At 52.7% G+C, this 57,671-nt stretch carries 55 protein-coding genes (1 of these 55 only partly in view); 24 read left to right on the top strand and 31 right to left on the bottom strand.

The features are described from left to right. Positions 1-92: 92 nt before the first annotated feature. From ABIB59_RS15920 to ABIB59_RS15905, 4 genes are all read right to left on the bottom strand, one after another. On the bottom strand, positions 93-1,790 hold the full coding sequence (locus tag ABIB59_RS15920) for an NAD-dependent malic enzyme (RefSeq protein WP_039079046.1): 1,698 nt from the start codon (positions 1,788-1,790) through the stop codon (positions 93-95). A gap of 176 nt (positions 1,791-1,966) precedes the next feature. Beyond that, positions 1,967-2,101, bottom strand: a complete 135-nt coding sequence (gene sra, locus ABIB59_RS15915) for a stationary-phase-induced ribosome-associated protein (protein WP_039079045.1) — start codon at positions 2,099-2,101, stop codon at positions 1,967-1,969. Between the two features lie 167 nt (positions 2,102-2,268). After that, entirely contained in the window at positions 2,269-3,318 is a 1,050-nt protein-coding gene (locus tag ABIB59_RS15910) for a mannuronate-specific alginate lyase (protein WP_354036138.1), read from the bottom strand. Positions 3,319-3,402: 84 nt separating this feature from the next. Continuing rightward, entirely contained in the window at positions 3,403-4,947 is a 1,545-nt protein-coding gene (locus ABIB59_RS15905) for a methyl-accepting chemotaxis protein (RefSeq protein ID WP_354036136.1), read from the bottom strand. A gap of 605 nt (positions 4,948-5,552) precedes the next feature. Here ABIB59_RS15905 and ABIB59_RS15900 point away from each other — a divergent pair. Together ABIB59_RS15900 and ABIB59_RS15895 are read left to right on the top strand one after the other, a co-directional pair. Then, positions 5,553-6,770: a diguanylate phosphodiesterase gene (locus ABIB59_RS15900; RefSeq protein ID WP_335201143.1), complete on the top strand. Its 1,218-nt coding sequence runs from the start codon at positions 5,553-5,555 to the stop codon at positions 6,768-6,770. A gap of 281 nt (positions 6,771-7,051) precedes the next feature. Next, entirely contained in the window at positions 7,052-8,611 is a 1,560-nt protein-coding gene (locus ABIB59_RS15895) for a sensor domain-containing diguanylate cyclase (protein ID WP_335201145.1), read from the top strand. Between the two features lie 3 nt (positions 8,612-8,614). Here ABIB59_RS15895 and ABIB59_RS15890 read toward each other — a convergent pair whose 3' ends face one another. Both ABIB59_RS15890 and ABIB59_RS15885 read right to left on the bottom strand, forming a co-directional pair. Next, the gene (locus ABIB59_RS15890) at positions 8,615-9,040 is read right to left on the bottom strand and encodes a GNAT family N-acetyltransferase (RefSeq protein WP_071194184.1); all 426 of its coding nucleotides are present in this window, start codon (positions 9,038-9,040) and stop codon (positions 8,615-8,617) included. Positions 9,041-9,123: 83 nt separating this feature from the next. Further along, complete coding sequence (locus ABIB59_RS15885; RefSeq protein WP_354036133.1) at positions 9,124-10,383, bottom strand: lipase family protein; 1,260 nt, start codon at positions 10,381-10,383, stop codon at positions 9,124-9,126. A 152-nt stretch (positions 10,384-10,535) separates the two neighbouring features. Here ABIB59_RS15885 and ABIB59_RS15880 point away from each other — a divergent pair, with 152 nt between their 5' ends. Then, positions 10,536-11,273 carry a GNAT family N-acetyltransferase gene (locus ABIB59_RS15880; RefSeq protein WP_354036131.1) on the top strand — a complete coding sequence of 246 codons (738 nt, stop codon included), beginning with the start codon at positions 10,536-10,538 and terminating at the stop codon, positions 11,271-11,273. 51 nt (positions 11,274-11,324) lie between these two features. On the opposite strand, the gene ABIB59_RS15875 is transcribed toward ABIB59_RS15880, so the two are convergent. Further along, complete coding sequence (locus ABIB59_RS15875) at positions 11,325-12,740, bottom strand: MFS transporter (RefSeq protein ID WP_354036129.1); 1,416 nt, start codon at positions 12,738-12,740, stop codon at positions 11,325-11,327. A gap of 120 nt (positions 12,741-12,860) precedes the next feature. On the opposite strand from ABIB59_RS15875, the gene ABIB59_RS15870 reads away from it, so the two are divergent. Both ABIB59_RS15870 and ABIB59_RS15865 read left to right on the top strand, forming a co-directional pair. Next, positions 12,861-13,775 (top strand): LysR family transcriptional regulator, encoded by a 915-nt coding sequence (locus tag ABIB59_RS15870; RefSeq protein WP_039079037.1) that lies wholly within the window; start codon positions 12,861-12,863, stop codon positions 13,773-13,775. 64 nt (positions 13,776-13,839) lie between these two features. Then, positions 13,840-14,280: a GNAT family N-acetyltransferase gene (locus ABIB59_RS15865; RefSeq protein WP_039079036.1), complete on the top strand. Its 441-nt coding sequence runs from the start codon at positions 13,840-13,842 to the stop codon at positions 14,278-14,280. Here the strand turns inward: ABIB59_RS15865 and ABIB59_RS15860 are convergent, their stop codons facing one another. Together ABIB59_RS15860 and ABIB59_RS15855 are read right to left on the bottom strand one after the other, a co-directional pair. Then, positions 14,281-14,604 (bottom strand): AzlD domain-containing protein, encoded by a 324-nt coding sequence (locus ABIB59_RS15860; protein WP_039079035.1) that lies wholly within the window; start codon positions 14,602-14,604, stop codon positions 14,281-14,283. A 1-nt stretch (position 14,605) separates the two neighbouring features. Beyond that, the gene (locus ABIB59_RS15855; RefSeq protein ID WP_052249251.1) at positions 14,606-15,346 is read right to left on the bottom strand and encodes an AzlC family ABC transporter permease; all 741 of its coding nucleotides are present in this window, start codon (positions 15,344-15,346) and stop codon (positions 14,606-14,608) included. Between the two features lie 117 nt (positions 15,347-15,463). Here ABIB59_RS15855 and ABIB59_RS15850 point away from each other — a divergent pair, with 117 nt between their 5' ends. Further along, a complete protein-coding gene (locus ABIB59_RS15850; RefSeq protein WP_335294344.1) occupies positions 15,464-16,300 on the top strand; it encodes an AraC family transcriptional regulator in 837 nt (278 codons plus the stop codon). Between the two features lie 27 nt (positions 16,301-16,327). Continuing rightward, positions 16,328-17,035, top strand: coding sequence for an alpha/beta fold hydrolase (locus ABIB59_RS15845; protein ID WP_354036126.1), 708 nt, complete (start codon positions 16,328-16,330; stop codon positions 17,033-17,035). Between the two features lie 4 nt (positions 17,036-17,039). On the opposite strand, the gene ABIB59_RS15840 is transcribed toward ABIB59_RS15845, so the two are convergent. Then, positions 17,040-17,933, bottom strand: a complete 894-nt coding sequence (locus tag ABIB59_RS15840) for a DMT family transporter (RefSeq protein WP_317078553.1) — start codon at positions 17,931-17,933, stop codon at positions 17,040-17,042. A gap of 118 nt (positions 17,934-18,051) precedes the next feature. On the opposite strand from ABIB59_RS15840, the gene gcvA reads away from it, so the two are divergent. The 9 genes from gcvA to ABIB59_RS15795 all read left to right on the top strand — a co-directional run bounded on the left by gcvA (position 18,052) and on the right by ABIB59_RS15795 (position 25,375). After that, complete coding sequence (gene gcvA / locus ABIB59_RS15835; RefSeq protein ID WP_039079032.1) at positions 18,052-18,951, top strand: transcriptional regulator GcvA; 900 nt, start codon at positions 18,052-18,054, stop codon at positions 18,949-18,951. A gap of 62 nt (positions 18,952-19,013) precedes the next feature. Continuing rightward, on the top strand, positions 19,014-19,544 hold the full coding sequence (locus ABIB59_RS15830; protein ID WP_165158660.1) for a GrpB family protein: 531 nt from the start codon (positions 19,014-19,016) through the stop codon (positions 19,542-19,544). Between the two features lie 257 nt (positions 19,545-19,801). After that, positions 19,802-20,656: a transporter substrate-binding domain-containing protein gene (locus ABIB59_RS15825; RefSeq protein WP_039079030.1), complete on the top strand. Its 855-nt coding sequence runs from the start codon at positions 19,802-19,804 to the stop codon at positions 20,654-20,656. A gap of 10 nt (positions 20,657-20,666) precedes the next feature. After that, positions 20,667-21,326: an amino acid ABC transporter permease gene (locus ABIB59_RS15820; protein ID WP_317085699.1), complete on the top strand. Its 660-nt coding sequence runs from the start codon at positions 20,667-20,669 to the stop codon at positions 21,324-21,326. Further along, complete coding sequence (locus ABIB59_RS15815) at positions 21,323-21,964, top strand: amino acid ABC transporter permease (RefSeq protein ID WP_317085700.1); 642 nt, start codon at positions 21,323-21,325, stop codon at positions 21,962-21,964. Before ABIB59_RS15820 ends, ABIB59_RS15815 begins: the two co-directional genes overlap by 4 nt. Next, on the top strand, positions 21,942-22,781 hold the full coding sequence (locus ABIB59_RS15810) for an amino acid ABC transporter ATP-binding protein (RefSeq protein WP_108701311.1): 840 nt from the start codon (positions 21,942-21,944) through the stop codon (positions 22,779-22,781). The genes ABIB59_RS15815 and ABIB59_RS15810 overlap by 23 nt, the downstream gene beginning before the upstream one ends. Beyond that, positions 22,778-24,031: a M20 family metallo-hydrolase gene (locus ABIB59_RS15805; RefSeq protein ID WP_125124677.1), complete on the top strand. Its 1,254-nt coding sequence runs from the start codon at positions 22,778-22,780 to the stop codon at positions 24,029-24,031. Before ABIB59_RS15810 ends, ABIB59_RS15805 begins: the two co-directional genes overlap by 4 nt. Beyond that, positions 24,028-24,729, top strand: a complete 702-nt coding sequence (locus ABIB59_RS15800) for a DUF1989 domain-containing protein (protein WP_071194197.1) — start codon at positions 24,028-24,030, stop codon at positions 24,727-24,729. Before ABIB59_RS15805 ends, ABIB59_RS15800 begins: the two co-directional genes overlap by 4 nt. 58 nt (positions 24,730-24,787) lie before the next feature. After that, entirely contained in the window at positions 24,788-25,375 is a 588-nt protein-coding gene (locus tag ABIB59_RS15795; RefSeq protein WP_039079025.1) for a cupin domain-containing protein, read from the top strand. A 55-nt stretch (positions 25,376-25,430) separates the two neighbouring features. Here the strand turns inward: ABIB59_RS15795 and gap are convergent, their stop codons facing one another. From gap to ABIB59_RS15770, 5 genes are all read right to left on the bottom strand, one after another. After that, positions 25,431-26,441: a type I glyceraldehyde-3-phosphate dehydrogenase gene (gene gap, locus ABIB59_RS15790; protein ID WP_110295332.1), complete on the bottom strand. Its 1,011-nt coding sequence runs from the start codon at positions 26,439-26,441 to the stop codon at positions 25,431-25,433. A gap of 79 nt (positions 26,442-26,520) precedes the next feature. Beyond that, positions 26,521-27,501 carry a GlxA family transcriptional regulator gene (locus ABIB59_RS15785; RefSeq protein WP_107222707.1) on the bottom strand — a complete coding sequence of 327 codons (981 nt, stop codon included), beginning with the start codon at positions 27,499-27,501 and terminating at the stop codon, positions 26,521-26,523. 116 nt (positions 27,502-27,617) lie between these two features. Beyond that, positions 27,618-27,926 carry a YciI family protein gene (locus tag ABIB59_RS15780; protein ID WP_039079022.1) on the bottom strand — a complete coding sequence of 103 codons (309 nt, stop codon included), beginning with the start codon at positions 27,924-27,926 and terminating at the stop codon, positions 27,618-27,620. 12 nt (positions 27,927-27,938) lie between these two features. Beyond that, entirely contained in the window at positions 27,939-28,562 is a 624-nt protein-coding gene (locus ABIB59_RS15775) for an FMN-dependent NADH-azoreductase (protein WP_107222708.1), read from the bottom strand. 21 nt (positions 28,563-28,583) lie between these two features. Then, positions 28,584-29,354, bottom strand: a complete 771-nt coding sequence (locus ABIB59_RS15770) for an alpha/beta hydrolase (protein WP_354036120.1) — start codon at positions 29,352-29,354, stop codon at positions 28,584-28,586. A 122-nt stretch (positions 29,355-29,476) separates the two neighbouring features. Between ABIB59_RS15770 and ABIB59_RS15765 the strand changes: the two genes are divergently transcribed. Beyond that, on the top strand, positions 29,477-30,499 hold the full coding sequence (locus ABIB59_RS15765; RefSeq protein ID WP_354036118.1) for a GlxA family transcriptional regulator: 1,023 nt from the start codon (positions 29,477-29,479) through the stop codon (positions 30,497-30,499). On the opposite strand, the gene ABIB59_RS15760 is transcribed toward ABIB59_RS15765, so the two are convergent. From ABIB59_RS15760 to eitA, 4 genes are read right to left on the bottom strand one after another with little or no spacing between them, the layout of a single operon-like run. Further along, positions 30,496-31,731: an MDR family MFS transporter gene (locus tag ABIB59_RS15760; RefSeq protein WP_502910515.1), complete on the bottom strand. Its 1,236-nt coding sequence runs from the start codon at positions 31,729-31,731 to the stop codon at positions 30,496-30,498. The genes ABIB59_RS15765 and ABIB59_RS15760 overlap by 4 nt on opposite strands. A 14-nt stretch (positions 31,732-31,745) precedes the next feature. Then, positions 31,746-32,507, bottom strand: coding sequence for a siderophore ABC transporter ATP-binding protein EitC (gene eitC, locus ABIB59_RS15755; protein ID WP_071194204.1), 762 nt, complete (start codon positions 32,505-32,507; stop codon positions 31,746-31,748). Beyond that, positions 32,507-33,544 carry a FecCD family ABC transporter permease gene (locus ABIB59_RS15750; protein ID WP_071194205.1) on the bottom strand — a complete coding sequence of 346 codons (1,038 nt, stop codon included), beginning with the start codon at positions 33,542-33,544 and terminating at the stop codon, positions 32,507-32,509. The genes eitC and ABIB59_RS15750 overlap by 1 nt, the downstream gene beginning before the upstream one ends. Further along, entirely contained in the window at positions 33,544-34,542 is a 999-nt protein-coding gene (gene eitA / locus ABIB59_RS15745) for a siderophore ABC transporter substrate-binding protein EitA (protein ID WP_039079015.1), read from the bottom strand. The genes ABIB59_RS15750 and eitA overlap by 1 nt, the downstream gene beginning before the upstream one ends. A gap of 284 nt (positions 34,543-34,826) precedes the next feature. On the opposite strand from eitA, the gene ABIB59_RS15740 reads away from it, so the two are divergent. Further along, positions 34,827-35,234: a nuclear transport factor 2 family protein gene (locus ABIB59_RS15740; protein ID WP_169040090.1), complete on the top strand. Its 408-nt coding sequence runs from the start codon at positions 34,827-34,829 to the stop codon at positions 35,232-35,234. Between the two features lie 353 nt (positions 35,235-35,587). On the opposite strand, the gene ABIB59_RS15735 is transcribed toward ABIB59_RS15740, so the two are convergent. From ABIB59_RS15735 to ABIB59_RS15725, 3 genes are all read right to left on the bottom strand, one after another. Next, a complete protein-coding gene (locus tag ABIB59_RS15735; RefSeq protein WP_039079013.1) occupies positions 35,588-35,959 on the bottom strand; it encodes a DUF2255 family protein in 372 nt (123 codons plus the stop codon). A gap of 69 nt (positions 35,960-36,028) precedes the next feature. Then, the gene (locus tag ABIB59_RS15730) at positions 36,029-37,186 is read right to left on the bottom strand and encodes an iron-containing alcohol dehydrogenase (RefSeq protein WP_354036116.1); all 1,158 of its coding nucleotides are present in this window, start codon (positions 37,184-37,186) and stop codon (positions 36,029-36,031) included. Between the two features lie 117 nt (positions 37,187-37,303). After that, the gene (locus ABIB59_RS15725; protein WP_354036114.1) at positions 37,304-38,401 is read right to left on the bottom strand and encodes an alpha/beta hydrolase; all 1,098 of its coding nucleotides are present in this window, start codon (positions 38,399-38,401) and stop codon (positions 37,304-37,306) included. A gap of 314 nt (positions 38,402-38,715) precedes the next feature. Here ABIB59_RS15725 and ABIB59_RS15720 point away from each other — a divergent pair, with 314 nt between their 5' ends. Continuing rightward, positions 38,716-39,630, top strand: coding sequence for an AraC family transcriptional regulator (locus ABIB59_RS15720; RefSeq protein WP_039079010.1), 915 nt, complete (start codon positions 38,716-38,718; stop codon positions 39,628-39,630). A 192-nt stretch (positions 39,631-39,822) separates the two neighbouring features. After that, positions 39,823-41,109 (top strand): MFS transporter, encoded by a 1,287-nt coding sequence (locus ABIB59_RS15715; protein WP_079497416.1) that lies wholly within the window; start codon positions 39,823-39,825, stop codon positions 41,107-41,109. Between the two features lie 76 nt (positions 41,110-41,185). On the opposite strand, the gene ABIB59_RS15710 is transcribed toward ABIB59_RS15715, so the two are convergent. The 4 genes from ABIB59_RS15710 to ABIB59_RS15695 all read right to left on the bottom strand — a co-directional run bounded on the left by ABIB59_RS15710 (position 41,186) and on the right by ABIB59_RS15695 (position 44,853). Continuing rightward, positions 41,186-41,950, bottom strand: coding sequence for an SDR family oxidoreductase (locus ABIB59_RS15710; RefSeq protein WP_039079009.1), 765 nt, complete (start codon positions 41,948-41,950; stop codon positions 41,186-41,188). A 51-nt stretch (positions 41,951-42,001) separates the two neighbouring features. After that, the gene (locus ABIB59_RS15705; RefSeq protein ID WP_354036111.1) at positions 42,002-42,955 is read right to left on the bottom strand and encodes a 2-hydroxyacid dehydrogenase; all 954 of its coding nucleotides are present in this window, start codon (positions 42,953-42,955) and stop codon (positions 42,002-42,004) included. A 70-nt stretch (positions 42,956-43,025) separates the two neighbouring features. Then, positions 43,026-43,403 (bottom strand): VOC family protein, encoded by a 378-nt coding sequence (locus ABIB59_RS15700; RefSeq protein WP_108701294.1) that lies wholly within the window; start codon positions 43,401-43,403, stop codon positions 43,026-43,028. Positions 43,404-43,524: 121 nt separating this feature from the next. After that, positions 43,525-44,853: an MFS transporter gene (locus ABIB59_RS15695; RefSeq protein ID WP_039079006.1), complete on the bottom strand. Its 1,329-nt coding sequence runs from the start codon at positions 44,851-44,853 to the stop codon at positions 43,525-43,527. A 493-nt stretch (positions 44,854-45,346) separates the two neighbouring features. Between ABIB59_RS15695 and ABIB59_RS15690 the strand changes: the two genes are divergently transcribed. Then, positions 45,347-46,537, top strand: a complete 1,191-nt coding sequence (locus ABIB59_RS15690) for a citrate synthase family protein (RefSeq protein ID WP_354036109.1) — start codon at positions 45,347-45,349, stop codon at positions 46,535-46,537. 60 nt (positions 46,538-46,597) lie between these two features. Here the strand turns inward: ABIB59_RS15690 and ABIB59_RS15685 are convergent, their stop codons facing one another. Together ABIB59_RS15685 and ABIB59_RS15680 are read right to left on the bottom strand one after the other, a co-directional pair. Further along, the gene (locus ABIB59_RS15685; RefSeq protein ID WP_354036107.1) at positions 46,598-48,061 is read right to left on the bottom strand and encodes a pyridoxal phosphate-dependent decarboxylase family protein; all 1,464 of its coding nucleotides are present in this window, start codon (positions 48,059-48,061) and stop codon (positions 46,598-46,600) included. A 17-nt stretch (positions 48,062-48,078) separates the two neighbouring features. Next, positions 48,079-49,464 (bottom strand): diaminobutyrate--2-oxoglutarate transaminase, encoded by a 1,386-nt coding sequence (locus ABIB59_RS15680; protein WP_039079003.1) that lies wholly within the window; start codon positions 49,462-49,464, stop codon positions 48,079-48,081. A 779-nt stretch (positions 49,465-50,243) separates the two neighbouring features. Between ABIB59_RS15680 and lysC the strand changes: the two genes are divergently transcribed. Beyond that, a complete protein-coding gene (gene lysC, locus ABIB59_RS15675) occupies positions 50,244-51,605 on the top strand; it encodes a lysine-sensitive aspartokinase 3 (RefSeq protein WP_354036105.1) in 1,362 nt (453 codons plus the stop codon). A 60-nt stretch (positions 51,606-51,665) separates the two neighbouring features. Here lysC and ABIB59_RS15670 read toward each other — a convergent pair whose 3' ends face one another. After that, positions 51,666-54,593: an HD domain-containing phosphohydrolase gene (locus tag ABIB59_RS15670; RefSeq protein ID WP_354036103.1), complete on the bottom strand. Its 2,928-nt coding sequence runs from the start codon at positions 54,591-54,593 to the stop codon at positions 51,666-51,668. Positions 54,594-54,939: 346 nt separating this feature from the next. Between ABIB59_RS15670 and ABIB59_RS15665 the strand changes: the two genes are divergently transcribed. Continuing rightward, a complete protein-coding gene (locus ABIB59_RS15665; RefSeq protein WP_079497538.1) occupies positions 54,940-56,217 on the top strand; it encodes a glycoside hydrolase family 10-like protein in 1,278 nt (425 codons plus the stop codon). A 42-nt stretch (positions 56,218-56,259) separates the two neighbouring features. Here the strand turns inward: ABIB59_RS15665 and ABIB59_RS15660 are convergent, their stop codons facing one another. Then, positions 56,260-57,003 (bottom strand): class I SAM-dependent methyltransferase, encoded by a 744-nt coding sequence (locus tag ABIB59_RS15660; RefSeq protein ID WP_039079000.1) that lies wholly within the window; start codon positions 57,001-57,003, stop codon positions 56,260-56,262. A 171-nt stretch (positions 57,004-57,174) separates the two neighbouring features. Further along, a complete protein-coding gene (locus ABIB59_RS15655) occupies positions 57,175-57,540 on the bottom strand; it encodes a hypothetical protein (protein WP_039078999.1) in 366 nt (121 codons plus the stop codon). Between the two features lie 118 nt (positions 57,541-57,658). Between ABIB59_RS15655 and ABIB59_RS15650 the strand changes: the two genes are divergently transcribed. Beyond that, a protein-coding gene (locus ABIB59_RS15650; protein WP_222556040.1) for a GNAT family N-acetyltransferase crosses the window boundary here: on the top strand, positions 57,659-57,671 show its start. It continues 599 nt past the right edge of the window; the window shows 13 of its 612 coding nt (coding positions 1-13); its start codon is at positions 57,659-57,661; its stop codon lies off the right edge, out of view.

Genomic DNA, 57,671 nt, shown 5'->3' with positions numbered 1-57,671 from the left:
AGGTCGTAGTGAAGAGGCCTGACCGGAAAAAACAAAAATAGCGGCGGATAAAAGGAAAGAAACCCGGCAACATCGCGCTGCCGGGTGAGTCATCAGATAGAGGTTCGACGATAGTTGCGATATTCCGGCAACCAGAAGTTATCATCAATCGCCTGCAACAGCGCCTCTTCGGACGTTTTCACAGCAACACCTTCTTGTTGGGCGACTTTTGCCACCGCGAAGGCGATTGCGCGGGAAACGATATGGATATCTTTCAGCTCCGGTAAGACCAATCCTTCACCGTTAATGACCAGCGGAGAGTATTTCGCCAGTGTCTCACTGGCGGACATCAGCATATCGTCGGTAATGCGCGATGCGCCGGAGGCAATCACACCCAGACCAATACCCGGGAAGATATAGGAGTTGTTGCACTGTGCAATAGGCCAGGTTTTCTCGTTCCAGGTTACCGGCGTGAATGGGCTACCTGTGGCGACCAGCGCCATACCGTTCGTCCAACTGATAATGTCCTGCGGTGTCGCCTCTACGCGCGAGGTCGGGTTTGACAACGGCATGACGATCGGACGCGGGCAATGCTTGTGCATTTCACGGATGATCTCTTCCGTAAACAGCCCCGGCTGGCCGGAAACGCCAATCAGAATATCCGGCTTAACGTTACGCACTACGTCGAGCAGCGACAGCGCATCGGTCTGCGCATCCCAGTTCTGCAGATTTTCGCGCTTTTGTACCAGCTTGTTCTGGAACGGCAGCAGGTTCGGCATCTGGTCGGTGAGCAGGCCAAAGCGATCCACCATGTAGACTTTCTGACGGGCATCGGCTTCGCTTAACCCTTCACGCTGGGTCTGAGCAATAATCTGCTCGGCAATACCGCACCCGGCAGAGCCCGCGCCGAGGAAGACAATCTTCTGGTTGCTGAGCTGGCTACCCGCCGCGCGGCTGGCTGCGATCAGCGTACCAACCGTCACGGCGGCGGTTCCCTGAATATCATCATTGAAGCAGCAGATTTCATTGCGGTAGCGATTAAGCAATGGCATTGCGTTTTTCTGGGCAAAATCTTCGAATTGCAGCAGCACATTCGGCCAGCGATGTTTCACCGCCTGGATAAATTCATCAACAAACGCGGTGTACTCATCGCCGGTAATGCGCGGATGGCGCGAACCCATATACAGCGGGTCGTTAAGCAACTGTTGATTGTTGGTACCGACATCGAGGACCACAGGCAGGGTGTAGGCCGGACTGATACCACCACAAGAGGTATAAAGGGAGAGTTTGCCAATAGGAATGCCCATACCACCGATACCCTGGTCACCCAGACCGAGAATACGTTCACCGTCAGTGACCACAATCACTTTGATGTTATGGTTCGGCACATTTTGCAGTATGTCATCCATACTGCCGCGGTCTTGCAAGGAGATAAATACACCGCGCGCGCGACGGTAGATTTCCGAGAAACGCTCACACGCCCAGCCTACGGTCGGGGTATAAATGACCGGCATCATCTCATCGAGATGGTTCTCGACCAGACGATAAAAGAGGGTTTCGTTGGTGTCCTGGATATTTCGCAGGTAAATGTGCTTGTCGATATCCGTCTTAAAGCCCTGGTACTGTAACCAGGCGCGTTCAGCCTGTTCTTCAATGGTTTCCACCACGGCTGGCAACAGCCCCAGCAGGTTGAAGTGGCTTCTCTCTTCTACACTAAATGCGCTGCCTTTATTGAGTAGCGGGAACTCAAGTAATACAGGCCCGGCATAGGGAATATACAGCGATCGGTTTTTATTATGCTTCGTATGCATTTTACAGCTCCTAAGTCGACGATTCCGGCGCGAATGCCTGTTCGCGCGGGTACAGCGGCGCGCGCCAGTATAAAGCATACATATGGTAAATACTTCTTGTTCACGCGATTTGGGAGATGAATTTTACGAGGTGTAATGCCACCCCAGGCGGGGCGGCATGAAAGGGGAAATGTACGTTATTCAACGCGACGATGACGACCAGAACGGTGCGTCACGGTCACTTCCTGATCGTCCTTATTCACCACTTTCCTGATATTAGAGACTTTGTAATCCAGCCCCATAATATGACGTGCCTGACGGTTCGATTTCATGCTTACTCCTTAATCCAGTTGATGTTTCAAGGACAAGCCCGGCGCGATGACCGGGCGAAATATAACCTGATCCAGTGCGACTACAGGGTAGCCGCAAAAGTGATGGTCCCCTAATCCGCCAGCGAGTGCAATGACCGATGCCCGCTTTCGGAACAGTCCGGCTGCGGTTAATGGGCGGCAAAAAACCAGCTCAGATCGCCGCCCAGCCGGGAGCTGTGCAGCGGGCGCAGGGCGGAAATTCGCTGATTTGTCCGGGCATCGCAGGTTTGCAGCGCACACCAGCCCTCAAGCCAGGCAATGCTGGAGGCCTGCTGAGTAAAAGCGCTGTCCTGGGGGATACCGGTCTTACGGGTGAACACATCCGGATTGTCGAACCCGGACAAAATGCGCCGGGCCAGTCGCTGCAACGCGTTATCATTTTCCGCCGTCACCTCAACACCATTACTGCGCGCGAACAGGGCAATCATCACCAGCGGCTGAATGGCATAGTTGTGATAGGAAAAAGCGCGCTGCTTGCGGCGCAGTTCATTGGGTAAGAAACCCTCGCTATCCACCTGGTTTGCGGCGGTGCGGTACATCGCCAGTGACTGATCAAAGAGATCGCGTCGGTCGGTGACAACCGCCGTCGCCATAATCGCCCAGGCCGCCCAGTAGCTGTGGTTGTTAACGCGTTTTAATGGCAGGTCACGCCAGTCCGCCACTGTCAAATCGGCCAGATGACTGAGCCAGTGTTCAACGTCGGCTGCTTTTTGCTGCTGTCGGTCTAACGGATGCGCAGGGGAGAATTTCAACTGCAGCCAGGACGAAGAGAGCGTTGCCAGTGCCCACTTTCGCATCGATTTCCCGGTGTGTTTTTTGGCAACAGCGGTTAATGCGCCGGCACGTGCCCAGGCATCCAGGCCATTGACCACGCAATCTGCCCGCGCCGGGTTGCCATCGCGGGCGAATCCCGTCACGACCTGGCTGACCACTTTTTCCAGTTCAGTGATCGCCTTTGTCTGCTCATGGAATGCCTGGTCGGCTTGTGGATTCAGCGTGGCGCGAGCGCTGTCCGACCCCTCATATTTACTGGTGAAATCTAATGCCCCGGTAAAGGGGGCCGGAAAGGAAGGGCAGGTAAAACGGGAAGCAGCATGGTGTTGCGGTGGTTGCTGGTAACCTGCCGGGGGTTGCAAACTGGCCCCGGCAGATGTCGCCGTGACGGCGGCAATAACCAAACACAACCTTCTGACCAAAGCGAACATGGGTAACCTTGCGCGTCAGCATAGTGAGAGACTGACTATAGCATGGTCATGAAACAATTAGCCTTCGCTACTCCCGAACACATGCACGGCGCGATGCAGACGCGCTGCGCGCTCAGAGAGATTTTCTGCCGCACTGGTCACGTTTTCCACCATACTGGTGTTGTTGTGCGTCATCACCCCGACGCGGGAAACGGATTTATTGATAAGCTCCAGGGCCTGCGTCTGTTCATGCGTTGCGGTGCCAATCTCTTTGATCATCGTCGACATCGTCATGACGTTATCAATCATCGCCGTCAGGTGGGTTTCAGTGTTTTCCACCATCTCAACGCCGTTTTTGACATTAGCCACGTTCTGTTCGATAAGTGCCTGAATCTCCCGCGCTGCCGAGGCTGAGTGCTGTGCCAGGTTGCGAACTTCCGCCGCAACAACCGCAAAACCACGCCCTGATTCGCCTGCTCGCGCCGCTTCTACCGCGGCGTTCAGCGCCAGAATATTCGTCTGGAAGGCGATGCTGTCAATCACGCCGATGATATCGACGATTTTGCTGTTATCCTGGGAAACGGCCTGCATCATCGAGATTGTTTTCTTCATGATGGCGCCGCTGTTTGTCGCACTGACACTGGTTTCATCTGCGCGGGTCATCGCCTCAGCGGCGGTTTCAGCGGTCTGCCTTACCGCGCTGGCAATCTCCTCAACGGCGGCGGCAGTCTGGTGCAGGTCCGCAGAGGTTTCTTCTGTGCGTTTTTGCAGGGACTCGCCTTCTTCGCTAATGCGCAGGCTAATGTCACGAATGCCATTGATCTGCGCGGAGACATCACCGACCAGTGAATTGAGGTTAAGGCCTGACTGATTGACCAGGCGCATCAGTAAACCAATTTCATCCACGCGATTAAAATGGCGATAATCGGCTTTACGCCCGGAGACCACTTTTTGCATCTGGGAGAGGATAACTTTCAACGGACGACAAATTTGCGCCTGTAAATAAACCGACAACAGGGCCATTATTCCGATTGTCGTACCGACTTTTTCTACCAGATTAAAGGGGGCAAATTGCATCGCCACGAATAATGCGGCGGCGATAAAAAGGCCAAAGTTAGCCCGCCGCGTTACACTCATGCGCTGGAAAATGGATAAAAAAGAGAGCAGGCCACGTCGTACTACCAGGCCTTTATAAAAACGATGCCCGCTTAATTTATTATCATTGACTAACTGGTAAAGTTTTTCACTGGCGGTAATTTCCTCGCGCGCTGGAATATTACGCACTGAAATATAACCAGTAAGTTGCCCTTGTTGATAAACAGGAGTGACGTTTGCACGAACCCAATAATGGTCGCCATTCTGACGGCGGTTTTTCACCATGCCGGTCCAGCTATCGCCTTGCTGAATGGTAAACCACAGATCGCCAAACGCGGCGGGGGGCATATCCGGGTGACGAATAAGATTGTGAGGTTCACCGACAAGTTGGTCCTCAGTAAATCCGCTGGCGTCTATAAATGCTGTGTTTGCATAAGTTATATGGCTATGCGTATTCGTTGTCGAAAGCAGTGTCGTACCTTCGTTAAGCAAATACTCTCTCTGTGTAACAGGAGTGTTACGCTTCATAAATAACCCCACAATAAACTGCGTACAATAAACAGGATTTTTTCTGTCGGTGAAGGTGTTCTTTTTATTAACCCGACAGAGAGTTTTTTTGTTATTACCTGCACATTTTCCACGAACAGCCATACAACTGAAAGTAGCTGCGATAAATATTTTTTAAGCCATGCTTACGGTAATTTATTTAAATATTGTTATGATTTTGCAAAAGAAAAATGTCATGATGTTTTTCACCAGGATGAAAAACAAGACTTAATGCAAATTAAAGGCGGGAAATACAAGAAAGCATAGAAAATAAGCGATCAAAAATAGAAACATTAACATAGCAGACTAATATATTCGCAAAACCGTAATATTTTTGTCATTATCAGATCAAAATCTTCTGGTGGATATATAGTACATACTAAAGTGTAGCTAAAAGTTTGCTGGTGAGCGGTTAAAATGTTTATCTGTAGGTTAGGCAGTTTCTCAAGGTGGGTGGGCTAGTCCACGATAACAGGCACAGAAAAGGCTTTAATCAGTGAACGGAATTTGAGCTTCCTTGTTACACTATTACCATTGCGTCTATTCATGCAGTTTTTGTGTGGATATTTTTTTGAGGGAAGTACTCAGTGTTAGCGACTTTGATCTATCGTAGCCGGCTTAATTATGCGTTGGATCCTTCGCAACTGGCTGGGCTTGTACAGCAGGCAAGCCTACGGAATACGGCACTGCAGGTGACGGGTGTGTTGCTGTTTGATGGCAGACAGTTTTTACAGGTACTGGAAGGCCCCATCTCTGCAGTCAACGCGGTTTTTGAACGTATCAACAAAGATGTTCGTCATGCACACGTCGTAGAGCTGATGCGTGATTTTGCGCCACATCGCCGCTTCCTTGACCAGGGGCTGGTACTGTTTGACCTGAGAAATACCAGACCGAGCGCAGTACTGCGCATGGTGATTAAATTTGGCAGATTAAAATACCACCTTGCGCGCAATGATCGCGTCTATAAATTTATTCGCAATTTTGTCGCGTCACCGCTTCCGTCAAAACACGTTTTAAATTACCCCGCTGAACGCTGGCGATTGAATACCACACTTCCGCCGTTTGAGCTGGCGAACGTTCCCATACTACATAATCAACCCTGTCAGTTTGCGTTTCAGCCCATTGTTGACCCCGCGCGCGGCAATATATCCTCACTCGAAGCGTTAATCCGTGGGCCGGATGGTGGAAGCCCGCAGAACTATTTTTCAACCATTCCCGAACATAAATTGCACGAGGCGGACCTGGCGTCAAAAGGCTGGGCACTGGCGATGGCGCGCCGTCTGGGGATTGGAAATCACAAGGTGGCCATCAACTTGTTGCCGATGTCACTGGTAAAGATACCCGGCGCCGTGAACATTTTGTTGGATCACATTAAACGCAATCAACTCGATCCTGAGCAGGTCATTGTTGAGGTGACAGAGGATGAGATGATTTCCAGCTATGACGAATTTACCTCCGCTATTCGTCAGTTACGTGCGGCGGGAATTGGCCTGGCGATCGACGATTTTGGTTCCGGGTTTGCAGGATTGTCTCTGCTTGCCAAGTTTCAGCCGGACAAACTCAAGATTGACCGCAGCATCGTCACCGATATCCATATGCACGGCCCGAAGCAGGCTATCGTCAAAGCGATTATCGATTGCTGTGCTGAGATGCAAATTACCGTAGTGGCCGAAGGCGTGGAGAAAGTGGAAGAGTGGTGCTGGCTGGAAGCCGCCGGGATTGAGCGTTTTCAGGGTTTCCTGTTTGCCCGCCCGATACTCAACGGTGTCTCATCTATTAACTGGCCGCAGCGCATAAAACGTTAAGCGGGGGGCGACATAAAGAGACGGGAGAATACGATCAGGTCATTCTCGTTTTTATGTCGCCAGTGTCATCTTCATGGCTGAATAGCCAACGTGAAGCAGCGCCGGATATATCCTTTTAATAACGTCATCTAACAGGTTTTATTTCATTATAAAAAGACACTTCACTCGCTGATGATAGCGCGAGACATCTCAGTTCATCCTTAGCGCAACATGATTTTGCTTATAAATCATCGTATTTTCATGCTTAACTTAAAGAACGGGATGTGAAGCACGGGGAAAAAATGAACATCAATAAACATATTTCAGGCGCACTGGCTCTGGATTCCTCCCTTGGACGTAGCATCACTTTTTTCATGACCGCATTATTACTGGCGGGGGTGATGACCAGTAGCTGGACGCTGACCCGCTCCTGGAATCGTGCCGTAGAGGATATGGAACGTAATGCTATCAACTTGTCCGTTTCCCAGGCGCGTCAGGCAGAAGATACCGTTTTACAAACAGAGCTGGCGCTGCGTGATATTCGCCGGACCATACCGGCAGACAGTATTTCGACATTGAATGCCGGTCGCTTCGATGTGCTGTTAGCTGAGCTGAAAGAGCGCTTGCCACAACTGCACGGATTGTTCATCTATGATGCGCAGGGAAACATGAAAGCCACGGCGCTTGGCCGGCTCCCGATGGTCACCAACAGCAGCGACCGCGAATATTTTAACTATCATCAGCGTAACGGGCATAACAACATTCATATCGGACGGGTAATTTCGAGCCGTTCAACAGGCGATCTGGTGATTCCCGTATCCATGCGCATCAGCGATTCCGCAGGCGGTTTTGCCGGCGTAGTGCTCGCCACCATCCGGGTAGATTACTTCCGTCACTTTTACAGCTATTTCGAACTGGAAAACCGGGATCTGCTGGCCTTAATGATCACTGACGGTACGGCGCTGTATGTCCGTCCTTTCCCGGATGATGTCATTAACCGCAACCTTTCAGCGAGCCCGCTCTTCACCCGTGAACTGGCGAAAAAAGATCGCGGTAATGCAACCTGGGTTTCGGCGCTGGATCACGTCGAGCGCATCTATGGCTTTGCGCGCCTTGAACGTTATCCGCTGGTCGTGGCCGCCGGTTATGACAAACCGGCACTCTGGTCACGCTGGCTGAAGGACAGTTTGCCGGACCTGGTGCTTAATGCCATGTTGCTGCTCGGCACCTTACTCATGGGAATTATCGTTTTTCGCCAGGTGCGAATGAATGTGCGTAATCAGACCGAACTGGCGGAACTGCGTGATGAGCTGACCAGCATCAACCACACGTTGCAACTGATGGCGCTGGCCGACGGTTTAACCGGGCTTGCCAACCGCCGTCAGTTCGATCTGTTTTTGAGCCAAAGCCTGAAAGCCTCTTCATTGATTAAAAAGCCGGTTTCACTGGTGATGCTCGATATCGACTTTTTTAAACGCTATAACGACTTCTATGGCCATGTGGCGGGCGATAACTGCCTGCGCGCGGTGGGCGAAGTCATCCAGAAGCTCAAACTGCGTAATTCCGATTTGATTGCCCGATACGGGGGCGAAGAGTTTGCGATCATTTTGCCGGATACCGGGCCAGAAGCCGCGCTGTTTGTTGCTCGTCAGGCGGTGACGGCGGTGCGCAGCGCAAGAATTCCGCACGTCGAATCGGGGGCGACAAACAAAGTCGTCACCATCAGTGCGGGATGTTTTTCCCTGATCGGCAGCGGTAATGAAGATGACGCGAATCGCCTGAAAGAGGGGGCAGATAAGGCGCTGTATATGGCAAAAATTCAGGGCAGGGACCGGGCGCTTGCCAACCCGGAGGCCCTCTAAAGATTACAGGCTGGCCAGCGTCTTGGTGAGGTAATGGCGCTGGATGCCTTTTTCCGGAAAATCATCCAGCGTCATCTGCAGTACATAACCCTGCTTTTGGTAAAAAGCTAATGCCTGAAAGCTGAACGTATCCACCAGTGATTGCTGGCAACCCTGTTTTACCGCTTCTTTCTCTGCGGCCTTTATCAATTCTGTACCCAGCCCGCTACCGCGCAGGGTTTCGCTAACCCATAAATAGCTGATACACAGCCATTCGCTTTTACACGTGCCAATCAATCCGCCGGTCATTTTACCGTTTACATCACGACAAAAGACGCCAACAGGTCCCCATTCACGATTGCGGAGAAAGGGACGATTAAACTCCCGTAAACCGTCCAGTAACTCGTTTTGTTCTTGCTCAGTGACTTCCGTCGTTACGCGTAAAAACATAAGGCATCCTTTTTATGGTGTTACCAGTTGGGGCCGTATTGTAGAGCGCCGCCATTCTCTGAGAAACGGCGGCGCTTAAAAAATCAGTTGTTATACAAGATATCCTTTAGTGCGGGCTGGGCCTTGCCCAGTACAACCAACGTCCCACAACTGTCCGGTCGCGGTTTACCCGCCAGCACCGCCTGAACAAAGGTGAGTTCATCTGCAAACGCGGTATTCACAATGCCGTTATGGGTGATGCCCTGATAAGTTTTCCATTCAAGCGGGTTACCTGCCGCGCACAGTGCCGCCACGGCGGCATACTGGTGATAAGGCGACAGCGTGCGATCCGCCAGACCGGTCGCCAGAAACAGCGGCGCGGGAAAGCGTGCTGATGGCATATCCGTGACGGGTTTTAACACAGAGGTGATACGTTCGCTGCCGCCAATAAACGCATTGTTGGCATTCAGATGCAGACGGCGTTGAACATGCCCGAGTTCAGGCATGCAGGAAACCCTGGCCCGTGCCAGCAGCTTTGCCCCGTTGTCTGTCACCAGCGATTCAGGCGCTGGCGCATCATCCGCCAGCGAACCTCCGATCAGGCGTAACATTTCCAGGCGGGGTGGTGTGCCATGAATTCGCCCGTCACCCGCCGCAACGGGGCCGTCAGGGAATGTCGCCACCAGACCGGTGGCAATGGTCGCCAGCAGTTTGAGTTCCGGCGCGTAGCCCGGGGCAATATAGCTTGTACCCAGTGAGGCCCCCGAGCCTTGTGATTGCCCGGTCATCACAAGGCGATTAGCGAGCTGCTGCGGGTGGGCCTGCAACGCCGCGCGGACGCTATCAAGCACGGAGCGTCCTTCGGCTTGCCAAATCAGATAAGGGTGCGGCCCCGGCCCGCCAAGCCCCTGATAATCCGTTGCGACGACGGCAAACCCCTGTTGTAACCATTTATTGATGTAGCTCGCGTCGCGCGGTGCATGTCCTGTCCAGGAGGGGGCGCAGGTGTCAGCGACACCCAATGTGCCGTGTTCCCAGGCAACCAGCGGCCAGCCGCCTGATGGCGCTCTGCCTTGCGGAAAATAGAGCGTCCCGCTCACGGGGACAATACCGGCATCCCAGCGCACGTCGTGGGAGGTATAGAGGATGCGCCGCGATTGTGCCGCAGCGATCCCCGGCTGGTGTTTCATGGGCTCTTCACGCAGCATAACGCCGGGTTTATCGGGGAGCGCACTATTCCAGCGGTAAAACGGGGATAAATCCTGGTCGCCGACCTGCGGCCCGACGGGTAAAGCGGCAAGGCTAACCACTGGCACCAGTATGCTTAACACAAGCGTAAGTCGCAAAAGGGGGTAATATCTCACGTGATGTTCTCCAGACCCGGCATCAGAAGGGCGACATAATCATCGAGCAATATTGCGCCATTATTAACAGTATGCCGTAATCGTTAATGCACGCCGCGATAAAAAGATGAAAGATAGGGTAAAAATCTGTCGCTTAATCAAGGATGTCACTGATGACGAACACCACGCAAATTAACCAGTACGGTCAGCAGGTCGGTTTTGCGCTGCCAGACTGGCAACCCGTTGCCAAACCTGCACGCGTCGCGCTTCCCGGCCAGTACTGCCAGTTAGCGCCCCTCGACTCAAACCATTGCGATGCGCTTTTCCAGGCTTTTTCGCTGGCAGAAGATGATCGGGACTGGACATGGCTGGGCGCAAATAAACCCCAGACGCGCGAAGAGATGGCTGCCTGGATCGCTCACAAAATTGCGGATGACAGCCTGGTGCCATATGCCGTCATCAACTGTACCGATAATCGTGCCTGCGGTGTGGTGTGCTGGAGTGCGATTGATACCGTTAACGGGGCCATTGAAATCGGCCATGTGACCTGGTCCCCGCTGATGCAACGCAACGTGATGGGTACAGAAGCGCTCTATTTATTGCTGAGCCAGGCCTTCGCGCTGGGTTATCGCCGGGTGGCCTGGCGCTGCGACTCAACGAATATCGCTTCACGACGCGCCGCTGAGCGCATCGGGTTCACGTTTGAAGGCTGTTTTCGCCAGGTGATGACCCGCAAACAGCGCAATCGCGATACCGACTGGCTATCCATTATCGACAGTGAATGGCCTCCGCTGCGTGCAGCGCTCGAAGCCTGGCTTAACCGGGAAAATTTCGATAGCAAAGGGAAGCAAAAGCGTGCGCTTGAGAGTTTTATCCAGCGACCTGAGCAGTGTAATACCGCACCAGACTGAGCATCAAAAATGCCGTTCAGCCTCTTCTGCGAACGGCATTTCAGGTCTGACTTACATTACGGGCCGGGTTTTTAAACGACTGACACTCACCACGATCGCCAGCAGCGTCGCGCCCGCCGCCAGCCACAACCCCAGACGTACCGCGAACGCCTCCTGGGCCAGCGTGCCTGACGGCGCGTAAACTGACAAAATCACGCCAATAAAAGCCGCCCCCAGACACTGACCAAACGTGCGCATGATAGCCAGAATACCCGACGCATAGCTGCTGTGTTCCCGGGAGGCGCTGGCCAGCATCTCCCGGTTATTGGGGCTTTGAAAACAACCAAACCCTATCCCACACACCAGACCACGCAGGCTGATATCCCACACCGGCGCGTTTTCCGGCAACAGCGCTAACAGCAGGAGCCCGACGCCAAAGAGGCATAATCCAACAGTGGAGATAACGGCCGGGGCATAGCGATCGGCCAGCCGTCCGGCGTGGGGAGCAACCAGCACAATCCCGACGGGCCAGGCGGTAAAAAGCAGCGCAGAGGTAAACGCGCTATAGCCATAAACGCTCTGAAACAGAAACGGCAGCGCAACGAAGGTCATCCCCTGGCTGACGAACGACGCGAGCGAGGTTAAGGCGGCCAGAGAGAAGCGGGCAGAGGCAAAAAGCGTAAGTGGCAGTAAAGGTTGTGCCGCCCGGCGCTGACGGTAAACAAAAGCGATACCCGAGACAACGGCAATAAGCCCGTAGATCGCCGGGGTTAATAGCGAGCCCCCGGTTTCACCGGGCCGCGAGAAGGCGTTTGAGGCCATGATCACGGCACCCAGCATGATGGCTGAAAAGAGGGCGCCAGCAACATCAAAGCGCCCGCGAATGATACCGCGATGGACAGGCACCACGCGCAGCGTTAGTAGCAGGGCGATGACACCAAAAGGGAGATTTATCGCGAACAACCATTGCCAGCCGAGGGAGGAGAGTAAGGCACCGCCGATCACCGGGGCGATGGCCGTATTGGCGGCGATGAGCAGGGCGTGGATCCCCAGGATCCGCCCCAGTAAACGGCCAGGGAAAATGGAGCGCAAAATGGCAGGCGCAATACTTAATGTCGCGGCACCACCAATGCCCTGCAACAGTCGCATCGCCACCAGCATCTCCAGTGAGGTCGACAGCGCACAGCCCAGAGACGCCAGCGTAAAAAGACTTATCCCGGCGGCAAAGAGGGCACGAAAGCCCGTACGGGGAGCCAGTGCGGCGAAAATGGCCAGCGTCATGGCGGCGGATAACAGATAGCCATTGGCAACCCACACCGCATCGCCGGAGGAAACCTCAAGCACACGGGCAATTTGTGGCAGGGCGATATTGACCATCGAGCCGTCAAAAACAGCCATCGTGGTGCTGGTCATTACCGCCACCATCGCCAGACGGCGTTCGTGTCCCGGCAGTCCTTCATCACCCGGCTGGTCAGAGAACAAATGCATAAAAAACCTCTGCGAAATAGATGCGAGAGGTCACTATAATGACTGGATATACAGGGCGGAAGACGCAGCATTTGCACTTATAACCTGCACCAAACGCCTTATCTCAATACAGGACATATAATGACCGAACCCGATCTGAACCTTCTGTTTGCACTGGACGTTCTGCTTGCTGAAAAAAGTGTTGCGGGTGCGGCACGCCATCTGGGGCTAAGTGCCTCGGCGATGAGCCGCACGCTCGGTCGCCTGCGGGAGACCACCGGCGATCTCTTACTGGTGCGGGCGGGGCGCAACATGGTGTTAACGCCCTATGCCGAAGGGATCCGCGCGCGTACGCAAAACGCGGTTTTCGAAACCCGCGCGTTACTGCGCCCGGCACAGACCGAGCTGAACATCAGCACCCATGAACAGCTTTTTACCCTGCGTGCCAACGACGGCTTTGTGGAAGTGTTCGGCCCGGCACTGGTTGCCGAAGCCGCGGCCATTGCACCGGGTATCACTCTGCGTTTTGCCGCAAAGCCGGAGAAAACGCCGCACCCTTTACGTGAAGGGCTGGTGGATCTTGAGATTGGCGTGCTCGGTGAGATGGGGCCGGAGATCCGCGTCCAGGCGCTGTTTCGCGACAGGTTCGTCGGCGTCGTGCGAAAAGGGCATCCGCTGGCCCAGCTTAAAGAAGTGACAATGTCACATTACAGTGAATGGAAGCATGTCGTGGCCTCGCGCCGGGGAACACTTTCCGGCCCGGTGGATGACGCACTGGCAGAGGTCGGCCTTACGCGTAAAGTGGCAGCCCTCGTTCCCGGTTTTCCCGCTGCGCTGGCTGTGGCCCGGGCGACGGATTTGGTGGCGCTGGTTCCGGCTTCGTTTCTCATTCATCGGTCGGCGGTCGCCGATCTGTCGGTATTCGAGCTGCCGGTGAAAACACGCGGGATCACCGTATCGCTACTGTGGCACCCCCGAACAGAAGGCGACCCGGCACACCGTTGGTTACGGACGTTTGTACGTGACGTATGCCAACGCCTGCTACCGGAAAACTGAACTGTCTTGCAGGGAAAAACAGGCGTACTATCGCTCCTCGCGTGATATTTCAAAAGGATAAAAAATGGACGTGGAAGTACGCGAGGCCAGACCCGACGATTATGCTATGTGGTCAGTGCTGTGGCAGGGCTATCTTGATTTTGCGGGCAGCACGCTAAGTGATGCCGTTACGCGCGCCACCTGGGCGCGCATTCATTCCCCCGAATCCACACTGTTATGCCGTGTCGCCGTTATGGATGGACAACTGGTGGGTTTTGCCCTGTGCGTCATGCATGAAGGTACCTGGGTCACGAAGCCCATCTGTTATCTGGAAGACCTTTATGTGGATGCACAACTGCGCGGTCTCGGTGCGGGGCGAGCGCTGATTGAGGCAATTCGTCAGGAGGGTGAAAAAAGCGGCTGGGCAAAACTCTACTGGGTGACCCGGACGAACAACCCAGCCCGAAAACTGTATGATCAGGTTGCGGAACTGGGCGATGTCGTCCGTTACAGCATCAGTCTGTGACTACAGGCCGAAAAAATAGCGCAGGCCTGAGTAGGCTACCATCCCGGCAATAACGGTGGCAAAAAGCCCACGCGTGATAATCCCGGTAATGGCGGCGATCGCAGCCGCCAGTAACGATATGCTTATTCCGTTGCTGGTCAGGGCCGGTTTCTCGATAAGTTCCGCCGCAATAATGGCAGCCATAATAGCGGCGGGAATAAACCCCAGCCACTGCTGAACAACCGGAGCCAGACGAAAGCGGGAAAGCAGTAAAATCGGTACCGTGCGCATCAGCGCCGTCACCAGGGCCGCGATCGCAATCGTCAGTAAAATATTTCGCTCCATCTTATTTCGCTCCTTTCTGCGTCACGCGTAACAATACCGTAGCCAGTGTTGCCGACAGAGAAGCGGCGACAATCACAATGACACTTAACTCCATATGACCGGCGGCAAAGAGCGTAACGAGTACCGCTATTGCCACGCTGAACGTTTCGAGTTTTTTCTGCCGACTGGCAAACCAAATCATCAGCACCAGACCGATAAACATCGATACCAGACTGAAACTTAATCCTTCCATTAATGCAGGTGGCAGCGCAGAGGCCAGGCATCCACCCACCACACAGGCGAGGATCCAGTTCAGCCACGCGGCCAGGTTAAGCCCAAACATCCAGGCAAAGGGCACCGTTCCCTGATGGCCGCCGCGCTGAACCGCCACGCCGAAGGTTTCATCGGTCAACAGTAAGCCACTCACTATTTTCTGCAGCGTAGTCTGCTCGCGAAAGAACACGCTCATTGCCGAGCTCATCAGCAGGTAGCGTAGATTCACCAGGAACACGCTCAGCACCACCGAAGCCATTTCTGCCCCCGCAGCCCAAAGCGAGTAAAACAAAAACTGGGCCGAGCCGGTATAGAGCGCGGTCGCCAGAAACGCCGTTTGCCAGACGGTAAACCCGGACAACGTGCCAATAGCACCGGCGGCGAAACCGATACTCCAGTAGCCGGGGATGGTTGGCAGGCAAGCGGCAACACCGCCACGAAACAGGGCTGTAGGGTCATCCTTGCGCATGGCGTCACTCTTCATCAACATCACTTTTCCCTTTCTTTCTTGTCCGAATGTGCAATCTTAAGGATCCTGAAAAATCGCGATAGTAAAATCCTGCGCATTTATAAAAAATGGCGGTAGAGCGGGCTGGAGAACGAAGACGTGACGCAAAACAGACGGGATGACATCAAGTTGTGGCGTGATAATGAACTGCACGGAGGAATGGAGATCCTGCGGGCCTCATGTTATGAGCACAGTTATCCGCCGCATTTCCATGACGAGTTTGTGATTGCGGCGTTTGCCCGTGGTGCCCAGCGCACCCGAATATGCCGACAAAAAGGGATCGCGGCGGCGGGAACGGTAATGGTGATTATGCCAGGCGAAGTGCACACCGGCGAGGCGGTGCAGCGCGATGAAGGCTGGGATTATTGCGCGTTTTATCCGTCGCAAAGCCTGATCAATGACGTCGCAGAAACCGTGCTGAAAGGGCGAGGAGACGTCAATTTTGGTACCGAGGGCATGCGATACGACCCGCGGATTGCCCGGCGAATGCTGCATGCCGCCCAGGTGCTCAATGCCAGTGATGACCCGCTGGAAAAAGCGTGCGTGATGTACCATATACTCAATATTCTCATCGGCAATTATGGTGAACGGACAGTCAAAGGTGCACGTCAGGATGTGATGCGCGCCGACATCCGCAAAGCCATTGAATTTCTGCATAGCAGTTACGCGCAAACGCTGACCGTGAAAGAGATTGCGACCGTCGCGGGCTTAAGCGAGTTCTATTTTATGCGTACCTTCCAGGCCATGACCGGTTTGTCAGTGCACCAGTATCTGACGCAGATTCGCCTGGTCAGAGCAAAAGGGCTGCTTTCCCGTGGGATAAGCGCATCGCAGGTCGCCAGCGATGTCGGTTTCTTCGATCAAAGCCATCTGATAAAACACTTCCGCGCACACTTTGGCACCACGCCGGGCTTATTCGCTGCGGCCTCGGCCTGACGTGCTCATCTATCCAGGCACAAACAGATGATAAACAGAGAGTATTTTGACGTTCCCTTTGCCGGGCACACCCTGCGTGGCGACTCCTCTTATGGCAGCAATGGCCACATATTAATGATCCACGGCGGTTCGAAAGACCGGGAGGTCTTCGCCCATTACCGCCAGCTACTCGATGAAATGGGCTACGGGACCACCGCCTTTGACTGCCTCGGACATGGCGCATCGACAGGTTCGATGAGTGAGTCCTCGCTGGACAGCCGCACCCGGCAGGCGCTGGCGGTCATCGCGCACCTCAATGTGCCGCTCACCGGCTGTCTTGGCTCCAGTATGGGTGCGTATAACGCTATACAGCTCAGTGCGCGGGTGGATTTTCGCTCGCTTATTCTTCTCGTGCCCGGTGTCTATACCCCCGTGGCCGCAACGGTAAACTTCGGCCCGGCCTTTTCACAGATAATCCGCCAGGAGAAGAGCTGGCAGGACTCGGATGCCTGGCCGCTGCTTGCCGGTTACAGAGGGAAGATACTGATTGTCGCCGCAGAGCGCGATGAAGTCATACCACAAGAAATCCCTGCGAAATTGCATAATGCGGCAATGGAGGCGCTCTGGAAAACGCTCTTTATTGTCCCGAATGCCGGGCATAACAGCGTATGGAAAAATATTACCCAATCGGCGGCATTGACGGAAAAAGCACATGCGCTTTTCCGTACCTGCTTAGCGCCTGTCGATAAAGCCTGAAACGTTACTGCGTGGCGCTTTTGCCAGGGCTGACAATCATCCAGACCGCAAGACAGACGATCAGTGCCCCGATGCCAAAACCTTCACTCAGGGTTTCCCCCAGTACGAGGTAGCCCCACAACACGGCAAAAGGGGGGATTAAAAAAGTGACAGTTAATGAGCGCAGCGGGCCAATATCGGCAATCAGCCGGAAATAGAGAATGTAGGCCACCGCGGTGCAAATGAGTCCAAGCGCGATAACGCTTGCCCAGACATTGCCCTGTAGCCAGCCAATGGCAGGGCCGCGACCGACTGACCAGGCAAAGAAGGGCAAGAGAAACAGCGTGGCGCCGAGCTGGCTGCCGAAGGCGACCATTTTCGGATCCAGCCCGCCGCGCTGGCTTATCCAGCGGCGCGTCAGAAAACCGGCCAGTCCGTAACAGGCTGTGGCGACAAGGCAGGCGATAACGCCTGTGACAACGCTGGCGGTCACGTCTGTTTTACCTGTCGTTGTGATGATCATAATGCCGACAATGCCTGAAACCACGCCTCCCCATTTACGTAGTGTCAGCGTCTCGCCAAAAAAGAAGCAGCCGATCAACGCACCCATCAAGGGGGTGGTGGCATTGAGGATCGCAGAATAGCCCGCCGGTAAGCGCGTTGCCGCCAGGCAATACATCAGAAAAGGCAGGCCAGAATTCATCACCCCGAGCAGCAGTGCCACGCCAAATTTTTGCTCAAAACGAAAGAGGGATTTCATCATGACCAGGATGGCGGCAAGACCGATAACGCCCAACAATACGCGAAGAAAAGCGGTCGTGACGGCGCCGAATTCGGGTGCGGCAATGCGCATAAACAGGAAACTGGCCCCCCAAATGGCAGCCAGCAGGAAGAGTCTTGCGTAATCAGAAGGGCGCATGTGATACCTGTTTGTTTCATCGGAAGGTGGCAGAAAAACTAAAACGTTAGCCAGGGGCATGACAAGCAAGGATTTCTTCTATAATTAAGTTTTCCTAAATCATGGAATCGAGGCGACGATGAAATTGCCACCTTTACATGCGCTTATGTGCTTTGAATCTGCGGCAAGACATATGAGTGTTAAGCGGGCCGCCGAAGAGTTATGCGTTACCCCCAGCGCCGTGAGCCAACAAGTGTCCAAACTCGAAGAGATGCTGCATTCACGCTTGTTCATTCGAGGCGCGCGGGCGCTGGAATTGACAACAGAAGGGCGCATTTATTTACGCGCTATCCGTCCGGCCTTTGACCAGATATCCGAAGCGACGCAGCGTCTGCTGGACGAAGAGAAGCAAAACAGCATTACCGTCAGTTGTACCAGCGGCTTTGCTATTCAGTGGCTGCTGCCGCGCCTGCCAGCGTTTGAGAAGCAGAATCCAGGCGTTGAGGTGCAAATCAGTACCACGAATCGTCAGGTGGATTTGTTAACCGAAGGGATTGATTTTGCTATCAGACACGGCTCCGGGCACTATCCGGGCCTGGAGGCGGAGTGCCTGATTAACGATCGTCTTCTTCCGGTATGCAGTCCAGGGCTTATTCCCGATGGACAAACACTTACCTCGCTGCTGGACCTGACCCAATTCACATTACTGCATGATGAGCATCGCATGGACTGGGCCGTCTGGTTTAAGGCGGCCGGAATCGCGCATGCCATTGAGGAAAAAGGGCCGGTATTTGTTGATTCCAATGGCGTACTGGAAGCGGCGATTGCCGGGAAAGGCATTGCGCTTATTCGAAGCACCCTTATTCGTGATGAATTGAAAAAAGGGCTTTTGATCAATCCGTTGCGCGTCGCCATTGATTCGCTACTGGCCTATTATCTGGTCTATGACGAATCGGCGCTGCTCCAAAAAATGAGTCGCAAATTCCGCGACTGGATTGTCTCTACCGCCAGCGCGGAGAGCAATGAATATTCAGCCTGAAAGACCAGCAACCCGGTCTTCACCATCAGGCAGTAAACGTCGAATCTCTTAAGGGGAACAAGATGGCCGGACGCCGTATTTCTATCGAGCAAAGTGATGCCTCCTGGCCCGAGCGCTATCAGAAAGAAGCGTTATTATTACAACGCGTGTTATCGGACATACCTGTCGCTATCCACCATATTGGCAGTACGGCTGTTCCCGGCCTTGCGGCAAAACCCATCATCGACATCCTGCTGGAAGTGACCTCGTTACATCTGCTGGATAAACATAACGACACCCTGCGCCAGGCGGGTTACACGCCGCGAGGTGAGTATGGTATTGCGGGCAGGCGCTATTTTGTAAAAGGCGAGAATCAACGAACCCATCATCTTCACGCCTTTGAGCTGGGCAGCCAGCACACGGTACGACATCTGGCATTTCGTGATTATTTGCGCCAGCATAGCGATATCGCTCAGGAATACGAAAGGGTAAAACGCGAGGCGGCAGAACACAGTGGAAACCTGTCTGAGCGCTACAGCCAGCTCAAAAATGATTTCATACAGCGCCATGAAGCGCTGGCGTTACGGGAAAAATCACACCGTCAGCCGGGCTGATTTCACGTTATCGATAACGCGCATTGCACTCTTTTTAAGCAGCAAAAGCACCATGCCCGTGCACACCAAATGTGCACACGCCGATCCCTGACAGCCGACAGGGATCGCGCCTGCGTAACACCTCTGTAAGATATCGCTTACTTTTCAAAACCCTATGAAATTTATCGTTGCCACTGACTCAGTTGGCATGTTTCATGCCTCTCTAATATTGTTCAAGTAACTTTACTGATGTTCAAATTACTTTCAGAGAGCACGCCATGACACTGACCCGTTTGACTTTACCTGCCTGTCTGACACTGGTATCAGCCAGCCTTTTTTGCGCCCAGGCGTTTAGCGCCGATCTGCTTGAAAGAATTAAAGAGGCCAAAGAGATCTCCGTTGCCACGGAAGCGCGATACGCCCCCTTTGAGTATGTCGATAACGGAAAGATCGTCGGCTACGACGTTGATCTGATGAACCATATTCTTGCGAAATCATTGCCGGGCGTGAAGGTGAAACAACTGGACCTGCCTTTCCAGGGCATCCTGCCAGGGCTGGATGCGAAGAAATTCGATTTCGTGGTCACTGCCGTTACCGTCAATAAACAGCGTATTGAACACTTCGGCTTTACCGCACCGGTGGCGGAATCCACCGTTGCTCTGCTCAAAAGGGCGGGAGACGACGCCATCAAAACCCCGGATGACCTGAGCGGCAAAGTCGTGGGTTCACAGGCCGGTTCCGGTCAGTTGCAGGTGCTGCAATCCTTCGACCAGGCGCTGCGCGCGAGCGGCAAACCAGGCATTAAAGAGATCAAACAGTATGTGGCGTTTGATGAAGCCTATGCTGACCTGGCGTCTCGCCGACTTGATGGCGTTGCCCAGTCGCTCTCAAACCTGGGGCCGTTAATCAAAACCCGTCCCGGCGTGTTTGCCACGCTCCCGGAGATGATCGGGCCACAAACCTTCTTTGGTTGGGTAGGGCGTAAAGATGCCGACAGCGCCTCCCTGGTCAAGCTTATCAGCGACGGGATTATCGAAGCCAACCGCGATGGCACCATGAAGGAACTGCAACAGAAATGGTTCGGCTTCACGATGACCGTTCCGGCGACAGAAATGCCTGAACCGGCACTGTGAGCAGTCAACGATGACGGATTTCATAACGCGCTTTATCCACTGGCTTCCCATGCTGGCGCAAGGGGCGCTCACGACAGCGGCGCTGTGCCTGACGGCGATGGTCGCCGGTTTTCTGGTGGGTATTGGGGTATGGCAGATGTCGACAAGCCCGTTACGCATTTACCGTATGACGGCCCATGGATGGGTCAGTCTGTTCCGGGGAACCCCGGTGCTGGTGCAGTTGCTGCTCTGCTTTTATTTGCCGTCGCAGTTGGGTATCAACATTCCCGGCTTTGTGGCCGCCGCGCTGGCCTTAACGCTGAACACAGCCGCCTGGCAATCGCAAATTCTCAAAAGTGGTTTCGCCAGTATTCACCCCGGACAACTGGAAGCCGCCGCCATTTGCGGGCTGAGCCCCCGACAGATTTTATGGCGTATTCAGGTGCCGCAGGTTATCCGGACAACGCTGCCTTCGCTGATTTCCGAACTGATTGATGTGATCAAAGCCTCGGCGGTGGTGTCGGTGATTGCGCTGACCGACCTGATGCGTGTGGGGCAGCAACTGGCGTCGTCCACCTACCAGCCTTTGCAGGTCTATCTGGCCGTCGCCCTGGTCTACTTACTGCTGACCAGCCTGCTGGCGCTGTTGGGCCGCCAGGCGGAACGCCACTGGCAGAGGGAACAACGATGACTGAACTCACACAATACCTGCCTGCCTACGTTCAGGCGCTGGGGGTAACGCTGTGGCTAAGCCTGTGTGCCGCGTTCGGCGGCATGTTGTTGGGGTTTGCCATCAACGGGCTCTGTGGCAGACGCGGCCTGATGTTTCGCCTGTGGCGCGTTTACGTCTGGGCTATCCGTGGCACGCCGTTTCTGGCGCAACTTGCCGTCATTTATTTTGGCCTGCCGTCTGTCGGCATCATGCTGAGCGCGACGGAGGCCACGCTGCTGTCGCTGACGCTGTATAGCGCCGCCTATTTCAGCGAAATTTTTCGCACCGCGTGGAACAGCATCCCGCCGGGGCAGCGCGAGGCGGCACTCGCCAACACTATCTCTACGCGTCGCTGCTTCTGGCATATCCAGATGCCGCAGGCCGTTCGTTTTGCGCTACCGCTGTTGGGTAATCAGTTCATTCTGACCATTAAAGAGAGCGCCATCGCGTCAATTATTACCGTCCCGGAATTGACCATGACGACGAGTCAGATTGTGGCCAATACCTACAGCTATATCCTGCCTTACACCCTGCTGATCATCAGCTACTGGCTGCTGGCCCAGGGGGTCAGCCTGAGCGTAAGAACACTGAGTCATGTACTACGAACCGGAGAATAACGTGAGCAATACCTCTGCGCCGGTGCTCGAAATGCGCCATGTAGGCAAGTCCTTCGCAAACCATGTAGTGCTGAATGACATCAATTTACGCGTCGATCACGGTGAGATAGTCACCCTGATTGGCCCGTCCGGTTCCGGGAAAACGACCGCGCTGCGTTGCATGAATTTTCTCGAAGCCTATGACAAAGGCGACGTGCTGATTAAAGGGCAGTTGCTCGGTTATTCCGGTACGCAGCGTGGCCCCGCGCATGTCGACAGCGCCAGCCTGATTGCCGACGTGCGCAGGCCACTGTCGATGGTGTTCCAGCAGTTTAATCTCTGGCCGCATATGACGGTGCTGGAGAATGTCGCCGCACCGCTGGTGCTGGGCAAAAAGATGCCACGCCAGGCGGCAAAAGCGGCGGCAATGGCCGCGCTGGGACGCGTCGGGATGGCGCAAAAAGCCGATGACTGGCCGGTGAGGTTGTCCGGTGGTCAGCAACAGCGGGTAGGCATTGCCCGCGCACTGGCCCTGAACCCGGAACTCTTGCTGCTTGATGAGCCCACCTCGGCGCTCGATCCGGAACGTGTAGAAGAGGTGCTGGACGTTATCCGAAGCCTTGCCGGACAGGGCATGACCATGGTGATGGTCACCCATGAGATGGCGTTTGCCGCCCATATCTCGTCACGGCTGGTGTTCATGGCCGATGGTCACATTATTGAAAGCGGTACGCCGCGCCAGATGTTCACACAGCCGAAAAGCGAGCGCCTGAAAAGCTTCCTCGCACCGCTGTTTCGCAGGCCGCTACAACCCGAAGAGCTGGAGAAATTACCATGATGGAAACGAGCTTACGGGTCGCCCGCCAGGTTGACGAGGCGTGGCTGAATCAGTTGCTGGCGCAACTGGCGGAATTTGGCAAGTTAGCGAATGGCGGCGTGGATCGTCAGGCGCTGAGCGAGGTGGAACTGGATGCACGGGCGTGGATTATTGATCTCGCCTGCGAACTCGGTTGCGAAGTCTATCGCGACGCCGCCGCCAATTTATTCTTCCGCCGTCCGGGACGATTAGCCGTTTCACCCGTCGTCACCGGCAGCCATATCGATACGCAGCCATCCGGTGGCAACTACGACGGTTGTTACGGTGTGATAGCCGGGCTGGTGTGCCTGAAAGCGCTCAATGACGCGCAGGTTATCACCGGGCGTCCGATCGAAGTGGTTATCTGGACCAACGAAGAGGGCAGCCGCTTCGCGCCGGGAGCTATGGGCTCCAGCGCCTTCGTCGACCCTGCGAGATTGTCCGATCATCTTGGCGTGATGGGCGTGGATGGCGTGTCGTTTCGCGACGCGCTGGCACAACATCAGACGCGTTTTGCGTCGATCCCGTTGCGTCCTGACCGCGAAATGGCCTGCTTCGTGGAGTTACATATCGAGCAAGGCCCGGTGCTGGAAAACCGGAATTTGCCGCTGGCTGTTGTTAAAGGCATTCAGGGCGTGCGCTGGTATCAGGTTACCTGCCATGGGGTATCGGCCCATGCCGGGACCACGCCGATGACACTGCGCCAGGATGCGATGACTCTGGCCCGCGAGCAGCTTGTTTACATTGAGCAGGCAATGGGCGATACAACAGATGACGCGTTGCGTCTGACGTTTGGCCGCTGGCAGGTCACGCCGAATGCCATCAACACCATCCCGTCATGCGTGCGTTTTACCCTCGATTTTCGTCATCCATCGACGGAAAAACTGGCACAGCTCGATGCGCTGATGAGCTCGCTTTCGAGTGAACATGTCACCGTCGAGCCTTTATTGAACAAAGCGCCGGTCACCTTTGACGCCGGTATCAATCACACTCTGCAAGCGGCCGGAAATGCGCTGGATATCGCTCATATGGAGCTGCTGTCTGGTGCGTTTCACGACGCCATGTATCTGGCCGAACACTGTCCGACCAGTATGCTTTTTGTCCCCAGCCATCAAGGCATTAGCCATAACCCGGCTGAATATACCGATCCTCGCTCACTGGCGGCAGGCGCCCGCACGCTGGCCTGCGCGCTGACTGAGCTATCCCAATCATTTGAAGGAGTTAAATCATGACTGTAACTGCACACTACCCAACCTGCTGCGAGAAAGACAATGGCGATGCGCTGGGGACCAACCCGACGGCAACCTCGCCGATTTCAGCCGATGGCGCGCCAGTATTCAATGAGCTTTATACCATTCCACCCCGCTGCGGACGTGCCGTTTTACTGAAAAAAGGGCAGGTGATTAAGATCATCAACACTCCTGGCAGCCAGGTGTGCGATACATGGTTTTTTAACAGCAGCGATCTCAGCGAATTTGCCTCTATGGAGCACACCCGTGCTTTTATCGACAAAATCATCCCGCAGCCGGGTGATGTGCTGGTGACTAACCAACGTCGCGCCATCGCGACGCTGCTGACCGATACCTCACCGGGTGTGCATGACACGCTGATTGCCGCCTGCGATCTCTACCGTTACACCAACATGGGCATTACGGAGTACCACGATAGCTGCGCCGATAATATGCGTATGGCGCTCAATGCGATTGGTCTGCGCGCCCGCGAAGTGCCACAACCGCTCAATTTATGGATGAACACGCCGGTAAATCCTGATTATTCTATTTCCTGGTTGCCCACCGTCAGTAAAGCAGGTGATTATGTAGAGATTCGTGCCGAGCTGGATTGCGTGGTCGTGATGTCCGCCTGTCCACAGGACATCGTGCCGATTAACGGCTGCTCACCGAAAGAAATTCAGTTCGTCGTTGTGGGATGATTTTTCTTGCCAGGCCTGCGCGACGCAGGCCACAGGCAGACTTTAATGAAGCAGACAGATGAAAAAAAACGCTGACATCAAATCTACCGGAACCCCGCTGGGAATGCGGCTGCGCCACGCCCGCCTGGTGCAGGAAATGACCCTCAAGCAGCTTGCGCAAAAGGTGGAATGCTCGGAAAGTCTGTTATCCAAACTGGAAAATGACGCAGCTTCGCCGTCACTGGCGATGCTGCACCGTCTGGCAAAGGCGCTGGAGACCAGCATTGCCGACCTGATGGCCGATGACTGGACCGCCGATCAACCCGTTCTGAAACCTGCCCAGCGTAACCGTAAACGGTTTTTGCAACGCAGCAAAAAAGGGGGGATTGAGCTTGAGAACCTGACCTGGCATCACAAGGGCGGTTTGCTGCAGGGTAATATTCATATTATCGAGCCGGGTGTCGCCAGTGACGGTCTGATTGAGCACCACGGCGAAGAGATGGGGTATGTGCTGGAAGGTGAACTGGAACTGCGTCTGGGAGACGATGTCTGGACCCTGGAGCAGGGGGATTCGTTCTATTTCCCGAGCCAGATCCCGCATGGTTACCGCAATATCGGTACCGTGGTCGCCAGAGTGCTATGGGTGAACACGCCCGTGACGTTCTGATCGTAATAAGACGAAAAAACCACGCCGCAGCGTGGTTTCGTTTATGCGGATGTTATTACAACCCGCGCTGTGCCATCTTTTTCGCAAGGTCAACCAGGCGGTTAGAGAAGCCCCACTCGTTGTCATACCAGGCGAGGATTTTCACCAGATTACCGCCAATCACCAGTGTCGACAGCCCATCGATAATGGACGAGCGCGGATCGCCCTGGTAATCGCTGGAGACCAGCGGTTCGTCGCTGTACCCCAGAATGCCTTTCAGCGGACCGGCTTCGGCAGCGTTGCGGAAAGCCGCGTTCACTTCGTCTACCGTCACATCGCGTTTTAAGGTCACGGTCAGGTCAACGATCGACACTACCGGCACCGGCACACGTAAGGAATAACCGGTGAGGCGTCCGTCCAGTTCCGGGATAACTTTCCCCAGCGCTTTCGCCGCGCCGCTGGAATACGGCACGATGGAGAGTGCCGCCGCCCGCGCGCCACGCAGGTCTTTTTCTGGCTGGTCGTGTAAGGCCTGGCTGTTGGTGTAGGCGTGAGTGGTATTCATCAGGCCATGTTCGATACCAAAATTCTGATGCAGCACCTGCGCGGCAGGGGCCAGACCATTCGTGGTACAACTGCCGTTGCTCACAACAAAATGGCGCGCGGGATCGTATTGCTGGTCATTAACCCCCAGCACAATGGTCAGGTCATCGTTTTTACCCGGAGCGGAGATAATCACGCGTTTCGCGCCGCCGCTGCTGATGTGTACCGCGGCTTTTTCGCGATCGGTAAAGAAGCCGGTGGCTTCAATCACAATATCGACGCCAACGTCACGCCACGGAATATTTGCCGGGTCGCGTTCGCTAAACACCCGTACGGCCTGACCATCGACAATTAACTGGCCTTCGCCTGCTTCGACGGGAACGGGAAGGGTGCCCAGTAGTGAATCGTGTTTTAACAGATGCGCCAGCGTTTTGCTGTCCGTCAGATCGTTAATCGCCACAATCTGAATTTCTTTATCGCCCAGCGCAGCACGCAGTACGTTACGACCAATCCTGCCAAAACCGTTAATGCCGACCTTAACCATGATGAACTCCTTCTTATCCGATGTCTGACATCACTGTAGGTCGGCGGCGGTTTGGCGTAAACGACAAATAAGGATCACTTTACGCCATTTTGCGGCAGTGGAAGCGCTGACGATACTCGCCAGGGGTAAGGTGTAACTGGCGTTCGAAAATCCGCCGTAAATTGATGCTGCTGCCAAAGCCGGTCTCAGCGGCAATCTTGTCCAGCGTTTCGTTGGTTTGTTCCAGCCGGTTACGCGCCGCGGCCAGACGTGCTTCGGCAACGTAACGCGCCGGTGGAGCCCCCGTTTCGCGCGTGAACACACGGGTAAAATTACGCGGGCTCATCGCCGCACGTTCCGCCAGCTTGTCTACCGACAAGTCTTCGTTCAGATGGGTAAGGATCCAGCTTTGCAGGTCACTGATGGGACCTACGCTACTGGCCTGCTGCAAATTGTAACGACTGAACTGGAGCTGACCGCCAGGACGACGCAGATACATCACCATATTCTGCGCCACTTCCAGCGCGAGGCTAAACCCGTAGTCGTCTTCAACCAGCGCAAGCGTCAGGTCAAAGCCCGAACTGACGCCGCCGGAGGTCCAGACAGGGCCATCCTGAACATACAGGGGGCCGGCTTCGAGGGTGATGTCAGGAAAGCGTGTTTGCATGGTTTCCAGCAGTCGCCAGTGGGTGGTTGCTCTTCGTCCACTGAGTAATCCGGCTTCGGCCAGCAACATCGCGCCACCGCAAATAGAGACCACCCGCCGCGCATGGGGGGCAGCAAGGCGTAGCCAGTCGACCACCGCGGTGCCTTCGTCTTCATCCTCGCCGCGTCCGGTAATCATGATGGTATCCCAGGGCTCTCGCGGGTCGATTTCATGCAAACGGCTATCGGCGAGCAGGTTTAACCCGGATTGACCATGGATGACCTGGTGAGGTTGGGTCGTAGCGAGAGAGAAGCGGTAGCGCGGCTGCGGGCCGTCTTGTGCATGCAGACGATTAGCCTGCATCAGGATGTCGGCGATACCGGCGGCTTCAAACAACATGCCGCCATCAGGAACGATTATCAGGAATGTCTTCATGTCCTGAAATGTACGCTTATTACAATTTAAGTCAACAGGAAGCGGGTGGGCAAGGGGGTAACGGCGCACACAGCGACTGACATCAATAAAGGGGGAATACCCCCCTTATTGTTCCATTATATTAGCTTTGCATTTGCTGCCCATTGCGGAGGAAATGCATTTGAACACAACATGGGCTCGATATTAAGTACATTCACGGTAACCTTGTTGTGTATGACAAACGGGTCTTTTTCCAGATACGCGTAAATATCTTTTTCATTATCACCGTGAAACAGAATATACCCTCCGGTACCGCTTGTGAGAGGTCCGGCCAGGATGACACCTGCTTTACTGATACCCTCAACCAGCCACTTTTTATGCGCATCAATATGGGCACCCAGCTCTGATTCAGAGCATAAATAATACAGCGTTACGGCGTATAACATAGCGAGATCCTATTAGTGTGTAATGCTGTCAATAAGTTGGGGAATAGCGTTCAGCGCGCGCAATATTTCCTGCTGCTTAATATTTTCGCCTTTTGATGCCCCCTCGACCCGAATAAATTCCACCTGGGTGATGCCCAGAAAAGCAAAGAAATGGCGCAAATAATGTTCCTGAAAATCCATTTCTGACAGGGGCGTGTTGTGATAGAAACCACCTCTCGCAGAAGCCACAACCACTGTCTTACCGGTCGCAAGCCCCACCGGGCCATTTGCCGTGTAGTGAAACGTCTTACCAGGTTGCGCGAGCCTGTCTAACCACGCTTTCAACTGGCTGGCGACCGTAAAATTGTACATCGGAGCACCAATGACAATCATATCGCTGGTCAGAAACTCGTTGACGATCTTTTCTGAAAGGGCATATTCAGTGGCCAGTTCAGGCGTGGTCGCTGCGCCAGATACTGCTCTGAACCCGGCAGCAATGTCGCCCGTTAAATGAGGTATTTCGTCTTTAACCAGATCACGATAAATAATATTTTCACACTGTCCGTTTTCCGTTAGCGCTTTTACAACTTCATAAGATAACTGACGGGAAACAGAATTTTCCAATGTAATACTGGAGTCGATATGTAGGATTTGCATGATAAATACACCTGTGTAATGTCACTGTTTAAGGTTGTGTGCTGCTTTATCAATAAGCGCCGCAACGTCCTTCGGGTGCGATACCATTGACATATGACTTGACGGGAGGTGGGTGATATTAGCGCCAGCTTCTCGCGCCAATAAGTTTTGTACGGCAGGGTTAAGCGCGTTGTCATTTTCCGTGACTAAATACCACGACGGCTTATTGCGCCAGGCGGCATGGTTCACTTTTTCATTGAAGGCTTTCGCTGCTATCGGTTGTTGTGCTGCGGCAAGTAAACGCGCCTGAGGCTCAGGCAGATCATTTGCCATAACGTTTTGGAATATCTCCGGGTTATCCAACCAAATCAAGCCGTTGTTATCTGGCTGCATCCCACTCATGGGGGCATTCAGGCGCGTAAGGGTATCGGTAACAGATTCACCGCTGTCGGGCACCAGTGCCGACAGATAGACAAGCCCTTTCACGTTTTCAGCATTTCCGGCCTGGGTAATCACCGCGCCACCCCAGGAGTGGCCGACAAGCAGTACGTCGCCGTGTTGCCGTTGCAGGACGAGCTCCGTTGCCGCCACATCATCGTTAAGAGAAGTCAGCGGGTTTTGTACGGCGGTAACGTTATACCCTTTGGCCTGCAGGAGCGCAGTGACAGCGGACCAACTCGATCCATCGGTAAATGCGCCATGAACCAGAACGATGTTTTTGATGATTGACTCCTGTGCGCCAGCGCTTGTTGCAAAAATGAGGCAGAGCAGAAACGACGCGTGTCGCATGATTTTATTGATGAAAAAGGACATAGCAGGGTATCCCGATGCGTATAAATAACGTTTCCAGAGTGTAACGCCATGCCGAAAGCGATATTAAGTGTCATTAATGACAGGTATCATGCAAAATCGGACATTGTGTTTTTCAGGACTTGATGATGAAAATTGCCTTACTCGCGGTGCCGGGAAGTATGAAATCGGCCCTCTCGGGGTTGTCTGATATGTTCTGGCTCGCAAATCAGGTGGCTGAGCAAAACCCGGCGCTGTGTCATCGCGATACCGGTAATGAACCGGGTTTTAGCGCGCAGATCGTCACAGCGGATGGTCATCCCGTCATCGATGCGCAGGGCAGGCGGATTGAAAGTGAAGGATCCTTTGAGAGCGATAAATATTCGCTGATTATTGCCAGCGGCATGCGTCTTGATGAAGAAAAATATCCGCTTTCCAAAGCGGCAATCACCGATGCAGCGCGGTGGGTAAAAGCACAATATCAGCAAGGATGTGCCGTTGCCGGTGCCTGCGCGGGAGGCTTTATTCTGGCAGAAGCCGGGCTGTTAAACGGACGGATGTGCGCGACAACATGGTGGTTATATCACACGTTCCGGGAACGCTATCCGCTTACAAAACCCGTCTGGGGGAAAGCGCTGGTGGAAGACCGGAATATCATCACCACCGGCGGGCCGCTTTCATGGGTGGATCTGGCGATACACGTTGTCAGGTTGTACGCGGGCGATGAGATGGCAAAACTGACTGCTGATATGGCCGTTGCTGATAGCCAGCCACTCTCACAACATCTCTATGCCCCGGCGGGATTTTTGAATTCGCGCCATCCGTTACTCATTAAAGCCGAACACCTGGTGCGTTTTCAGGAGCCATCGATAACGGTCGAGCAGCTTGCCGCATCACTTAATATGACCACCAGAACGCTCAATCGCAAAATGACAGAACTCACGCAGGAAAGTCCCAAAAGCTTTATTACTCGTGTACGCATGGAGACAGCGGCTATGCTGCTGGAAAATCGCGGCAAGACGGTTTCACAAGTCGCAACAGAGTGTGGATACAACGATGAAACGGCATTCCGACGCGCATTTAATGCCGTGATGGGCATGTCTCCGGGGATGTACAAAGAGTGGGTGAAAAACCGATCCAGAGACATGCGCGGAGAAATAACGCGTTAACGGCTCTCTTTTCCCCGCCCGGTCCGGCAAATAAAAAACAGGGCGATAGCGCTTACAAAGGGAAATACCGCCAGTTGCAACCAGGGGTAGATGGCATCGGCTGAGGGCGTTAAAGCCCGGTCGAGCTGGCTGCCCAGCAGGAAATTACCCGCCAGCACCGCAATACCGCCAGCGGTTGCCAGTGCACCGTAGTGTGCACCCAACATGGACGGCGCGGCAAATTGCGGGATCAAATCTTTTGCTGAGGGCACCAGTAACATCTGTCCCATCGTCAGCAGCGTAACAAAACAGGCGGCGGGCAGCAGGCGAAGCCAGGAGTCCGGGGGCGTCGATGCGGCGAACAGAGCGACACTCAGAAATGACGCGGACAATAGCAGAAAGCCGCAGGGCAATATCCGCACCGCGCCAACGCGCCGGGCAAAGCGGGCGAGGGGAAGCTGAAACAGAATGATCAGCCCCGAAGCCAACATAAACAACGGACCTAAATCCTTCTCGCTGCCGCCGGCGCGGGCAATCTCCACCGGCAATGCCAGGTATAATTGGTTGTAGCTCAATAACCATGAACTGTAGGCGATAATAAAGGCCACAAACCGCGGCTGGCGAAAGGTGGTCCACCACGGCGTAATATGCAGCGTTGTCTGGCGTGACGGATTGCGCGGCAGGCAAAAATGCAGCACGCCAAGCGCAACGATAAATACCGCTGCCCCCGCCAGAGCGACCTGGCGAAATCCCAGACCGGCCAGCATGGAACCCAGAACAGGGCCGAGCACCGCGCCAAGTTCGCCGCAGACGGCAAAGAGCGCGAACCATTCCGCGCGGTTGCGCTTGCCGCTCGCTTCACTGTCCGTACCCGCCTTTGCCAGCAAGGCTTCTATGGACGGAGAGAAAAGGGCGCCGCCAATGCCTGTCAGACAAGCGCCGAGAATAATCGGCGTGATACTGTCACCCAGTGCCAGCAGCAGATACCCCACCACGCGGATAACACAGCCGCAAAGTATGATGCTGCGGGCGCCGAAGCGGTCGGACAGGGCACCGCCAACAATAAACATGCCCTGTTGTGAAAAGGTTCTTAACCCGAGAATCAGGCCGATCATTCCACCGGAAAGCAGCATGTCATCGCGAAGAAAGATCGCCAGAAAGGGAACGACAGCGTAAAAACCGATATTGAATACAAACTGGCTGCCCAGTAAAACGGGCGGCCAGAGGTGTGTGGCGGGGCGAAGTAAATGCATCCAGATAGTCTTATTCAGATAAGGTAGTGAATATGCTTCTTGCCATGAAACGCCGATATTTCAATATGCGTTTTCACCCGAAAGACCTCCCAGAGTAACTCTTCGGTCAGAATCTCCTGCGGGGTGCCCGTGGCAATCACCTGGCCTTGTTGCATGACAATCAATGCGTCACAGAACATCGAGGCATGGTTAAGATCGTGAATAGCGACAATACTGGTCACCGGCAGCTCACTGATGAGTTGCATCAGTTGCATCTGGTGATGAATATCCAGGTGGTTGGTTGGCTCATCCAACAAGATTTCGCTCGGTACCTGTGCCAGTGCCCTGGCGATGTGCACGCGCTGGCGTTCACCGCCCGATAAACTCAGCCATCCCTGATCGCTTTTTCCGAGCATATCTACCCGTTCAAGCGCCGCATTTACCGTCTCATCATCGTGAGATGTCCAGCCAGAAAAAGCGGAATGGTGCGGAATGCGCCCCAGTTTTACCACGTCGCGAACCCGCATATTGGATTCGGTCATCCCGTGCTGTTCAACGAAGGCAATGCGACGGGCAAGCTGCTTTTTAGGCATCCGGGCGATGTCGTGACCATCGAGCGAAACCGTGCCTGCATGCGGGCGACGTAATCCGGCAAGTATACGCAGCAACGAGGATTTTCCGGAACCGTTGGGACCAAGTAATCCCACCGTTTGTCCCTGGGAGACAGCCAGTGAGACATTATTGACGATGGTTTTCTTAGCTATCTTCCAGGTAATGTTTTCAGCAGTGATGCTCATCACTTGTTCCTTGAACGATAGATAATGACAGCAAAGAAAGGCACGCCAACCAGCGCGGTGACTACGCCGACCGGCAGGCTCTGCGGTGCGATCAGCATTCTGGAGGCGATATCAGCCAGCACCATCAGGATTGCGCCTGCCAGCGCACTGGCAATCAGTAACGTACGGTGAAGCGGGCCGAAGAAAAAGCGCATCATATGCGGCACGACCAGACCGACAAAGCCGATAGATCCCGCCATACTGACAATGGTGGCAGTCATCAGCGCTGTGGCAGTAAAGAGGATCAGGCGAACCACGGGAACATTGATACCAAGTGACGCTGCGGCATCGTCGCCAAAGGTAAAGGCATCCAGTGCGCGAGAGTAAAAAAGGCATACCGCAAGACCAGCCAGCAGAACGACCAGTATCAGTTGAAACTCCGGCCAGCGAACGCCGCTAAAGCTGCCAAGGAGCCAGAACATCACGTCACGCGCCTGTTGTGCGCTGGCGGAAGTACTGATGGTATACGCCGTGATGGCGTTGAAGAGTTGGGATGCCGCGACGCCCGCCAGAATCGTACGCTCATTACCGCCACGTGCGCCGTTGGTGAGAAAGGCGACAAACGCAAAAGCGGCAAAGGCCCCGGCAAACGCACCTGCGGAAAGGGAAACTGCGCCAGTACCGATACCGAGCACCACAACCGAGACGGCACCCGTTGACGCGCCAGCGGATACGCCAAGTACATAGGGTTCCGCCAGGGCATTTTTCAGCAGACTTTGCAAAACGGCGCCACACATCGCCAGCCCCGCACCACAACAGGCTGCGACCAACGCACGGCTAAGACGGAAATCCCAGATCACACTTTCATGGATGCGGCTGAGTGGCATGTCGGTGAATCCGGCTTTGTTGGTCAGCGCATAAAAGACGCTGCTAAGCGGAATGGACAGTTCGCCGACGCTGACGCCTGTGGCAATCACCACAAAAAGAAGAATCAGCGCCAGCACTGTTGATGTGGTGAGTATCAGGCCCTGGCGGGCCTGTTGTACTGCAGAACTCATCAATTCAGTCCCATTTTTCTGAGCTGTTCGGCAACCTGTTCAGCACCATAGATAGTACGAATTGTCGGGTTCATCGCCTGGCCGTCCATCACGACGATGTGACCTTTTTTAACAGCATCGAGCTGGCTGACGGCCGGATCGCTTTTCAGGAATTTAATTTTTTCTTCGGCGTTATCCAGTGCCCAGCGGTTGCGGTCAAGACTGGAGACGACGATGACATCCGGGTTAGCGGCGATAATGCTTTCCCAGCCAACCGTTGGCCATTCAGTTTCAGAGGTAATGGCGTTGTGGCCGCCCAGGACATTCGCGATAAATCCTGATGCGCTATTCTTGCCGCCAACATAGGCATCAGCAGACGGCGATGAGCTGGAGAACCAGAAGACAAACGAGAGGTCTTTTTTGTTCTTGCTGAACTCGGCACGCAGATCATTTTCACGTTTTTTGAAATCGGCAATCAGCGCCTTACCGCGATCTTCTACGTTGAAAATGGTCGCGAAATCCATAATTTCCTGGTAAAGGAAGCTCATATCCCATAGCTTCTGGCGGCTACCGTACATATCGCCAACGCCTTTCTTCGTGGCGCACATCCCCGGCGACATATAGCTATTGACGCCAACGGTGCTGAGATCTTCACGTTTAGCGACTTTGCTTTCCGGCCCCAGTAACAGAGGGATCTGGGCAGGAACGAAGTCCGGGTTTTGGGCGAGGATGGATTCGAGTGTCGGGATTTCAACGGTCAGATTTTTGATTTTACTGTTTTTTTCTGCAAGTGAAGGCAACACTTTTGTCGGCCAGAATGCGCTGGCAACCACTTTGTCCTCGAGGCCAAGTAACAGAAGGATCTCAACAGTGTTTTGGCCCAGCGCGACGACGCGCTCAGGGGCTTTGGTGAATGTTTCTTTGTATCCGCAATTTTCGATGGTGACAGGGTAGGTAGTAGCAAACGCGGAACTGACCGAAGCGAAAACCAATCCTAAAGCACTGATGACCTTTTTCATGTAACGCTATCCTTCGTTAGCGAGTTTCCAGGGCAGGAAACGGGTAAAATCGTAAATGAGAATTAATAACAAGGCGCGGTTTTATACAATGCCAGGGAAAGGGTGTCAACGGTAATGGTAATCATTTGTTATTAAGGCATTTTTATGCGTTAAGAATTTGAATTAAAGCGCAAATGAATTGAAACGTAACGGTAAGACCGCAAGAGCAGAAATAGTGGTCGTGAGTGTCGGCCTGGCGCGAAACAGGATCGGCGAAACGTTAGCGAACAAACAGGAACATTGTGATGACACAAGATGTGCTGGCATTACTCATACAGAATGAGCAGAAACTTCATCATGCGAAAACGCGAAGTCAGAAAACGTTGCTGGAGAAATTACTGCACCGCGATTTTTTTGAAATTGGCCGTTCAGGTCAGCGGTACGACAGAGAACATGTCATCCGTGCGTTAGTCATGGAAACCGGTGATCAGAAAATCCAGTCCGATGATTTTGCGTTATCTGTGGTGGATGACGCGTGCGTGTTATTGACGTACCGAAGTTTTACGGTTGATGAGCAAGGCCGCATCGGTCGACAGACATTGCGAACATCGTTGTGGGTGAAGCGCACAAGCGAAACAACGGACTGGCAGATGCGATTTCATCAGGGAACGCCAACAGATGAAAATAGTGGCAGAGTCGGCAGTGAAGAATGATAAAGGTCAGCGCGGTGGCGCCGCTGAACACGCATTCAAAGGCGACAAATGACCAGAACAAGGATGACTAAACAAAGCCGGATTCTGCGGCATCTTACCTTAGTGCGCATAATGTATATTATGTTAAATTGGATATTCACATAAGCAACTGCATAAGTCGCTACCGCCTGCCGTAGAATCAGTGCCTCGGTCATTTCTGGTTCTGCCCTGTCAGGCATCAGATAATGAGTGCATGCCAGACTCTGTGTCTGGCATGTCCAGATCATCGCCCACAAAGAAACGTTTCGGGACAGTATGACGTCTTCCAGGAAGAAACCTGCCCTGGCGAAAACGTAATACTTTTATAAGCCAAATCAGCCAGGTAATATCTCGACCGTGGCCGCTCTGGCGCGTGTCCCTGTCATTGCGGCAACATAGTTACTTCTGGCGTATTTTTTCAGATAGGCCTGGTCTATTTTTCTTTCCAGTTCAGGATCTGTTGTCATTGCGAACACAACATAAAACTCCTGCCCAACAGCCAATATTTTACCGGCCTGTTGAGCCAGTGCCGCCTGATACCACATTGACTCCTTGCCACTATAAGCGCGCACGAAAAGTCGGTTATCTACCGTCACTTCCCAAATCCACGTTGGCGTACCGGTGGTCGTCATATCAGGATGGAATGGCGCAATTTTAAGGTCGTCAGCCTTATCGATTTTTGCTAACAGGTCAAGGTTCCAGGACATGAGCCTTTCCTCCTTTAAAATAAAAAATCATTTCTCTTTCTATGAATAAAATCGTTGTTATTTCGAAGGTTACAACGCTATTTTCAGAACAGCCTCGACTTTCTCCGGCGTAATATTTCCATGCTCGCCCAGGGCAACATGCCCGTGTTCTTTAAATTTATCGATTACTGCCGGAATACTATCCTCTCCCAGACCATAATCAGATAAGCGGGTTTTAATGCCCATTGATTCGAAAAACGCTACCGTTGTATCGATAGCCTGAATGGCCATCGTTTCGGTATCAGATGCGGGGATATTCCAGACGCGTTCACCATACTGTGCGAGTTTCTGTTTTTTGTCGGCCAGGTTGAATTTCCAGATGGCTGGGATCATTACCGCCAGCGTGCAGGCATGATCCAGACCATACAGACCAGTAATTTCTTGCCCGATCAGATGCGATGCCCAGTCCGCAGGCGTCCCCGTACTGAGCAGGCCGTTCAGTGCCATTGTTGCAGCCCACATAATGTTTGCCCTGGCATCGAAATCCGTCGGATTTACCAACACCTTAGGCCCCTCTTCTTTCAATGTGTTCAGTAGCCCTTCTGCCAGACGATCTTGTACTTTGGCATTTACTGGAAATGTCACATATTGCTCAAGGACATGCACAAACGCATCCACCACTCCATTCGCCGTCTGATGTTGGGGCAACGTAAATGTCAGTTCAGGTTCCAGAACTGAGAACTGCGGCATAACGTATGGGGATGCAAAAAACAGCTTATCTTTTGTTTCTGCCCTTGTAACAACTGCGACATTATTCATTTCTGAACCTGTCGCGGCAATGGTCAGAACACAGCCGACCGGTAGAGCCTTTTTAACAACGCTCCCGTAACTTTTGACAATATCCCAGGCATCACCGTCGTAGCACGCAGCCGCTGCGACAAATTTGGTGCCGTCAATAACCGATCCCCCACCTAGTGCCAGCAAAAAATCGACGCCTTTATCCTTAACGAGTGCAACAGCTTGCATCAGCGTTTCGTAATGAGGATTAGCTTCGACGCCCCCGAACTCATAAATCGTATGGTCTTTCAGCGAACCCCGAACCTTTTCCAGTGTGCCATTACGTTTAACACTCCCGCCTCCGTAGATAATCATGACTTTATTATCTTTTGGAATTTCATTGACAATTTCTGGAATTTGATCACGCCCAAAAATTATTTTCGTCGTGTTATGAAACGTAAAGTTTTTCATGATTAAACCTTGCTTTGATATTTAGATATTTTTAATGCTTGTCACTCTTAATACGCAAAACAACAGTGCGATGGCGTTTTAGCCACTGCATCTGAGAACGCCGCGGAGCAATATTTATTAGTTGTTAAGGTATTTATTGAAAAATGCCGTGATGTTGTCGAACGGAATTTTATCCATGCGATCATACAAATCAACATGCGTGGCATCTTTAACAATCAAAAGTTCTTTTGGTTGATTTGCCGCCTCGTATGCCGTTTTGGAGAAATAAAGCGAATGCGCTTTTTCACCATGTACAAACAGGACAGGACGCGGAGATATTTCTTTAATATAGGTCATCAGCGGGAAATTCATGAAGGACATCGGCGTTGTTACCGACCATGAGTTCCCGGAGTTGACCGCACGCGGATGGTATCCACGTTTTGTCATATAGTAGTCCGTATAGTCTACGAGGAACTGCGCTTCGCCACCTTTCAGTTTGTTGTAAGGAGGCTGATATGCAGGTTTACCGTTTGCTGCATCTTCCCAGCGCTGAAGGCTCAGTTTTTCAAGCGCCTGCTCGCGTTGTTCAGGGGTTACACTGTCATTGTACCCTTTCGACATAACACGGCTCATATCATACATGGTGCTCGCAACGACAGCTTTTACGCGTTTATCAACGGCAACGGCATTCAATGCAATACCACCCATGCCGCAGATCCCAATGACACCGATACGTTGACGATCCACATAAGGCTGCAATCCAATGAAATCGACTGCAGCCATAAAGTCTTCGGTATTGATATCAGGAGAGGCAATATTGCGCGGTTCCCCACTGCTTTCCCCGGTATAGGAAGGATCAAAAGCCAGCGTTACAAATCCACGCTCTGCTAACGTTTGTGCATAAAGACCTGACGCCTGCTCTTTTACGGCGCCGAAAGGACCCGATACAACAATAGCAGCAAGTTTCTTATTTCCGCGATCTTTTGGAAGATACACATCTGCGGCCAGCGTAATGCCATAACGGTTTTTAAAAGTAACTTTTTGATGATCCACTTTGTCACTCCTTCGGAAGGTTTTATCCCACGTCTGAACCAGACGTACAGCAGAATCCGATGCACCTGGCGTCGCCTGGGCGAGCGCAGATTCTGTTGAAATCATGGACAGTGCACCGGCAAGGAGTGCGCCGTTGAAAAAATGCTTTGAGAATTTTATGGTCATGGTATTAAAACCTTTCATTGATTTATATGAAGTTCAGTTTTTAAACAGCATGTATGCGTATTTCAGTCATAACTCTCTCCAGATGACTTGTCGGGAAATTTAAAGAGTACTTTTTGCATAAACGGTTTTAATATATTCATCGTCATGAGCAGATTTACTGTGTCAGGGTCCTGCTTGAGTATTGCTATTTTGGTTATCCCTGGGGAAATGTGTTATTAAATAACTCTGTATTTTTTGCCTGATCCTATGAACTTGCAGTGAAAGCATATATTTCATTTTTTTGAGCTGGTAAGTTAACGCCGTAGAGAAGTAACGAGTTTGAGGCATTCAAAATGATCACAGGCAATTCGATTAAGGACTTACTCGGGACGCTGACCCGGGATATCACGGCGCGCACACCTGGTACCGGTGATTTCCCGACAGCCGTCGACGGACTGGAGTTATTCCGGCGAAATGAGCCGGCTTCGCCGGTAAGCTGCCTGGTCCCTCCTAGTGTCGTACTGGTAACCGAGGGTGCAAAGATCATGTGGATTGGGGGTAAACCTTATCAATATGATGCGGAAAAATTTCTGATTACGTCTCTCGATTTACCCGCCAGTTCAGAAGTGCTGAAAGCGTCGGCATCCCGCCCATGCGTTGGTATAGCCTATAAACTAGACCAGCGCGTTTTGATGGAATTAATTGCCCAGGGCGGCCTGGCTCCGGTCAAAAAAAGAGATGCCGGGGCCGGTGTCGGAATCGGTACGCTTTCTGATGTTCTGCTGGAGCCTTTCTGCCGTCTGCTTTCATTGCTTGACGAGCCAGAAGCAATCCCGGTTCTTGGCCCTCTTCTTCAGCGTGAAATACATTACCGGCTTTTGATGAGCGACCAGTCCGATCATCTCAGACAGATTGCCGCCGTAGACGGGCATGGTTACCGTATCGGCAAAGCCATTGACTGGTTGAAAACCAACATTGCATCGCCTTTACGTATTGAAGAGCTTGCGAGTCGGGTGCAGATGAGCACGCCCTCTTTTCACCACCATTTCAGGCAACTTGCCGGGATGAGTCCGCTTCGCTACCAGAAATGGCTGCGCCTGAATGAAGCAAGACGGCTTATGCTGAATGAGCATTTTGATGTCACCACGGCGGCCTTTGCTGTCGGCTATGAGAGCCTTTCCCATTTCAGCCGTGAATATGCGAGGATGTTTGGGGTATCGCCAAAAAGAGATATCACTGTTCTGAGGCAGTCTGCCAGTAAACTTTAATATTCCACCGAACTACATCCATTGATTTCTATGTTTGGAGCGCCCTTTCCGTCAGCTTCACCACGGACACAGACTGTGACGGCTAAGTCGTTTATTTACTGGATCCTCTTCTCTTTTTGTCATCCGGAACAAATTTACGTTATGTTGACGGAATGTTTCCTTCATCCGTCCTCATAATGTTTGATACGCACGATGAAATTTAATGCCTTCATGCGCCTCGGTCCCGCATTCTTCCTTTTACAAACCGCAACGACCCTCAGCCTGTTGGCTGGGCATGTATTCCGTCTGGCTCTGGCATGGTGGTGCTTAAAGGAAACCCATTCAGCGGTCGCCTTCTCATCATTGATCGCGTTTTCCGTTGCCGCCGAGATTTACCTGAAGCCTTTTCTCGCCTCATTCGGCGATCGGTTTCACCGCGTAAAGTTTATTAACGGCTGTCAGCTCGCGGTTTTCGTCATCATGATGCTGTTTTCTCTTGCCTGTTCGGCGGGGCAATTCCACCTTGTTTTACTGACCGCAGGCCTCATCGCGATGAGCGCGGTGGCATCAGTCAGAGAGCCCACCATCATGGGTCTGATCCCCGATCTGGTCGATGACGGTCATGTTTCACGCGCCATCTCCAGCCGCTCGGCCATTAATTCCGTGATTATGCTCACCGGGCCGGTGCTGGCCACCTCGCTAATCGCGTTGTTTTCTATTGGCCTGGCGCTTTATGCCGCCGCGTTACTGCAAGGATTATCGTGCCTGGCCTGCGTTCTGCTTGCGAAACGGCCTGTGTGCGTGCATTCGCCAGGCGCAGGTGAAAGCTGGTTCAGCAAAACGAAAGGCGGATTTGTCGCTATCTACCGTGTCAAATCAGAGTTTCACATCGCCTTAATTTCCGCGCTCATCAATTTTACGATGTTCCCCTTCTTTTCTGTGACTATTCCGTTTTGGATAAGCACGGAGTTGCACCTGCCCGCCTCGTACCTTGGGGCATTTGAATTTTCCTTCGCCATCGGATTACTGGCCGGCAGTCTCTACCTTAATGCGGCAATAACCCGAAACGTTGGACGTTTCTGGAATGTCGTTATCGGGTTTATTTTGTTGGGTGGGAGCGTCCCGGCTATTGTGCTGGTCCCGGATATCAACATCTCGATTGCGCTGGCCTTCTTCTGTGGCCTGGCGTTCAACTTAATCAATGTGAATCTCAGCACCTTAAGAGCGACCGCCACCCCCGGACATTATCGGACACGGATGGCGGCCATGTCGGCGTTTCTCTCGAGTCTGGTTAACCCTTTCGGCGTCCTGATAGCAGGCGGGTTTATTCACTGGCTGGGTGTGAGTGCGTTCACGCTCTTTTCAGGGCTTGCCGTGTTAATGATAGCCCCGCTGCTTCTCTGTTCATGGCATCTTAAGAGGGCGCTGTCCCTTGAAGAGGGTGAGATGAAAGGCTATTACGAAAAAACCTACCCGAAGGCCTTCACCAAAGAGGGATAAGAAACACAGTCCTCAGTCCGTTTACGCGTCAGGCGCAACCGGACTGAGTCTGGATGTAAATGGACTTGCTGAGCGTTTAACCGCGCCCGACAAACGGCATTTTGGTCGCCATCACGGTGATAAACTGCACATTGGTATCAAGCGGAACGCTGGCCATGTAGACCACGCTGTTAGCGACCTGCGACACATCCATCATCGCTTCCACCGCCAGTTCACCATTGGCTTGCTTCACACCTTTAGACATCCGCTGCGATAGTTCCGTATACGCATTACCAATATCAATCTGCCCACAGGCGATATCGTACTTTCTGCCATCGAGCGAAATGCTCTTCGTCAGCCCGGTCACGCCATGCTTGGTTGCCGTATAGGCTGCCGAATCAGGACGCGGCGCGTGCGCCGAAACAGACCCATTGTTAATGATACGGCCCCCCTGCGGAGTTTGTTCCTTCATCAGGCGGAATGCGCCCTGAGCACAAAGGAACATTCCGGTCAGATTGACATTCACCACGGCGGACCACTTCTCGTAGCTCAGCTCTTCAAAGGGGATACCGGGAAAATTGGTTCCGGCATTATTAAACAACACATCAAGGCGCCCGAGCTTATCCTTGATCCGCGCAAATAGCGCATTGACCGATTCGGGGTCGGTTACATCAGTCGGTACGACCATGGTCTGGCCACCTTCACTGCTATCTTCCATCGCGGCAACTGTCTCCAGTAGCGGATCCAGACGACGGCCAGCGAGAACAACAAAATAGCCGGCACGGAACAGCGCCAGCGCCGTTGCCCTGCCAATCCCGGTGCCCGCGCCGGTGACCAGGGCAATCTTTCTTGAGGTGATCATCACTGCTTCCTTTATTTAATAGTTTGATAAACAAAATAATAGCAGTCCTGCTCAACGGGTCAGACTGTTCTCGGGACGCTGTCCGGAAAGCGCCTGGGCAAGACTCGCCAGCACCATTTCCCCCATCGCGGTACGCGTCTCCACCGTGGCACTGGCGCGATGCGCCTGCAACACAACGCTGTCCAGGCCAAAAAGCACCTCAGGAACATTCGGTTCATCAACGAAAACATCAAGCCCCGCACCGCTGATGCGTCCTTCGGTTAACGCCGAGACCAGATCAGGTTCATTGACCAGTTTTCCGCGAGCGATGTTCACGAGGAAACCATCCTGCCCCAGCGCATCAAGGACGGCGGCATTAATAATGCCTTCCGCTTTGTCCGCAGAAGCGGAAAGGATTAGCGCGTCGCTCCGGCGGGCCAGTTCCTGAACGTCAGCAATAAACGGGTAATCAAGGTCTTGCATGGCATGCAGGTCGGTATAGCTGATCGGGCATCCGAATGCTGATGCGCGGGCGGCAATGGCGCGCCCTACCCGGCCCATTCCGACGATGCCGACCCGCATGCCGCTGAAACGGCGGGAAAGCGGAATGGAACCCGGATGCGGATTTTTCGCCCACAGGCCGTTACGCACCACACGGTCGCCGGAACAGATACCGCGACAGGTCGCGATCAGCAGGCCAATGGCAAGGTCAGCCACATCTTCTGTCAGCGCGCCAAGCGTGGCGGTAACATGAATTCCACGTTTGCGGGCGTAGTCCAGATCGACCGCATCCACACCAACGCCATTAATAGCGACCACTTCAAGCGCGGGCAGTTTTTCCATAAGCGCATTGCTAATACCCGTATGACCACCGGAGACAACGCCACGAATGCTATTACCGTGTTCTTTAATAAAGGTCTCTTTATCGTCGATCTCAAAGTAACGGTAAACGGTATAGAGGGCGTTCAGTTTCTCGCTAATCGCGGGAATTAAAATAGGGTTTAACTGTAAAATACTGGGTTTCATAACATCAGATCCATAGTTGCGCCAATCAATGGCTGGCGTGTTAGTCGTTATTGCCTGCGCACTGCTGAATTTATGGCAGGTCTCTTTCAAGTATTTCAATGGCGATATTTTGCGGTCCGCGAATAAAGCACCCGCGCACACCGGGACGAAGCGTTTTTGGCTCCTGAGTAAATACCACGCCGCGTTTTTTTAATTCGGCGGCCACGTCATCGAGGTTGTCGACCGTCAGGCCAAAATGGTCCAGCCCCTGGTATGGCGGCAGTGGCGCTGGCGCAACGCCATCGCCTTCAGTCACTGGCGCGATAAAGATATCGATTCCGGCAAGGCGAATATCCACTTTGCCTGGCTTACGGATAATTTCTGCATCCAGGCAACGCTCAAACCATGACGCGGTCAATTCCGGGTCCGGGCTGCGCAGTTGTAAATGGTCCCATTTGAACTTAATCACTTCTCTCTCCCTCGTTATAATTCCAGCCTGACCGTATGACGGTTTGATTATTTAACGGCGCAGGCTGAATAAATCAGTACACAATCGCGGTGGCATTTAACGTGCTATTTCGCCAATCGCGTTAATCCATTTCAATTCGGGATAATGGCCCGAGAAGGAATGAATAGGCGAATGCGCCAATCAAACACATAATCCCCATCATATTGAGCGCCCAAAAGAACTGGCCCGTCGCATGCAGAATATAACCAATCATGATCGGCGTGGTGACGCCAGCAATATTAGCGGCAAGACTGGTGATGCTGCTGGTTAACCCAATATATTGCCGTGGTGCAATTTCCGACACGGCAGCCCAGGACGACGACCCTACCCCCTGCGCAAAGAAAGAGACGGTTAAAATAGCGATAATCAACTCATTCGAGGTGACGAAATTAACCAGTAAAATAGAAGACCCCAGCAGCGTACCGATGATCAACGGCGCCTTGCGCGCTGCTGACATAGAATAACCACGGCGAATGAAATAATCAGAGAAGAAACCCGCTAACAGAATCCCTGCTGTTGCGCCGAGAAATGGCAACGCCTGGAAAATCCCCACCTTAATCATCGTCATCTGACGCTCTTCGACGAGATAAGTCATAAACCAGGTGGTGAAAAATACCAGGATGGCATTATTGCAGAATTTACCCAGGCAAATCGCCAGAATTTGACGGTGTTTCAACAAGCGCAGCGCATTTTTCCAGTCAAAACGGTCACGCTCTTTTTTACCAACAAGGCCGCCGCCCTCACGAATATGCTTCAGTTCCGCCGCATTTGCCGAGCGATGATTGAGCGGATCGCGGTACCAGAAGTACCACAGAATACCGAAAAGCACGCCAGCGCCACCGGTCAGATAAAAAGCTGAACGCCAGCCAAAACCATTCGCCATCCATAAAATCAGACCGGTGAATAAGGGAGTACCAATGTATTGCCCCATAACATATACGCTGGTCGCAAATCCCCTTTCGCTGGTCGGAAACCACATGGTGACCGCGCGTGCATTAGAGGGAAAAGCCGGTGCTTCAAGGGCCCCAATCGCCAGTCGTGAACCGAACAGCATATTAAATCCGCTTGCCAGCCCTTGCGTCATGGTCGCCAGCGACCAGGTAATCAGCGAAAAAGCGTAAGCAATACGGGAGCCTAGCACGTCGGCAATAATACCGCCGGGGATAAGCGCAAAGGCATATGTCAGGCCAAATGCCGCGAATATCTGTCCCATCTGAACTTTATCGAGAGTCAGATCTTTACTAATAAACGGGGCCAAAATACCAATACACGACCTGTCGACAAAATTAAGGATTGTCGCAAACAAAATAAGACCCAGCATGTAATATCGAATGCGTGTTGCCTTTCGCGGTGTTGCTATGTCGGCCTCTCTTGCTGCCTCTGCAAGCTCTTGTTGTTGCACATGGTTCATATTTTTGTCCTTCATGGATTTGTAGGTGTTCTTTTATTTACCGCCCTGCAATTTCAGAGAGGTAATAATTATGGGTAAGTGTTCTTGCCGACGAAAATGTGCGGTAGTCGTTATAATTAATGTTTTATATTTACCGTCATTCATTTTGTCGTTTTTATCATTGAGTACTTATTTGACGGTAGAATAAGGTCTTGTCAGGATCAATCTTGATTAAATTAATCAATATAAATATCTGTCATCAGAACTCAGGAGTGTGACGAGTGAGCGATAGATTGCATCTCTTCGTTGACAACATCCTTATTCAGGTATCTCAAAATGCCATGCAATGAGAAAACGAAGCGGCAGAGTATTTATTTCCTCGCTTTATGTCACGTCCTCACCAATATCTCACCATTTTGCGACCTGGCTATCAGTTGATTATGTTAATCAACATTGATTGAACAACGACTGAAATATAAAGTTTATTGATTCGGTTCAGTGGTGATCAGGCTCAATGATGGAACCCAAGACTAAAGTAGCGCCATGGCTTACGCTGGAGGAGGTTCAGGACTTTCTCGGCGTGCGTGCGCAAACCATCTATGCATACGTTAGCCGTGGATTGATTGCCTCCCATCCGGATCCACACAACATACGCCGCAGCCTGTACAGCGCCGAGAATATTCAGAAGCTGAAACAGAAGAAGCAGCAAGGCCGGAAACGGGAAACGCTCGCCGCAAATACCCTTTTTGGCACCGAACCCAGTATTCCGACAGCTATCTCGACGTTTGCCCGTGGTCGTCTGTTTTACCGGGGAAAAGATGTGATCAACTTTGCTAAAGAGGCGACGCTGGAAGAAACCGCCCGCCTGCTATGGGACGCAGAAAGCCTGGACGCGTTTTCCGTTCAGGCGCGTGATTACCCGCCCTATCCGCCGGATCGCACGCATGCGTTTGTCGCGCTGGCAACGGCAACCGCCACGGGCCACTCCACCCATGCGCGCACGCCACGCGTACTGCATGCAGAAGCGGCAAACCTGGTCGGCCATCTGGCCTCGACATTTGGTGCCGAAAATACTCCCTCTTTGCTGATTCATCAGCGTCTCGCAAAGGGCTGGGGAAAAGAAAAGGATGTGGCGGATCTCCTGCGCAAAGCGATGGTGCTGCTTGCCGATCATGAGCTGACCAGCTCCGCGTTCGCCACGCGTATTGCCGCCTCTAACGGCGCATCGTTACCCGCCTGTCTGCTGACCGGGCTGGCGACCTTTACCGGCCCGCTGCATGGCGATGCCACCCCGCGCGTGAAAGCGCTGTTAGATGAGGTCGAGCGTTCCAGTGCCGAGCAGGTGGTTAACCGTTATCTCTCCTCGGCGCTGCCGATTCCGGGCTTCGGCCACCATCTGTATCCCGATGGCGACCCGCGCGCGGTTGCCCTGCTGGAAGAGTTCGAGCCGCCGCAAGAGATCGCCAAATTTATCGAAAAGGTCACGACCCTGACCGGGCTTTATCCCAACATTGATGCGGTGCTGGCCGCCCTGGTAACACGTTACCGGCTACAGGGCGATGCGGCCTTTGCGCTTTTCTCCATCGCCCGCAGCGTCGGGTTGCTGGCGCATGCGATGGAGCAAATCAACACCTGTAAGGTGATTCGCCCGCGCGGTCGCTACATCGGGCCAGATCTGAATCTGCCGGTGAACGGGCGCAACTGAGCAGGCATAAAAAAACCGACAGCATTTCTGCTGTCGGTTTTTACAGGCTCAGGGGCTAAATCAGGCGTTCAGCAGTTGCTGACCGCACGCTTTCACGCTTTCCAGCAGCACTTTAACGTCCTGCAGGTTGACGGTCGGGTTCAGCAACGTCAGTTTCAGGCAGGTGATGCCATCTGCTTCGGTTACACCCACGTTCGCCGCGCCAGAAGCCAGCAGCGCATCGCCGATACGCTGGTTCAACAGGGCAACAAATGCCATATCACCCTGCGCCGGACGGAAGCGGAACAGCACGCTCGCCAGTTGCGGTTTCATGACCAGTTCCAGTTGCGGCTGTTCAAGAACCCAGGCGGCCACATCCTGCGCCAGCGTTACACCGTTATCGATGATTTCGGCATATTTCTTCTGACCCAGTGCTTCAAGGCCCATCCACAATTTCAGGGCGTCAAAACGACGGGTGGTCTGTAAAGACTTCGATACCAGGTTTGGAACACCGTGCTCTTCGTCAAAATCGGAGTTCAGGTAAGCCGCCTGGTAACGCATCAGTTGATAGTGACGGGCATCTTTGAGCAAGAATGCGCCGCAACTGATGGTCTGGAAGAACTGTTTGTGGAAGTCCAGTGTCACGGAATCCACTAACTCAAGACCGTTCAGGTAATGACGATACTTCTCGGACAGCAGCAGTGCGCCGCCCCAGGCTGCATCGACGTGAACCCAGATCCCTTCTTTTGCCGCCAGTGCTGCGATATCGGCCAGCGGATCGATAGCGCCCGCATCGGTCGTGCCGGCGGTTGCGACAATCGCCATCACCTGCTCACCATTGGCTTTCGCCTGCGCCAGTTTCTCAGACAGATCGCTCACGTCCATGCGTGAGAATTCGTCCGTTTTTACCAGCGTGACAGAACGGTAGCCCAGCCCCATCAGCGCCATATTCTTCTGCACAGAGAAGTGCGCATTTTCAGAACAGAACACTTTAAGGTTGCTGAGATCGCCCGTTAAGCCGTTCTGCTGAACGGAGTGACCCTGACGCGCGAAGAATGCATCACGCGCCAGCATCAGGCCCATCAGGTTACTCTGCGTCCCGCCGCTGGTGAACACACCCGCGTCGCCCGCCCCGAAACCGACCTGCTCACGCAGCCATTCAACCAGCTTCACTTCCATGATGGTGGCTGACGGGCTTTGATCCCAGGAGTCCATACTCTGGTTGGTGGCGTTAATCAGCACTTCCGCCGCCTGGCTAATCACCAGACTCGGGCAGTGCAGATGCGCCACGCACTGCGGGTGGTGCACGGACAGACTGTCTTTGAGGAAGTACTCCACGGCGCGGTCAATAGCGGCCTGGTTACCCAGGCCCTGAGAGTTGAACTCTAACTTGATGCGCTCGCGGAGCTGCTCGACGGTCTTGCCCTGATACATCTCAGGTTGCTGTAACCATTGCACAACGGCTTTCGTGCTTTGCTCAATGGCGTCCTGATAGGCAGCAATGCTCTGCTCAGAACCTGACAGAATCGGATTAATATCAGACATGCGATCGACAACTCCGATTAAACAGGCTTAACGCCAGCGTTCAGCAACGCGGTTTCAAATTTATCCAGGAAGATTTCCAGTTCTGCATTGCTGATCAGCAGCGAAGGCAGCAGACGCAGTACACAACCGTTACGGCCACCGCGCTCCAGAATCAGACCCGCTTTGAAGCACTCTTTCTGCAGCAGCGCAGACAGTTCGCCATCAGCCGGGTAGCAACCCATGTGATCCTGCGCTTCGTTCGGTTTCACGATCTCGATACCGATCATCAGACCCAGACCGCGAATGTGACCGATAACCGGGTAACGTTGCTGCAGCTCGGCCAGTTTGCCTTTCAGCCACTCGCCCTGTACAGCGACTTTATCGGCAATGCGATCGTCTTTGAGGATTTTCAGTGTGGTCAGGCCGGTAGCCATTGCCAACTGGTTGCCACGGAACGTCCCGGTGTGGTGACCCGGAGCCCAGGCGTCAAACTGTTTTTTGATACCCAGTACAGCCAGCGGCAGACCGCCACCCACAGCTTTGGACATGACAATAATGTCAGGCTCAATGCCCGCGTGTTCAAAGGCGAACAATTTACCGGTACGGGCAAAACCAGCCTGCACTTCGTCGATAATCAGCATGATGCCGTGTTCCTGGGTCACTTTACGGATCCGCTGCAGCCACTCAGCCGGGGCCGGGTTAACACCGCCCTCGCCTTGTACGGCTTCCAGGATCACAGCAGCAGGCTTGCGCACACCGCTTTCGACGTCGTTAATCAGGTTATCGAAGTAGTAGGTCAGCGCTTTGACACCGGCTTCACCACCGATACCCAGCGGGCAGCGGTACTGGTTCGGATACGGCATAAACTGGACTTCTGGCATCATACCGTTGACGGCTTCTTTCGGTGACAGGTTACCCGTCACGGAGAGCGCGCCATGGGTCATGCCATGGTAACCACCGGAGAAGCTGATCACGCCAGAACGGCCAGTGACCTTTTTCGCCAGTTTCAGTGCGGCTTCAACGGCGTCAGCGCCGGAAGGACCGGTAAATTGCAGGCAGTACTCTTTACCCTGACCCGGCAACAGCGACAGAAGATAAGATGAAAACTCATCTTTCAACGGCGTGGTCAGGTCGAGCGTATGTAACGGTAAGCCACTGGTAATGACACTTTGGATGCTCTGAAGCACTTCAGGATGGTTATGACCAAGCGCCATCGTCCCGGCACCTGCGAGGCAGTCAAGGTATTGATTGCCCTCCACATCAGTGATCCAAACGCCCTGTGCTTTGGCAATCGCTAAAGGCAATTTGCGCGGATAGCTGCGGACATTGGATTCAAACTCAGCTTGTCTTGCTAAAAAGGTTTCATTGCTTTGCGGTAATGAATTAGCACTCAAAGTATCAATACGGACTTTATCCGTCATCATATCACTCCTACAACCGCGGGTATGTTTAACGCCGGGTTGAATTAATGTTTAAGGGGGGGTGTAAAAAACGCGGCTAATATATGTTTTTTTAGCAACGGACTCAATATTTTATTTTCCACACCCGTTTAAGCTTTTTTTATTTGAAATCAATGAGAAACAACGCAACTGGCTTTAATGCAGGCATCATAATTTGTAACTAATTCTGTTACTTAGTGAGTAATGCCTGTTTTATGTACAACATCATGATAACAACGCCGCCTTAACCTATATTATGGTTATTTATTCTGCCTTTGCTGTCATTTAAAGTTAATGATGATGGAAGCAGTTGAGTGCATTATTATTTTTTTTACTTCTTTGCCATAAAGCGTAAGGAAATTATCGATCCGGCGGGTTAAATCACTTACTATGCCCGCGATAAAAATCCCGCACGTCGCGATAGCGGGTAAAAGCAACGATTTCGTTTGTTAAAACTAACGAGAAAACGTGACGTTTTCTCGCAAGCTTACCCTGCGCGACAAAGAAGAAACGCGTATTGCAAAAGGAATTAATAATTTAAGTCATAAATAAGTAACACCCCGGTAACGCGTTACAGGCAAACATGTTATCGACAACGGGAGCAACATCCTGGGTTGTAACCAGAAATGTTCGCGGGCGGACATTTCGTAAGGCGTAAGCCGCTGACGTAACGGGTATCTCCCCTTCACGCAGCCCGCTTCCCTTATGCCGAGAATGAAAATTTTCATGCCATTCCTTATATGGCGCCCTGATATGAGATTGTTATGACTCGCATTTATCCACAAATCGTTGTTGCGAAATTTGGCGGCACCAGTGTTGCTGATTTTGACGCGATGAACCGTAGTGCCTCCATCGTCCTTGCCGATCAAGATGTTCGTCTGGTTGTATTGTCCGCCTCTGCTGGCGTCACCAATCTGTTAGTGGAGCTTTCCGCTGGCCTGGAGAGTGGTGAACGCACGGACAAAATCGAAACGCTACGCGCCATCCAGTACAACATTATTTCCCGCCTGAGCCAGCCAACCGCTATCAGTCAGGAAATCGACCATCTGCTCGAAAACATCAGCCGTCTTGCCGAAGAAGCGGCCAGCGTCAGTTCAACGGCGTTGAACGACGCGTTAGTCAGCCACGGCGAGCTGATGTCCAGCCTGCTGTTTGTTGAAGTGTTGCGCGAACGCGGCGTTGAAACACAGTGGTTCGATGCCCGCAAAGTGATTCGCACAAATGACTGTTTCGGCTGTGCAGAACCGATGCCTGGGGCAATCGCAGAACTGGCGGAAAAACAGCTACGCCCGCGTCTTGAACAGGCGCTGGTGATCACTCAGGGCTTTATTGGCAGTGATGCGAAGGGGCATACGACAACGCTGGGTCGCGGCGGTAGCGATTACAGCGCGTCACTGTTTGGCGAGGCATTACACGCCGCACGTGTGGATATCTGGACCGATGTTGCCGGGATTTACACCACCGATCCCCGCATTGTTCCCCAGGCGCAGCGCATGGATAACGTCTCATTTTCTGAGGCCAGCGAAATGGCGGCCTATGGCGCCAAAGTGCTACATCCGGCCACTATGCTGCCTGCGATGCGCAAAAATATACCGGTCTTTGTGGGCTCCAGTAAAAACCCGTCGGCGGGCGGCACTCTGGTGTGTTGCCATGCGGATAACCCACCCCGCTACCGGGCGCTGGCCGTGCGTCGTAAACAGACGCTGCTGAAATTGCACAGTCTGAATACCCAACCGGCCTGCGTTTTTTTAGCTGAGATGTTTGCGGTGCTGTCGCGACATAATACGGTGATTGATTTGGTCACCACCTCAGAAACCAGCATTGCGCTGATCCTCAACGCATCGGGCGCGACCTCCGGTGATGCAGACTCATTGACCACCTCGTTGTTGACCGAACTCTCGTCCCGCTGTCGCGTTGAGCTGGAAACCGGCCTGGACCTGGTGACGCTCATCGGTAACGACCTGACTCAGGCGTCAGGTGTCTGCAAAGATGTGTTCACTGAGCTGGAAAAACATCACATGCGGATGATTTGCCACGGTGCGTCCGACCATACGCTCTGTTTCCTGTTGCCGGCCGCCTCCTCAGACAGCGCGGTAAACGCGCTTCATCGCAGTTTATTTGAATAAGACTGCGCAACCCGAAGCGAGCGGATGCCCTGCTCGCTTCGGCTCAGCGACCTACGGTATTTAAGCCGGGCTGGTTTCTGGCGTTACCCCCTCAACGTGCTGCGGCTTAATTTTTGCCACCAGGGCCGAAACATTCACGTTGTCCGTTTTCTCGGGATCCAGATAGGTTTGTGCATAATCAAGCCAGACGCCCGATTGCAGGAAGAGGATAAACAGCTCCCGGTCCAGGTGATGTTCATTGACCATACTGACCATGATACCCAGCGCTTCAGAGAGCAATTTCCCCGGTTTATACGGTCGGTCGATGGCCGTTAATGCTTCGAAAACATCGGCAATCGCCAGCATTTTGACCTGCATACTCATCTGCGAATCATTAAGTTGATATGGATAGCCTTTGCCGTCTACCCGTTCATGATGTCCACCCGCAATCGTCGGCACATTAGCCATTGTGCGTGGGAATGGCAGATTATCCAGCATGATAATGGTCTGCATAATGTGTTCATTGATTTTGTAGCGCTCTTCCTCATTCAACGTGCCGCGCCGGATACGCAAATTATAAATTTCGCCATAGTTATACTGGTGCAGCGGTTTTTTCAGTTTGAAGTGATATCTGTCAGCCTCTTTACTGACATCGGTGCGGTAGACGATGTGCTCTTCTTTATCTGCGAGCATCGGCTCCTGTACGGGTAACGTCGCGGCGGGCTGACGTTGTTTACGCATCAACTCCTCTTGTGAAATGCCTACCGCATCGTCGAGTGTGCGCGTCCAGCGGTAGTTGGCAATCTTATTAATACGTGCCAGTGCATCATCAGAGAGAAACTCGCTGCCAATATTACAGCGGGCAATAAAGTAGAAATCGTCATCAAGCTGGCGCAGTGTCGCGTCCAGCGCCTGCGCATCCGCGTTCTCCCGATGATGGCGCAAGAACTCAATTTCTTTTTCCCGTTTAAGCAGTTCAAAGCGCATGCGGATTTCATGGATCCGGTTGTAGATCTGCTCAAGCTTGGTGGCTTTATCCACGACAACTTCCGGGGTAGTGATCTTCCCGCAATCATGCAGCCAGCAGGCGGTATGTAATTCGTCCCACTCATTTGCGGAAAGCGTAAAGCTGGCGAAAGGCCCGTCTTGTGCTTCTACGGCGGCTTTTGCCAGCATTTTTGTGATAACCGGGACGCGCTGGCAATGACCACCGGTATAGGGGCTTTTCTCATCAATCGCCCCGGCGATCAGTTTAATGAAGGCATTGAGCAGTTTCTTCTGTTCTGCCAAAAGATGTTGCGCTTCGATCGCCACCGAAAGCATGCCGACCAGCGAATTAATCAACTGAATTTTTGCATTTTCCTGTTTATCGCTCAGCACATCGGTATTAAACAGCAGCAGGAAACCCATGGGGTGATTATCGTGGGTTTGCATCGGTACGGCGACATAACGCACCGGGAGATGCGGTAAAAGAAATGCCAGCAGTGACGGGGGGATATTTTCACGGGTCAATATGCCGCTTACCGTCTGCCCCTGTAGTAATTGCCAGAACCTGGCGTAGTGTTCATGGTCAACGGCGAGCGGTTGAATGTCCGAGAAATCGATGTTTTCCTCACGCCAACGAAATGCGGCGGGCGTGAACACATTCGCATCCTGATTGGAAAGAAAAACCATTCCGCCGGTCATGTCAGCGATTTCCGTCGTTTCGGTCAGGAGTCCCTGCATCTGCTGGGTAAAATTATTCTTAACGGTCAGCATACTGCCCATCGAAATAAATTTGATCAGCGTCTGTTTCATTTTTGCCATCGCAGTATGCAAGTCATCTATCTCTTCGATGATCGAGCGGCCACCAGGACGCTCTTCGGCCTCAAAATTTAACTGGCTTATCTCCTCCGCATCTTCACGCAGTCTGAGTAACGGATGAGAGATTTTGCGCGAGAAATACCAGATAACCGGCAGGCTGAGGAGGAGTAACAGGAAAGCGATCAACGTAGAACGATCGCTGATTGCACTGGCATCGGCCGTCAAAAAAGCCGCCGGGGTGGCAATCACCAGTCGGTAGTCATTTCCCGAACTGTGAATGTTAACCACTGAGCCATACCAGTCTTCGTTTCCAACAGTGAAAATACGACTGTGCCTGGCATCGTCATGTGCCAGTAATGATTGTAATACCGGCAAGTTATCCATTTTCAAACCGCTGTTATTATCACCCTCACCTGTTGGCAGGCTGGCAATAATCTCACCGGACTCTGACAAGATGGCGGCCTGGCTGCCAGGCGGTAGCCCTTGTTTTTGCAAAAAGGCGGATAGTAAAGCGAGAGATACATCGAGACCAATCACCGCACGCTGATTATCAGCCCGCTGACTGTAGGTAAAACCGGTTTCGCCTGTGGCTTTAAAAATATAATTGGGTGAGGTAATCAGTCCTTTTTCGTCGTGGGCGAGCGTATACCATTTCCGGGTGCGGGGATCGTAATTATCATAGGGCACAGTGGCCGATGAAATAATGTTTTGCGCACTGTCTAAATAAAACGCTTTTTTCTCGGGAGGATTTGCCTCAAATCGGTAATTTTGTACCAGCCATTGGGCGTTAGCCGGGCTTTTAAATAACGCCCGATTTTGGTTCGTTAAGCGACGAAGAATAAAAAAGTCTCCGTTGTCCCAGGCGCTGTAGACGGAGCTGGCGTAATCATTCTGTTGCAGGATCGTGATGAAGCTACTCAACTGCGCCATGCGCTGTGGTTCTGTCATGGCATCAGCGACAGGCATCTTCGCCAGCATATTGACTGAACTCGCCATTGTGCGTGTCAGCGAATTCAGTTCCGCCGCCATCGCTTTACCCGTTTGTTGGTAGCGTTGATGTGTGCTGACTTCTGCAAGCTTTGTCAGCCGGCTATGGTTGAAAAGAATGATAATGCTGCCAATTGAAACAATGAGTAGTGTAAAAAGAACGGTTATCTGGATGTGCAACGGATATCGGTTTTTTAGTTTTCTTATTCGCGTTTTCATTGGCGCTTTTCCTTGGGCTTTTCCAGGAAAGATACGAATACATTTCTAAGCATAACCGAAGCCGTTAAAAGCGACAGGCGCTCCAAAAAAAGACTATTTTTCTGCGTATTAAGGCAGAATTTGCCCGATCCTGTCATGCATTAAGCCCTGCAAGTTGTCGTTACCACTGGCAGAGCAACATTGGTCAGCCGCTCTGCGCGTGTGCGCAATACGCTTTAACGCATTGACTTACCCCGTAATAAGCCGAAAATGTGCCTCCAGGCGACAACCTGAAATACTGGAGTATCCCATTAACCGCTCACGTCGTTTGTTTCCATTAACGAAAATCAAAAAAGCCAGTGTGTTTATGGCAACGGCGCTGTTACTCGCCAGTTGTGCCTCTAAGCCACCCGTCTCGCTCGTTACCCCGCTTCCGCCGGTCGCTAAACATCCCATCGCGGATAAAAGTTTGCAAAACAACGAGCCGGTGCGTGGGATCTGGCTGGCAACGGTTTCCCGTCTTGACTGGCCGCCGCTTGCCTCGGTGAATGGCGTAGGCAGTGCGCAAAGCCGTATTGATCAGCAGCAGCAAGCCATGCGGGTAAAACTGGATAAGCTCAAAAGCCTTGGCATCAATACCGTCTTTTTCCAGGTAAAACCGGATGGCACGGCGCTGTGGCCGTCAAAAATTCTGCCCTGGTCCGATACCCTCACGGGGAAAATAGGTCAGGATCCGGGCTACGATCCGCTGCAATTTATGCTCGATGAAGCACACAAGCGCGGTATGCGGGTACACGCCTGGTTTAACCCTTACCGTGTATCCACCAATATTAAACCCTCAACGGTGGCCGGACTGAATTCAACCCTGCCGCTGCATCCCTCCAGCGTCTTTGTCCTGCATCGCGACTGGGTGCGTACGGCGGGTGACCGCTTTGTTCTGGATCCTGGTATTCCGGATGCGCGGGACTGGATAACCAGCATCGTGGCGGAGGTTGTCAGCCGTTATCCGGTCGATGGCGTGCAGTTCGATGACTACTTCTATACCGAGACGGCGGGTTCTGCGCTTAATGACGGCGAGACGTTCAGAAAATATGGTCAGGGATTTGCGTCGAAGGCCGACTGGCGACGGCATAATACGCAGCAGTTGATTGAACAGGTTTCGCGAACCATCAAACAGATTAACCCGGATGTTGAGTTTGGCGTCAGCCCTGCCGGGGTATGGCGTAACCGCTCTTTCGACCCGGCAGGTTCCGATACGCGAGGCGCCGCTGCCTATGATGAGTCTTTTGCTGATACCCGCCGCTGGGTCCAGCAAGGATTGCTGGACTACATCGCCCCGCAGTTGTACTGGCCGTTTGCCCGTGACGCGGCGCGTTATGATGTGCTGGCGAAATGGTGGGCGGACGTTGTAAAACCGACGAAAACCCGCCTGTATATTGGCGTTGCGCTGTATAAAGTGGGCGAACCGTCGAAGAATGAGCCAGACTGGACGGTCAATGGCGGCGTGCCGGAACTGAAAAAACAGCTCGATTTGAATGAGTCGACGCCGCAAATAAAAGGCACGATTCTGTTCCGCGAGGATTATCTGAACCAGCCGCAAACCCAGCAGGCGGTCAATTATCTGAAACGCCGCTGGGGTAATTAATCACATTCTGGCGGGTGCCATTACTGCACACCCGCCAGGATATTAATTGCCGATCCCTGCCGGATTATATCCCATATGAAAGCTGTCGCTGAAATGTATCACCTCCAGCCCGACTTTCCTGAATAAGATGTCCAGTGATTGCTTGGTGTGAATGGTGATATGTCCATTTCGTGGCGCAATATACCAGTGGTTCATTCCCTCACGGGTGGTTGAGTCATTGACCAGTGTGGAGAAAAATATCGCCCCTTCGTTTTCTTTCAAATAATCGCAGGCAGCCATAAGCGTCTCAACGGGCGTGGGCGTATGTTCAAACACCTCAAAACAAACAATCAGCTCAAATTTACCTGTCGGGAGATGGTTATTAAGGTGGAACGGATCCCAGCCAACAGCATCCACACCCTCTGCACATAACAATTGCGCAAGCTGCCCATCGCCACCGCCGTAATCCAGAACACGCCACTCTTTAATCGCTTCAAAATTGGACATAATTAATTCGAGATTACTTTTCGAGCGGGCACCTGTAAAATCTGGATCATGAAGCACATATTCATCGTTATAGATATGCGTTTTAAAATCATCAAATGTCCAGTCATCGAAAGCATGGGTATAAATTAATCCGCAGTTTTCGCAGCGATGGTAATAAATGGGCACGCCGGTGAGCGGAAGTACGGCATGATCAGGTAATGTGCTCAAACAAGAGGTGTTAAAATCAAGCACACCGTGCAATTGAGCGTTTCCGTCACATATCTTACATTTCGAACGTTGTTGCAGCCCTTTAATAATCATACACCCTCGCGATAACCAGCTCATTGCCTTCAGATTAGCGTTCAACGATACCAACCCTGACGACAACTCATGTAGCGAAAAACCCCCCTTTTCATAGCTAATTTGCACCATCAGCGAGCATATTTGTTTCTGTCGCCTCAAAACCCCGTATGTCGCGCCAGCGAAGTCACATCACATCAGGTGCCTTAGCATTTTGATATTCTTATCGTTCGGTTCCTGATGCAGCTCAACGCAATATTTTTCGCCGTAGACTTCGAGTAATTTTTGTACCGTGCCGCGACTGTTTCTGCTATCCATCCACAGCTCTTCTCTTGCCTTATCGCCAATTTTGACCATCTCGTTGTGGCTTAGTGCAGGCGGGGTTGTGCCGAAAAACAGCATGCTGTTCTTTTTATAATTATCCTGTGCATGTTCATTACCTAATTCATCAACGGCTAAACCACACTTTAATAATTTTTTAACTTTCGTTTCCTGGGTGTCACAACCTTGCAAAAGGAGAAGACTAAAAGCAATTATTACTGCTCTTGTGAGTTTCATTCCTGACCTTAACTAAAATAAAAAGCCGCGATTTCATGCAATTATATTAAAATCCGTATGAAAGATGTAGTCTGTCTTGAAATAACTGAGAGCACGCACCTGCAATTAAGGAAAATAAATGAGCACTGCAA

Origin of the sequence: Citrobacter sp. UYEF32 (assembly GCF_040546205.1) — a bacterium.
GTDB classification, from domain to species: Bacteria; Pseudomonadota; Gammaproteobacteria; order Enterobacterales; family Enterobacteriaceae; genus Phytobacter; species Phytobacter diazotrophicus.
The sequence above is the reverse complement of the archived record's forward strand: the minus strand, read 5'-3'. Positions and strand labels throughout refer to the sequence as shown.

Coding starts and splice junctions, on each gene's coding strand:
- ABIB59_RS15920 (WP_039079046.1), bottom strand. CDS start 1,790: ATGCATACGAAGCATAATAAAAACCGATCGCTGTATATTCCCTATGCC.
- sra (WP_039079045.1), bottom strand. CDS start 2,101: ATGAAATCGAACCGTCAGGCACGTCATATTATGGGGCTGGATTACAAA.
- ABIB59_RS15905 (WP_354036136.1), bottom strand. CDS start 4,947: ATGAAGCGTAACACTCCTGTTACACAGAGAGAGTATTTGCTTAACGAA.
- ABIB59_RS15895 (WP_335201145.1), top strand. CDS start 7,052: ATGAACATCAATAAACATATTTCAGGCGCACTGGCTCTGGATTCCTCC.
- ABIB59_RS15890 (WP_071194184.1), bottom strand. CDS start 9,040: ATGTTTTTACGCGTAACGACGGAAGTCACTGAGCAAGAACAAAACGAG.
- ABIB59_RS15880 (WP_354036131.1), top strand. CDS start 10,536: ATGACGAACACCACGCAAATTAACCAGTACGGTCAGCAGGTCGGTTTT.
- ABIB59_RS15875 (WP_354036129.1), bottom strand. CDS start 12,740: ATGCATTTGTTCTCTGACCAGCCGGGTGATGAAGGACTGCCGGGACAC.
- ABIB59_RS15870 (WP_039079037.1), top strand. CDS start 12,861: ATGACCGAACCCGATCTGAACCTTCTGTTTGCACTGGACGTTCTGCTT.
- ABIB59_RS15865 (WP_039079036.1), top strand. CDS start 13,840: ATGGACGTGGAAGTACGCGAGGCCAGACCCGACGATTATGCTATGTGG.
- ABIB59_RS15860 (WP_039079035.1), bottom strand. CDS start 14,604: ATGGAGCGAAATATTTTACTGACGATTGCGATCGCGGCCCTGGTGACG.
- ABIB59_RS15855 (WP_052249251.1), bottom strand. CDS start 15,346: ATGTTGATGAAGAGTGACGCCATGCGCAAGGATGACCCTACAGCCCTG.
- ABIB59_RS15845 (WP_354036126.1), top strand. CDS start 16,328: ATGATAAACAGAGAGTATTTTGACGTTCCCTTTGCCGGGCACACCCTG.
- ABIB59_RS15840 (WP_317078553.1), bottom strand. CDS start 17,933: ATGCGCCCTTCTGATTACGCAAGACTCTTCCTGCTGGCTGCCATTTGG.
- gcvA (WP_039079032.1), top strand. CDS start 18,052: ATGAAATTGCCACCTTTACATGCGCTTATGTGCTTTGAATCTGCGGCA.
- ABIB59_RS15830 (WP_165158660.1), top strand. CDS start 19,014: ATGGCCGGACGCCGTATTTCTATCGAGCAAAGTGATGCCTCCTGGCCC.
- ABIB59_RS15825 (WP_039079030.1), top strand. CDS start 19,802: ATGACACTGACCCGTTTGACTTTACCTGCCTGTCTGACACTGGTATCA.
- ABIB59_RS15820 (WP_317085699.1), top strand. CDS start 20,667: ATGACGGATTTCATAACGCGCTTTATCCACTGGCTTCCCATGCTGGCG.
- ABIB59_RS15815 (WP_317085700.1), top strand. CDS start 21,323: ATGACTGAACTCACACAATACCTGCCTGCCTACGTTCAGGCGCTGGGG.
- ABIB59_RS15810 (WP_108701311.1), top strand. CDS start 21,942: ATGTACTACGAACCGGAGAATAACGTGAGCAATACCTCTGCGCCGGTG.
- ABIB59_RS15805 (WP_125124677.1), top strand. CDS start 22,778: ATGATGGAAACGAGCTTACGGGTCGCCCGCCAGGTTGACGAGGCGTGG.
- ABIB59_RS15800 (WP_071194197.1), top strand. CDS start 24,028: ATGACTGTAACTGCACACTACCCAACCTGCTGCGAGAAAGACAATGGC.
- ABIB59_RS15795 (WP_039079025.1), top strand. CDS start 24,788: ATGAAAAAAAACGCTGACATCAAATCTACCGGAACCCCGCTGGGAATG.
- gap (WP_110295332.1), bottom strand. CDS start 26,441: ATGGTTAAGGTCGGCATTAACGGTTTTGGCAGGATTGGTCGTAACGTA.
- ABIB59_RS15785 (WP_107222707.1), bottom strand. CDS start 27,501: ATGAAGACATTCCTGATAATCGTTCCTGATGGCGGCATGTTGTTTGAA.
- ABIB59_RS15780 (WP_039079022.1), bottom strand. CDS start 27,926: ATGTTATACGCCGTAACGCTGTATTATTTATGCTCTGAATCAGAGCTG.
- ABIB59_RS15775 (WP_107222708.1), bottom strand. CDS start 28,562: ATGCAAATCCTACATATCGACTCCAGTATTACATTGGAAAATTCTGTT.
- ABIB59_RS15770 (WP_354036120.1), bottom strand. CDS start 29,354: ATGTCCTTTTTCATCAATAAAATCATGCGACACGCGTCGTTTCTGCTC.
- ABIB59_RS15765 (WP_354036118.1), top strand. CDS start 29,477: ATGATGAAAATTGCCTTACTCGCGGTGCCGGGAAGTATGAAATCGGCC.
- ABIB59_RS15760 (WP_502910515.1), bottom strand. CDS start 31,731: ATGCATTTACTTCGCCCCGCCACACACCTCTGGCCGCCCGTTTTACTG.
- eitC (WP_071194204.1), bottom strand. CDS start 32,507: ATGAGCATCACTGCTGAAAACATTACCTGGAAGATAGCTAAGAAAACC.
- ABIB59_RS15750 (WP_071194205.1), bottom strand. CDS start 33,544: ATGAGTTCTGCAGTACAACAGGCCCGCCAGGGCCTGATACTCACCACA.
- eitA (WP_039079015.1), bottom strand. CDS start 34,542: ATGAAAAAGGTCATCAGTGCTTTAGGATTGGTTTTCGCTTCGGTCAGT.
- ABIB59_RS15740 (WP_169040090.1), top strand. CDS start 34,827: ATGACACAAGATGTGCTGGCATTACTCATACAGAATGAGCAGAAACTT.
- ABIB59_RS15735 (WP_039079013.1), bottom strand. CDS start 35,959: ATGTCCTGGAACCTTGACCTGTTAGCAAAAATCGATAAGGCTGACGAC.
- ABIB59_RS15730 (WP_354036116.1), bottom strand. CDS start 37,186: ATGAAAAACTTTACGTTTCATAACACGACGAAAATAATTTTTGGGCGT.
- ABIB59_RS15725 (WP_354036114.1), bottom strand. CDS start 38,401: ATGAAAGGTTTTAATACCATGACCATAAAATTCTCAAAGCATTTTTTC.
- ABIB59_RS15720 (WP_039079010.1), top strand. CDS start 38,716: ATGATCACAGGCAATTCGATTAAGGACTTACTCGGGACGCTGACCCGG.
- ABIB59_RS15715 (WP_079497416.1), top strand. CDS start 39,823: ATGAAATTTAATGCCTTCATGCGCCTCGGTCCCGCATTCTTCCTTTTA.
- ABIB59_RS15710 (WP_039079009.1), bottom strand. CDS start 41,950: ATGATCACCTCAAGAAAGATTGCCCTGGTCACCGGCGCGGGCACCGGG.
- ABIB59_RS15705 (WP_354036111.1), bottom strand. CDS start 42,955: ATGAAACCCAGTATTTTACAGTTAAACCCTATTTTAATTCCCGCGATT.
- ABIB59_RS15695 (WP_039079006.1), bottom strand. CDS start 44,853: ATGAACCATGTGCAACAACAAGAGCTTGCAGAGGCAGCAAGAGAGGCC.
- ABIB59_RS15690 (WP_354036109.1), top strand. CDS start 45,347: ATGATGGAACCCAAGACTAAAGTAGCGCCATGGCTTACGCTGGAGGAG.
- ABIB59_RS15685 (WP_354036107.1), bottom strand. CDS start 48,061: ATGTCTGATATTAATCCGATTCTGTCAGGTTCTGAGCAGAGCATTGCT.
- ABIB59_RS15680 (WP_039079003.1), bottom strand. CDS start 49,464: ATGATGACGGATAAAGTCCGTATTGATACTTTGAGTGCTAATTCATTA.
- lysC (WP_354036105.1), top strand. CDS start 50,244: ATGACTCGCATTTATCCACAAATCGTTGTTGCGAAATTTGGCGGCACC.
- ABIB59_RS15670 (WP_354036103.1), bottom strand. CDS start 54,593: ATGAAAACGCGAATAAGAAAACTAAAAAACCGATATCCGTTGCACATC.
- ABIB59_RS15665 (WP_079497538.1), top strand. CDS start 54,940: ATGGCAACGGCGCTGTTACTCGCCAGTTGTGCCTCTAAGCCACCCGTC.
- ABIB59_RS15660 (WP_039079000.1), bottom strand. CDS start 57,003: ATGATTATTAAAGGGCTGCAACAACGTTCGAAATGTAAGATATGTGAC.
- ABIB59_RS15655 (WP_039078999.1), bottom strand. CDS start 57,540: ATGAAACTCACAAGAGCAGTAATAATTGCTTTTAGTCTTCTCCTTTTG.